The sequence below is a fragment of the Vibrio sp. JZG120 genome, assembly GCF_053890955.1.
On sequence record NZ_JBSRRK010000005.1, the window covers coordinates 115,344 to 173,014 of the forward strand.

Sequence of the window (57,671 nt, forward strand, 5' to 3'; positions counted from 1 at the left end):
GTTAATTGGGATTTCCAATGGTCGAGTCTACTAACTGGTAAAGCTGAGTTTGCCGTACGCTTTGGTCGTGGTAGTGAAATGGACGTTCGTGGTCGCGGTTTTGTTGGTTATAGCTTGAGTGGTGGTCCTTATGCCAAAAACTTAGTTGCCTCGATTCCGGCAGTAAAAGTTGTAGAGCAAGCTCGTCTCCCTGTGCCTGTCGGCGTTGATGGGCAACTTGAGTTAAATATTCGTCATGCGACTTATGCCGCGCCTTGGTGTAAGAATGGTGAAGGCACTTTAGTATGGAATGCCAGTGGTATTCAAAGCCCTGTTGGTAGCCTTGAACTCGGTCCTGTGATTGCCGATCTAAACTGTCAGGACAGTGTGTTGACAGCGACTGGTGAGCAAAGCAGTAAACAAGTCTCAGCGGCGTTCTCGGCAGAGCTGATGCCTAATCAGCGATACTCAACCAAAGCCTGGTTTAAGCCAGGAGCTGAGTTCCCATCCAGCATGAGTGAGCAATTGAAATGGTTGGGCAAGCCGAACCCTCAAGGTCAATACGAGTTTAATTACCAAGGTCGCTTCTAACCTATCGTGACAAAAAACAAAATTCTAAAAGAGCTGCGATTGTGCAGCTCTTTTTGCTTTTGGATCATAGTAGGCGAAACCCTCTATTCGCTGTACAAAGATCGTGGTGATAATAGAATGCAATTCTAAGATTCTGATTTTTAATGGATCTGTTTTCTTGTGTTCAGCACTTTAAGCGGTTGGAACATAGTAGGCCAAATGCTCCTAACGCTGTACAAACAGGTCAAAAAGAAAGGCCACGAACATATTCGTGGCCTTTCAATTACTAGCATTTAGGCGCTAAAATTTACGGATGGAGCGCTTAATCTTTGCGTTGTAAAATCTCATTCCAAGGTAAATCCGCATCACCAAGCACAATAAAGTTTGGGTTTTCTAGCGTTTCACGCTCGTTATATGACAGCGGCTCCAATTGCGTGCTGAGAATGCGTCCGCCCGCTTCTTCAACAATGCACTGTGTTGCGGCGGTGTCCCACTCACCTGTTGGGCCTAGTCTGAGATAGCAATCCACAGCGCCTTCTGCAACAAGACACGCTTTTAATGCCGCAGAGCCGAGCGGAATTAAATCGTAATTCCAAGCACTGCTCATGCGGCTAGTGATGCGATTGATATCTTGACGGCGGCTAATGGCAATCGCGATGCTTTGCCCTGGCTGCTCATGTTTGTGCGTATGGATTTTTACGCTGTCCGACATATCGGGAATTTTCCAGGCACCTTTGCCACTATAAGCGTAATAAGTCACGCCAGAGACAGGGCCATAAACGACCCCCATGGTTGGTTTGTTGTTGTCGACCAGTGCAATAATAGTCGCAAAGTCGCCGCTGCGAGCGATGAATTCTTGAGTACCATCGAGAGGGTCGACTAACCAATACCGTTCCCACTGAGCTCGTTGCTCGAGGCTGATGTCTGCGTCTTCTTCTGACAATACGGGAATGTCGGGTGTGAGTTCACTCAAGCGTTCTGTGATGAGCTTGTGAGCCGCGATATCTGCGCTCGTTACCGGAGTCTCGTCACTTTTGGTATAGGCCTCGTACTGTTTTTTTTCATATATTTCGAGGATCATTTGTCCGGCACTACGGGCAATTTCGATGACTTGAGGAAGCAGGTGAGATAGATCTTTTGTCATTGGCATAAGTGATAGTCCTTACTCACAGTATTATTCGGTTCTCATGACCGTTATTGGTTATGTTTGTGAGTGGTGTTTGGTAAGTGTTTCAGTGCCAACATTAGCGCGGTGATGCTTCGTGCTTCACAGAAATCCATGTGAGTTAATAACTCTTCGGCTTGCGCAAGTGGCCAACGCACAATTTCCAGTGGCTCAGGCTCATCGCCTTCTTGCTTCTCTGGATAAAGCGCCTGTCCTAAAAATAGAGTCATTTTGCTCGAAAAGTAAGACGGCGCGAGGATAACTTGTTTCAACGGAGTCAGCTGATTGCAGCCAAAGCCGATTTCTTCTTTTAACTCTCGATCCGCAGCTTGGTGTGGGGTTTCACCTGGGTCAATCAACCCCTTCGGGAAGCCCAACTCGTAGCGTTCAGTCCCAGCGGCGTATTCACGTACCAGTAATAAATCGCCTTGCTCAGTCACAGGAACCACCATCACCGCATCGCGCCCACTTGGCTTCATGCGTTCATAAGTACGGTGTTCACCATTGGAAAAACGAAGGTCGAGCGCTTCCACGGCAAACAGTTTGGATTTTGCGACCGTTTGGCATGAGAGTATCTCTGGTGGGGTCCGTTTCGACATGGCGCTGGCTCCTTGGTGTCGTTGGCGTTTACGAGATGCGTAAGATTCTTAATATATGAGAACTCCGCCTGAGTTTCTAGCGGATTTTACGGGCAGAACTAAGCATCTCAAGGTTACCTCAGTATCGATACAAAAATGGGAGACCGAAGCCTCCCATTTTCTGACCGTATTTACTCTTAGTAGTAAGAGTGATCACCACGGTCATGTTCTGTTGCATCACGAACAGCGGTGAGTTCACCAACGAATTGGTTTAGCAGTTCTTTCTCGATGCCTTCTTTTAGTGTTACGTCAACCATAGAACAGCCATTACAGCCGCCACCAAATGCAACAATAGCAATGCCGTCTTCAGTGATCTCAACCAAGTTTACGTGACCACCGTGGCCAGCAAGCTGTGGGTTGACTTGAGTTTGGATAACGTATTCAACGCGCTCAACCAGTGGCGCGTCGTCCGCAACTTTACGCATTTTAGCGTTCGGAGCTTTTAGCGTTAGCTGAGAGCCCATTTTATCGGTAACAAAATCGATTTCAGCGTCTTCAAGGAATGGCAGGCTTAGCTCATCCACGTAAGCTGAAAAACCGCTGTAAGGGATTTCAGTGTCGGTCGCTTCTACTGCTTCTGGTGGGCAGTAAGACACGCCACACTCAGCGTTTTGTGTACCTGGGTTCACAACGAAAATACGAATGTTAGTCCCTTCAGGCTGTTGACCTAAAAGGTTAGCGAAATGCGTTTGCGCAGTTTCTGTAATAGTAATATTTGACACGACGAATACCCGAGTAAATTTGTAGGTTACTGCTGCTATTCTACTCTTGTTGACGTATGGGTCTAGTCTTTTTGATGCTAAGGCATGGCGAAGCGATCTAGAGAGAACGAGGAGCAGGTGTTCTGCAGATGCAGTAAATATCGATGCTTTCTACGCCAACTTCAAGTAGTAAATGACATAATTGTCGGACGGTACTGCCTGTGGTGACCACATCATCGACGATGGCAACGTGGGAAGATGGCGGTCGCTTATTGAGAACAAACGCGTCTTTTAGATTTTGTTCACGGCTCGCTTTGGTATTGCCGCGCTGGGATTGGGCGACTCTGACCCGGCGAAAGACCTTCGCGTCGAAATTGGTCTGCAATTGCTTGGCGAGGTGTCGGGCTAAAACATCACTTTGATTAAAGCCCCGGCGCAGGTAACGCTGCCAGTGCAATGGCACACTGGTAATGATTGGAGCTGGCGTGGTGATGCGCTGTGCCAGTTGCTCGGTTAATGTTTTTACATGCCAAGACTCTCCGTGATCTTTAAAGCGTTGTACTTCCCGTGAAAGGGGAAAGTCGTAATCGCCTAACGTGTATAGCCTTTGCCATGGCGGTGGCTCTGAAAGACATTCACCACAAATACTATCCGTACTCATTTCTTCTTTCTGTAATGATAAACCGCAGCGTTGACATCGTTTTACCGGAGTTAGGTATTTTAAACAGTGCTCGCACCAGCGCAGAGTATTTGTGTGGCTTGGTGTGTGAATAGGGAACCGACACAGACCGCATTGACTGCTCAACACGCGATGCATGATGTTTTGCCAGTGATGAGATAACATAGCGCTTATTCATGGTGATATTTTACTCAGCCTAACGCTTGGCTGATGGCGTAGGGAATAAAATAAGTGGGAGAGATTGAGAGCATGAGCACGAAATTACATTGGCAGTCGTTTGGTGAAGGACCTGATCTGGTGTTGTTACATGGTTGGGGTATGAATGGCGCGGTTTGGCAGCAAACCGTCGAATCACTTCAAACCGATTTCCGTGTTCATGTTGTTGACCTTCCGGGCTATGGACACAGTGCCGAGCATCATGGTGAAGATTTAGACCATATTGCTAACTTGGTCGCGCAAAGTGCGCCAAAGAAAGCGATTTGGCTTGGCTGGTCCCTCGGAGGCTTAGTGGCGACGCATGTCGCATTAAACATGCCCGAGCGTGTGACTAAGTTGATCACCGTAGCCAGTTCACCAAAATTTGCCGCAGAGAAGCCTTGGCGCGGTATTCAACCGAATGTACTGAGCGCGTTCACCTCTCAGTTGTTAGAAGATTTTTCACTGACCATTGAGCGCTTTATGGCGTTGCAAGCGATGGGCAGTCCATCTGCACGCAAAGATGTGAAACAACTCAAGCAAGCGGTACTGTCGCGCCCTCAGCCAAACCCTGAGTCGCTGTTGGTTGGGCTAAACATCCTTGCTGATGTGGATCTGCGCGATGCATTGACGTCTCTTTCTGTACCAATGCTGCGTCTTTATGGTCGTTTGGATGGATTGGTGCCGATTAAAGTGGCGAATGATTTAAGTGAACAGTTACCTCATACTCAGCAGTTTGTTTTCAATCAGTCCTCTCATGCGCCCTTTATGACCGAACATGACGAGTTTTGTGCCCAAATTCGAGAGTTTGCTCACGATTAATCAAATACAAGCGGAAAAAGCTCAAGCTGTTTAAAAAATGGTCGATATAAAGGTTGGTGAGGTTTTATTAGCCAATAAAGCTAAGCCATATTGACGAGTTGGGCGACTCTGAGGAGGGTTCGCAATGATTGTGTCACCGACCAACGTAAGTGTGCCACTGATCGCCCCATCCGTGAATGTGCAGACGGAACAAGCAGCTCGCGACAATAAAGTCCGAGAGCCTGTGACGCCAACGGTCGCATTGGCCAAAACCAATGCAGAGCGAAAAGTAAAAGGCGATGACAAGCGCCGACGTCAGTCTTCTTGGGATCCTTCAGAGCATCCTGATTATGACATGGAAACAGAAGTCGACACGCGTTATCAAGAAGAGCCGGAAGATACACTAGAACGGCTTTTTAGTTTGCTTGCGCTCAAGTCGTACAGTGAAGACCAAGGTAAGGGCTACGCAATTCGTTTTCGCTTACCAAAGCGCATTTTGGATGCTGCGATCAATGAAGGATTAATGGAAAAGCGCAGGAAGGTGATCAAGTTTCATTATGGTCATGCAGTCGCTCCCCATACCCCGTCAGAAGTGATAGCAGTATTATGACGACTCAATATCCTACTCAAACAAAAACGCTCCAAGCAGATTGAACTGATTGGAGCGTTTTCTTTTTAGCTATGAAAGCTCGTTAGCGGTGAGCCTAGGCGAGATTACTTTTTCGCTTTAGCAAACGCCGCCGCAAAAGCACCGCCCATTGCACTGTTCGATGAAGACTCATCGCGGCGAGGCTGACGACGTTGTGCTTGGTCATTACGACGTGGCGCTGCTGATGAGCGTTGGCTACGGTTATCTTGACCCGGCTCGTCGTTCAAACGCATCGATAGACCAATACGCTTACGCTGTACGTCCACTTCCATCACTTTTACCTTGACGATGTCACCTGCTTTCACGACTTCACGTGGATCAGAAACATAGCGGTCAGTCAGCGCAGAAATGTGGACCAGACCATCTTGGTGAACACCGATATCGACGAAGGCACCAAAGTTGGCTACGTTCGAGACCACGCCTTCTAGTATCATACCCGGTTCTAGATCAGAAACTGAATTTACGCCTTCTGCAAACGTAGCGGTCTTGAATTCAGGACGTGGGTCACGACCCGGTTTATCCAGTTCTTTGATGATATCGGTAACCGTTGGGACACCAAAGTGTTCATCGGTATAATCCACAGCGTGTAAGCCTTTAAGGAATGCTGAGTCACCAATCAGTGCCTTGATGTCTTTACTGTTTTTCTCAGCAATTGCTTTGACTACTGGGTACGCTTCCGGGTGGACCGCTGAAGCATCAAGTGGGTTCTTGCCGTCCATAATACGTAGGAAGCCAGCACACTGTTCGAACGCTTTAGGACCCAAGCGAGGTACTTTCTTCAACGTCGTACGTGCTTCGAAGCGGCCATTTTCGTCGCGGAAGTCGACAATGTTCTGCGCGATGGTGCTTGATAAGCCTGCTACGCGCGTTAATAGTGCGGCAGAAGCCGTGTTCACATCAACCCCAACCGCGTTTACACAGTCTTCCACAATCGCATCTAGGCGTTTTGCCAACATAGATTGGCTTACATCGTGCTGGTATTGACCCACACCGATCGATTTCGGATCGATTTTCACGAGCTCAGCCAATGGATCTTGCAAACGACGCGCAATCGACACTGCACCACGCAGTGATACGTCCATATTCGGGAACTCTTTCGCTGCGAGCTCAGAGGCCGAGTACACCGATGCGCCTGCTTCGCTGACGATGATTTTCTGAACTTTTAGGTTGCCGCGTTTGATTACGTCTGCGACAAAGCTATCGGTTTCACGAGAAGCCGTGCCGTTACCAATCGCAATTAAATCCACGTTGTACTTACGCACTAACTGGTCAACGATTTGCGCTGATTTGTCGTATTGTTTTTGCGGAGGGTGAGGGTAGATGGTTTCCGTAGCGAGAACTTTACCCGTTGAATCGACAACCGCGATTTTTGAACCGGTACGCAGACCAGGATCGAGACCAAGTGTTGCACGAGGGCCTGCCGGCGCCGCCATCAACAAATCTTTTAGGTTGGTCGCAAATACTTCAATCGCTTCAATTTCAGCACGCTCTTTCATTGCGCCCATTAGCTCGGTTTCCATGTGCATCGATACTTTGATGCGCCATGTCCAGCTGATCACTTGTTTGCGCCATGCATCTGCTGGTGCGCTACTTAACGTCACACCATAATGGCCGGCAATGATGGTTTCACAGTAAGATTGGCGAGCGCCTTCTTCCTGCTCTGGGTCAGCGTTCATGGCTAAAGTCAGGAAGCCTTCATTGCGGCCGCGCAACATCGCAAGTGCACGGTGAGAAGGGACTTTGCTCAGCGGTTCGTTGTGATTGAAGTAATCTTTGAACTTCTCACCCTCTTGCTCTTTTCCTTCAACGACGCGTGAGACAAGTTCCGCATTACGATTTAAGTGGTTACGGATTTTTTCCAGTAAGTTTGCGTCTTCAGCAATGCGTTCCATGATGATCGCACGGGCACCGTCTAGGGCGGCTTTGGTATCTGTGATGCCTTTGTCGGCATCAAGATATTTGCTTGCTTCGCTTTCTGGCTCGGTTTGCGGATGATTCCACAGCATGTCAGCTAGCGGTTCTAGGCCGGCTTCAATGGCGATTTGGCCTTTAGTGCGGCGTTTAGGTTTGTAAGGTAAGTAAAGGTCTTCAAGACGAGTCTTGCTATCGGCTTGAATAATTTCTTGCTCAAGCTCAGGCGTCAGTTTGCCTTGCTCTTGGATCGATTTGAGAATGGTTTGACGGCGGTCATCCATTTCACGAAGGTAAGACAGACGGCTGTCCAGAGTACGCAGTTGGGTATCATCAAGGCCACCCGTCACCTCTTTGCGGTAACGTGCAATAAAAGGGACGGTGTTACCGTCATCAATTAGGGTGACAGCGGCGTTGACTTGCTCAGGGCGAACATTCAGTTCTTGAGCAATCATACGACAGATAGCTTGGCTCATCCGTGTTTTCTCTTTCAATTCGGTTTGGGTTGTATAGAACATTGGGGTCGTTCGAAGAATTTGCAATGTTTTAAATTAACGAGACAAAAATTTACCGGGCGCTGGTGGACATCAGTCAGATTTGTGTCAAAACTGTAATTAAATTGAGAACTTATATCCGCAACTATCGACTAACCTATATCCACGGTTATTGATATAACTAAATGTACCTCGGCTTATACGGATAATCATGATGAAAAAAATGTCTTTGGCGTTAGCGCTTACGAGTGCCTTACTTGTCGCCCCGCTTAGTTGGGCACAATCCATATCAGCAACCACACAAGACCCTGTATATCAGCTTGATGACAAGTTGGTTCTTGGACGAGTGGAGAGCGTTTACTACAGTGATATTCCAGAGCTAAAAGCGGTACCATTTATTGGCAAGATTGATACTGGTGCTGACACCACGTCTATGCATGCAGAGAACATCCATGTCAGTAGCTCTCATCCCGACTACCAGAACTTGAAAGACAACGAGTTGTTGTGGGCGATTGTCGATGATTTAGGTGGGACGAAGGCGAAGTGGGATGCCGATACTTTTAAACCATATCAAGTGAAGGTGAGCTTTACGGTTCCTCATCCTTACACAGGAAAAGAAATACAGATTACCGATGATCTGGAGCGAGTGAGCGCCATTCGTAGTCGAACAAGCAAAAAGCCTATTTTACGCCCGACGATAAAAATGCCGATGACGATTGCAGGCCATACCGTTGATACAGAAGTGAATCTGACCAAGCGCACGCAATTCTCTTCTCCTATCTTGATTGGTAAAACCTATCTCGATAACAATGCGTGGGTATTCGCTGGCTACGACTATCTTCAAGAGCAACCAAGCGCAAAAATGATCGGCAAAAAAGAGACGGTTGAAGTCGAGGGCGTGCCATACAAGATCAGTATCTCAACCACCAGCCGCTACACCAACGTTCACGCACTGGATATCAAGGTTGATAAAAAGAACAATGAAGTTTCTTTCACGCTAGAAGGTGAAAACGGCAAGCGCCATCCAATGACGTTACCTTTGGTACGCATGCTGAAAACCACCAAAAGCGAGCGTCCGTTGGTCTACTTACCAGTGAAAATCGACGAAAACGAAACTCAACGTTGGTTAGTCTATTTGCGTGACCGCAGTAAGTTCAGTTCACAAATTCGCTTGGGTCAGGATGTCGCAAGCCAACACTTTGTGATTGATACCGACAGAGAAAACCTATTGGGCGGTGTTGAAAAAACGTTCAAGAGCGCACTCAAGTCAAAGCCCCTCGTGATTTCACCGGAAGAACAAGTCACCATTGATGGTTATACCGTTCCTGCTTACCCCACGTTTACGGTGAAAACGCCATTACTGCGTGTAAATGGCTTTGAAGTAACAGAAAAAGGTAAGGATGAATCTGTCACGTTTTATTTAATGAACGATGAGGGTAAAGAAGAAAAAATTACCAAGCCTGTGGTGAAAAAACTCAAAGTGGGTAGCACTGTGCGTCCCGTTGTTGATGGCGATTTCCTTTTCGGTAGCAAAGAGACATCAATGGAATTTGCACTCGATGTGCTAGATGAAGACGAGACGCAACCATTTTTCGTTTTTGGTCATGACATCGCCAAAGGCGGTGTGCTGCTGAATACTCGCGCCGACCATTTACTAGATGCAAGACCGCTTTTCAAAGCCGGTCATATCGAAGTGGCTGAAGTGGAAGGGATGTCTTTCCCTGTTAAATTGGACACTGGTGCTGACGTGAGCTCGATTAATGCCAAGGACATCAAGCGCTTTCAAAAAGACGGTAAAGATATGGTGAGCTTTACTTATGAAAACGATCTAGGCATGACCAAGGCGTTTACCCGTGAGGTGGTGGATGTCATGCGTATAACAGCCAAAAAAGGAGAAAAGGCCAACGAACGGCCGGTAGTAGAAATGCACGTTAAACTTGGCGAGTTAGAGAAGAAGATCCGAGTCAATTTGCAAGACCGAGGTCGCTTCCATTACAGCATGATTTTAGGTAAAAACTTCCTAAAACATGGCGCGGTTGTTTCGAGTGATACGAATTACATCGTGACGCAAAAACCAGATTACGAAAAGTAGCACTCTGGCCGCCTTATTATCTTGATACCCAAAGCCCGAACGAAGCCAGTGCTTTGGGTATATCATCTCCTTAATGCTGCTCAAGAGCGGCATTTTTTAGTTGAGATAGGAGTTAACTTGAAAACTAAGCTGATTACCCGTGAAGGTTATAACAAACTCAAACAAGAGCATGATTACCTTTGGAATGAAAAGCGTCCTGAAATCACCAAAATCGTCACTTGGGCGGCGAGCCTGGGCGATCGCTCAGAAAATGCGGATTACACCTTCAACAAACGTCTGCTTCGTCAGATCGATCGTCGTGTTCGATTTCTTCGCAAGTTTCTGCCTGAAGTCATGATCGTTGACTATTCTCCACAGCAAGAAGGCAAAGTCTTTTTTGGTGCTTGGGTTGAAATAGAAAATGAGGCAGGAGAGGTGAAGAAGTTCCGCATAGTTGGGCCTGAAGAGATTTATGGAGATGCGAAAGACTACATCTCTATCGATTCACCTATGGCGCGAGCGATGTTGAAAAAGCAAGTGGATGAAGAATTCACGGTGCGAACCCCAGAAGGTGAAAAAGAGTGGTTCATTAACTCGATTGAATACAACAAACCAGCCTTGGAAGACTGAGGCTTTATCACCGATTCAAGTCTCTTGAAGTTCACTGGAAGTGACTTGAGTCTCAACGTCAGCTTATTGAATACAAAGGCATGGTGCCTTTCTCGGAGAAGTAAAATGAACAAAGCAGTCATGTGTAGCGCTGCACTAACAATAGGATTCTCACTCTCAGTTTTTGCTCAAGATGAAGTGAAAGGCTGTGACGCCAAAGAGTTAGCGGTAGAACAGCAGCTTGAGTATGCGAAAGCACAAGGTAATGAACATCGAATTAAAGGCTTAGAACAGGCACTTACCGCTATCCAGAATGAATGTTCGGAAGGTGAACTGCGTCAAGAACTGCAAGCGGAAGTGGACGAAAAGGCGCGAGACGTTGAGGAGCGTGAGCAAGAATTAGCGGAAGCGCAGCGTTCAGGGAAAGCAGACAAAATCGAGAAAAAACGTCACAAATTGGCAGAAGCACAACAAGAGTTACTTGAGGCCAAACGTGAACTGGAATGGAATTATGGCCAATAGTAGGTGCTGAAAATACCTGCTAGAGAGAAAATAAAGCGCTTAAGATAAAAAGAGTAACAATTTGCTTGAGCACGTTAGGAAAAACAGTGATACATTTTCGACAATAGATGCTTCTGAAAGGATGTTTCAATGCAAGAAAATCATAAAATTTTAGTGGTTGATGACGATGCTCGTTTACGTGCTCTATTGGAGCGTTACCTTTCTGAGCAAGGTTTTCAGGTCCGAAGTGTCGCCAATGGCGAACAGATGGATCGCCTACTAACGCGCGAAAACTTTCACTTAATGGTGCTAGACCTAATGTTGCCAGGTGAAGACGGTTTGTCGATTTGTCGTCGTTTACGCCACGCGAACAACATGCTGCCAATCTTAATGCTCACCGCGAAAGGTGATGAAGTGGACCGCATTGTGGGTCTGGAAGTGGGGGCGGATGATTATTTGCCAAAACCATTTAACCCACGTGAATTACTCGCTCGCATTAAAGCCGTACTACGCCGTCAAACCGTAGAGTTGCCGGGTGCGCCAAGCACCGAAGAAAAAGTAGTGGAGTTTGGCGAGTTCCGACTCAATCTAGGCACTCGCGAGATGTTCCGCGGTGACGAGGCAATGCCACTGACCTCAGGAGAGTTTGCTGTCCTGAAAGCGCTCGTGACGAATGCGCGAGAGCCGATGTCACGAGACAAATTGATGAACATGGCACGTGGCCGTGAATATTCTGCGATGGAACGTTCTATTGACGTGCAAATCTCACGTTTGCGTCGCATGTTAGAAGACGATCCAAGCAAGCCACGCTACATTCAAACCGTGTGGGGGTTAGGTTACGTTTTCGTCCCAGACGGCAAAGAGGTGTAATCTCCTCACTCCATAGCCAGCACTTGGCTATAGCAACTTCAGCCTTCAAGTCCTTCCCTTCGAAGGCTGAAATTTCGCGATTAGGACCACCAGGAACGTTCCATGCGCATCCGAAGTTCACTGACACAATCTATTCTGCTGTTCATCTCTTTGCTTCTCGCTAGCCAAGTTTTCTCTTACTACGCCGTTTTTAACTACGCGTTGATGCCGAGTTTGCAGCAGTTCAATAAAATTCTCGCCCATGAGCTCAATTTGGTGCTTGATGATGAAGGGCCATTAAAATCTGATGCACCGCTGAGACGTCAATTATTAGAAAGGCTGGGGGTGACGGTTCACAGCCTTGACAGCGATAAAGCGGTTGAATTTCATCACGCGATGTCGATTGATTTGATGTCTGAAGAAATGAGCCAAGAGCTAGGTTCGCCGACCGAAGTGCGCTTATTGCTTGGTGATGAAAGTTACATCTTGTGGATGCACATCGAAAAGTTGCCGAACTCCATCATTCGTATTCCTTTATCTGAGCTGCAAGAAGAAGATTTTGCACCGCTGTTTCGTAACAGCTTGATTATGGCGCTGCTGATCATTGCTGGTGGTTGGTTGTTTATTCGTTTACAAAACCGCCCACTTTTGGCTTTAGAGAGAGCCGCGAAAGACGTCGGTCGAGGTGAAATCCCGCCACCGTTGGCAGAAAAAGGCGCATCGGAAATTCGCTCTGTAACCCGAGCGTTTAATCAAATGTCCAAAGGCATTCAGGAGCTCGAAGAAGATCGCGCCCTATTAATGGCGGGGATTAGCCATGACTTGCGAACACCGCTGACGCGCATTCGCTTAGCGACAGAAATGATGTCTCCCGAGGACAGCTACCTTGCTGAAGGGATCATTAGCGATACGGAAGAGTGCAATGAGATCATTAGTCAGTTTATGGACTACCTCAAACCGGTGAACAAAGAATCGTTTGAACCTGTGGATATCAGTACGATTGCCAGTGATGTCGCCAGTTCGGAAGGTGGTTATGAGGCTGAAATTGAAACGGATCTTAATCCTAACCTGCCGCCAGCTAAAGGAAGCGCCATTGCGATTAAACGGGCGATCAGTAATTTAGTTGTCAATGCACTGCGTTACGGCAATGGCTGGGTCAAAATCAGTACTGGTGTGACGGCAGATAAGCAGCTAGTGTGGATATCGGTAGAAGACAACGGACCGGGTATCGAGCATTCTCAAATCGCAAAATTATTTGAACCCTTTACGCGTGGTGATACAGCTCGCGGCAGTGAAGGTACAGGGCTTGGGCTGGCGATAGTGAAGCGTATAATCAGCCAGCACTCAGGCTCTGTGGTGATGCGTAATCGCAGTGAAGGCGGTTTAATCGCTCAAATCAGCTTTCCTACCAAGTAAGTCGGTGACTGTACCATTTAAAACAAAAAGCCCAACCTAAACAGGTTGGGCTTTGCTTTTCTCTACAATCTTATTAAGACTCTTTTACTTCTTGAGGAAGTTCATCTTCGTCTTCCAGTTTCTCTGGCAGAAGTAGGTTTAAAATGATCGCTGTGATACCACCTGCAGCAACGCCAGTGGAGAAAATACTCTTAATAAATTCTGGCATGAATTGCAGAATCTCTGGTTTTTGCGCGATACCAAGCCCCATTGAGAAGGATAAGGCCATGATCAGAATTGCGCGGCGATCGAGCTCAACACGAGAGATAATACGCACACCAGCGGCTGCAATCGTACCAAACATGACAATCGTTGCGCCGCCAAGTACTGGCTCAGGAATCAGCTGAACAAAGCTAGCGACACCAGGAAACAAGCCAAGAATCACTAACATGCCAGAAATAAAGTAACCCACGTAACGGCTCGCAACCCCTGTTAGCATAATGATGCCGTTATTCTGGCTAAAGGTGGAGTTCGGGAAACTGTTAAACACGGCTGCGATTGCAGAGTTTAAGCCGTCTGCTAGTACACCCCCCTTAATGCGTTTCATGTACACAGGGCCTTTTACTGGCTCGCCAGACACTTCGGATGTGGCGGTAATATCGCCGATGGCTTCTAGTGCGGTAATAAAGAAAATCAGTACCAGCGGAATGAACAGAGACCAGTCAAACGATAAGCCATATTGCATTGGTACCGGTAGTGCTACGATCTCGGTTGTGCCTAGCTGAGAAGTATCTACCATCCCCATAAAATACGCCATGATATAGCCTACCAGCATCGCAATCACAATCGAAGCCACACGGATGTATGGGTTTTTAGAGCGGTTTAAAATCACAATTAATCCAAGTACCGTCCCAGCCAGAGCAAGTTTGTCTAAGCTGCCGAAGGTTCCCTCATTTAATGCCGCGTAGCCACCGCCCATTGATACTAAGCCGACTTGAATCAGTGTGAGACCGATAAGAGTGACGACAATGCCTGAAACGAGCGGAGTGATAATGCGACGAGCATGCTCTAATACGCGAGATAGGAAAATCTCTGCAAATGATGCGACTAAAATCGTACCAAAAATGGCTGCCATCATGGTGCTGATGTCTGCACCACCAGCTTTTAGCGATAGGCCTGCACCAATAATAGGGCCTAAAAAGTTAAAGCTGGTGCCTTGAACAGAGAGTAAACCAGAGCCAATTGGGCCAAAGGTGCGAATTTGAATAAACGAAGACACGCCTGACGCAAATAAAGACATGCTGATGATGGTATTCGTTTGGTCTGCTGGTACACCCAAAGACTGACAGATGATCAGTGACGGAGTGATAACCGCGACGAACATCGCCAATAAGTGCTGAAGTGCGGCAAAAATGGTTTGAGGCAAAGGTGGTCGATCATTGAGTTGATAGACCAGTTCCGAAGATCGGTTTGAAGTTGTCATTGTTTGTCTCGCTAGTCGCAATATATTCCCAGATCTCGCTGAATGGGAGAGCTGGGTGGAGTTGACGTCGTTACCTGTGATTGCTGTTAATCAGAGTCAACTCAGGTTGGTGGAGTGTGATGCAACACACTTAAAAATTTGTGCGCGATTATAGAGAGATTTACCTAAAAAGCAAACGTTTGCTTTGTTTTGGGCGTATTAAAAAACGAGCCATTTGGCTCGCTTTTAATCACTATGCTTTGGAGTAAATATCCCGCTCACCCAACCAGCGATCAATAATTGCTGTTGCGTTAGTCGGGTAATTGTCATGAATATGACGCGCAATGCGCTGAACTTCGGGAATCAGGCGTTGATCTCGAACTAAGTCTGCGATTTTGAAATCAGCAAGACCAGTCTGTTTTGTACCCAAGAGTTCGCCTGGGCCACGAATTTCTAGGTCTTTCTGTGCGATGACGAAGCCATCGTTACTTTCACGTAGTACTCCCAGACGTTTTTGCGCGGTTTTCGACAGTGGGGAGTGGTACAGCAGCACACAATGGCTAGCAACGGAGCCTCGGCCCACGCGACCTCTTAACTGGTGTAATTGTGCTAAACCAAGACGTTCGGGGTTTTCGATGATCATCAAGCTAGAGTTTGGCACATCCACGCCAACTTCAATCACCGTCGTTGCGACCAGCAAATGTAGTTTATTGTCTTTGAAATCTTGCATCACCGCTTGTTTCTCTGCCGGCTTCATTCGGCCGTGTACTAGACCAATTTTTACGTCCGGTAGCTTACGTTGAAGCTCTTCAGCGGTATCTGCCGCGGCTTGCGCTTCTAATACTTCCGACTCATCAATCAGAGTACACACCCAATATGCCTGCTTACCTTCGTTTAAACAGGCATTTCGGACACGCTCGACGATGTCGTCACGTTTTGTGTCAGGAATGGCGACGGTTTGAATCGGCGTTCGACCTGGTGGCAGTTCGTCAATCACGGAAGTTTCCAGATCTGCGTAAGCGGTCATCGCTAACGTGCGAGGAATGGGCGTTGCCGTCATGATCAACTGATGTGGGTAGGCGCCTTGTTTAGCGCCTTTTTCACGTAACTCTAATCGCTGATGGACACCAAAGCGGTGCTGTTCATCAATGATGACCAAAGCAAGGTGATGAAATTCAACGTGCTCTTGGAATAGCGCGTGAGTACCCACTACCATTTGCGCTTCACCACTGGCAATGCGAGCCAGCTCGGCTTCCTTTGCTTTACCTTTGAGTTTGCCCGCTAACCAACCGACTTGAATGCCCATTGTTTCAAACCAGTTGGCGAAGTTGATCGCGTGTTGCTCAGCCAATAGTTCGGTTGGTGCCATGAGTGCCACCTGATAGCCGTGCTCAATGGCACGAACGGCGGCCAGAGCGGCAACCAACGTCTTCCCCGATCCCACATCACCTTGCACTAGGCGCATCATTGGGTGGGGTTTTTCTAAATCGGTTTCAATCTCTTGTACTACTCGGGTTTGAGCGTTTGTAGGAGAGAAAGGCAGTTGGGCTAAAAGCTGCGTTTTTAGTTTATTACAAGGACCGAGAGGTAGCGCTGAATCCTTCTGACCTTTGCTACGCACCGCCAACATCGAGAGATTCTGTGCTAGCAACTCTTCCATGATTAAGCGGATTTGGGCAGGATGTTTGCCTTCGTCAAACTCATCTAAATTAATGGTTGGTGGTGGGCGATGAATGGTGTGCAGCGCTTGCGACATCGTGATTTGATGGTTATACAGCCCGGCTGGAAGTAATTCCTGCACTGCGGTTTTATCAAGCAGGGCTAAAGCTTGTTCGGTAAGGTTGCGCAATGTGATTTGGCGTAAACCATCTGTAGTGGGATAAACAGGGGTTAAGCTCTGTTCTACATCGGGCTTTTGCTCGCTGACGTAAAACTTGTAGTCAGGATGAACAATTTCCAAGCCCATGCCACCGCGCTTAATTTCACCGTAAGCATGTACTAACTTACCTTGTGTGAAATTGTTCTTCATGGCCGCGGTAAAGTTGAAAAAGCGCAGCGTGATAGTGCCATTACCGTCGCTGATTTTTACCGTTAACATTTTGCGCTTACCGAAGATGGTATCGACTGCCATGACCTTGCCTTGCACGGCCGCCCAAAGGCCGGCATGCAGTTTAGCAATAGGATAAATACGGGTACGATCTTCGTAGCGCAGTGGAAGATGAAACAGCAAATCTTGAACGCTATGTAAGCCAACTTTGGCGAGTTTTTCTGCGACTTTCGCGCCAACCCCAGAAAGGGAGGTTAATGGGACGGCAGATAACATTTGGGCGGACATAGAGGGCTCAAGAAAATGGTTAACATAGCAGTATGTTAACCATGGAGCTGTGTTTTTGTACAGGAAAAAATAGTCATGCTTTAGTTAGTGTCATGATCTGACTTATAACCTGTCATTCCGAGGAGCCTAGCGACATCAGGATTCTATTTCCAACAAGTATGTCGCTGAAGTTAACACTACCAGCATCTGTATACTCCAGAATTAGATCTTGAATCACGCCCCTTCGCCGCTGTTCAGGATGACGAAAGTCTGTTACTTGCTTTGCATCTCTTGCCACCACGCGTCATCGGCGATGATTTGACCTTCTTCATCGAGTGGTGGGTAAACGAGCCCTTTTCGTTTCGCGACCTTTGCCAGCACTGGGTGACCACGTTCAAAGAGAATACGGTTGATTGTCTCTTTAGGCAGAGCGCTTTCTTCTCGGTCGTACATGCCTGCGGCTTCACGTTGACGTTGCGCTTCATACAAAATTACAGCACTGGCAACCGATACGTTTAGTGACTGCACCATGCCTATCATCGGGATAATTATGTCTTGATCGGCAAGTTGTTTGGCTTGATCTGAAGCGCCAACTTTTTCACTGCCTAAAATGATGGCAGTTGGTTTGGTGTAGTCGATTTCGCGAAAATCGACGGCGGTGTCTGAAAGATTGGTCACCAAAACCTGCATACCTTGCGCTTTGAGCTCGGTAATCGCAGTTTCAATTGAATCGTGAGTATCAACTTCAACCCAGTTACGCGCGCCAGCTGAGGTATGGCTCAGCGTACGCATTTTGTCAGGCCAAATGGCATGAACTTTGTGTAAACCTGTCGCGTCAGCGGTACGGATCACGGCAGAGACGTTGTTTGGCTTATGTACTTCTTCGAGACAAAGTGTCAGATCAGTTTGGCGAGTTTTTAGGACTTGGTGAATGCGGTTGTAACGTTCTAGGTTCATATTTATTGAGGTATAAAAAATCGCCACCTAACAGGGTAGGTGGCGATAGAGGTTAGTTCTTTCTGCGTCTGACTCGGGTTGCTTGAGGCATTGCCTTAATCTTACGCATGATACCAGCAAGGTGGACGCGATCTTTCGTCGTCAACAGCACAGTCACAGTGTACAAACGACCATCACGTTCTTCCGTTGAAAGACCATGAATGTTTGACCCTGTTTTCGAGATCACGTTGGTCAGTTCTGCAAGAGCACCTTGGTTGTTCAGCATGTCGACTTTAAGTTCAGCAATAAACTCTTTGTCGTAGTCGTCAGACCAAGCGACAGCCATATAACGGTCTGGCTCTTTCTGATAACCACGAACGTTCGGACATGTTTCTCGGTGAACAACCAAACCACGACCAGGCGATACGTGAGCAATAATGTGATCATCTGGGATAGGATGACAGCAATTTGCAAACGTCAGCAATAAGCCTTCTGCGCCACGAATCGGAAGCTTCTTCTTCGAGTCCGTTGGGATTGAGCTTGTTGTCGTGAGCTCTTCGGTATCACCAAGGAGACGACGTGCAATCACAATACTCATCAACTCACCCAATCCAATAGCTGCCAATAAATCATCGATGCTTTCTAGGCGAAGATCATTCAAGACTTCTTGGATATTTTCTGGATAAATTGAATCAATCGAGTGGCGGCCAAGTGCGTGATTAAGTAGGCGACGACCTAAAGTAATCGACTCTTCACGACGCATCGTTTTCAGTACTTGTCGAATCTTAGTGCGGGCACGAGAAGTCACGACATAGTTTAGCCATGCCGCATTCGGACGCGCACCAGGGGCACTGATAATTTCCACCGTCTGACCGTTTTTCAATGCCTTACTCAATGGGTAAGGGTTACGATCAACACGAGCACCAACACAAGAGTTGCCTACATCGGTATGTACGGCATAGGCAAAGTCGACAGCCGTTGCGCCTAAAGGCAATTCAACGATACGACCTTTTGGTGTGAAGACGTAAATCTCATCTGGGAAAAGATCGGATTTTACGTTTTCAATGAATTCGAATGAGTTACCCGCGCTTTGTTGTAGCTCTAACAGGCTTTGCATCCAACGCTGAGCTTTCACTTGCGCAGTGGTGCCAGACTTGTCGCCTTTGTCTTTGTAAGACCAGTGTGCCGCGACACCTTTGTCCGCCATTTGATCCATATCTTCAGTACGGATCTGAACTTCAACAGGTACGCCATGTGGGCCAACCATGGAAGTGTGTAGCGATTGGTAGCCGTTCGCCTTTGGTACCGCGATGTAATCTTTCATGCGACCAGGACGTGGCTTATACAAGCTGTGTACTTGGCCTAAAACGCGATAACAAGTATCAGCGGTATCAACAACGACTCGGAACGCATAGATATCCATGATGGTGTGAAAGCGCTGTTCTTTGGTTTTCATCTTGTTATAGATAGAGAACAGGTTTTTCTCACGACCAACCACACGAGCATTCAAGCCAAAATCTTGCAGACGGCCTTCTATTTCGCTGTGAATACGTTGGATCATCTCTTTACGATTGCCGCGTGCCGCTTTTACCACTTCTTTTAGTACGCGGTAGCGGTTGGGATATAGCGCTTCAAAGCCCAGCTCTTCGAGTTCGGTTTTGATATTGTGAATACCAAGACGATGAGCGAGTGGCGCGTAAATCTCTAACGTTTCACGAGCAATACGACGTTTTTTATCTGGTCGAAGCGCGCCAAGCGTACGCATGTTGTGCGTGCGGTCAGCCAGTTTGATCAGAATGACGCGGATATCTTGCACCATGGCCAGAACCATCTTACGAAAGTTCTCAGCCTGAGCCTCTTTCCTATCGCGGAATTTGAGTTTGTCCAGTTTAGATACACCATCAACCAATTCTGCGACAGTGTTGCCGAATTTCTCTTCGAGATCTTCTTTAGTTACATCACAGTCTTCAATGACGTCATGCAGCAAAGCAGCTTGGAGGGTTTCGATATCAAGGCGCATTTCGGCCAAGATACGAGCCACAGCGACAGGGTGGATGATGTATGGTTCACCGCTAGAGCGGGTTTGCCCTTCATGGGCATCTCTCGCTACCACATAAGATTGACGCAGAGCCTCAATCTGAGGCTCTGTTAGGTATTCTTGGGCAACGTCTTTGAGGCTATCGAATAGATACAAATTATAGGCCCGGGAGGTTGTTGAATTCTAAAGTCAGAATTAACGGTTGTGAGCGATGCTGCTTACTGCCGCTAGCTCTGCCGCTTCTTGCTCTTGCTGTTCTTGACGTTCACGAGCGTCTAGAACTTCTTTAGTAATTAAACCTTCTTCGATTTCGCGTAGAGCGATAACCGTTGGCTTATCGTTCTCTTCTGGCACTAGTGCATCTTTACCGCCAGTTTGCATTTGACGAGCGCGGCGAGCCGCAATCAGTACTAGGTCGAAACGGTTGCCAACTTTTTCAACAGCGTCTTGAACAGTTACGCGTGCCATGAGGACTCCAAATAGTTAACTAAAATTTTAGAATGACGAGAAAGTATACAACCTAACTACTTTATTTACTAGCAATTAGACAAGCCACCGTTTGTGGACTTTCTCAGGTAGTTTATTGTGTTTTTCGCACTGAGCAAAAAACGAGAAATTCTTTATGTTTTACAGCGTGACTTTTTTGAAGTTACTCTGCTAACAACGCGTCAAGCATACCTTTATATTTAGCAGCTTGCTTTTCTTCCTTCAATCTCTCTGCACGCAAGATGGCTTTAAAGTCCATCAAAGCGGTATCAAAATCGTCGTTTACGATCACGTAGTCGTATTCGCTGTAATGAGAGATTTCTGACTTGGCTTCAGCCATACGTTTTGCGATCACTTCATCGCTATCTTGACCACGAGTGTTCAAGCGACGCTCTAGCTCACCGTTTGATGGTGGCAGGATGAAGATGCTTTTGGCTTCAGGCATTTGCTCACGGATTTGACGTGCGCCTTGCCAGTCGATATCTAGAAAAACGTCGATACCTTTATTTAGCGTTTCTTCAATCCACACACGAGAGGTGCCGTAATAATTACCAAACACTTCAGCGTATTCTAGGAAATCACCTTTAGCGATCAGGGCTTCAAACTCATCTTTCGCTACAAAATGGTAGTGGACACCATTTTCTTCACCAGGTCGCATGTTACGCGTGGTATGAGACACAGACACTTTCATTGCGTAGGTTGGATTGCGTTCCAACATCGCTGAGATCAAGCTAGATTTACCTGCGCCGCTAGGTGCAGATACGATATAGAGAGTACCTTTGCCCATTGTACTGTTCCACTTTTGATTGGATTGATTGAGTGCCGAAGGAAAGTCCGACATTCTTATAACGATAGCACTGGCAATGATAAATCAACCACCAAAGGGATGGATATTGGTGATAATCCCGCCAGAAAAATGGAGGCGAAGAGTATCATGATCTCTATTTTGTTACCAGTTGATCTTTTCGTCTTACTTAAATGTTGAAAAGAGCTCGCGTGCGCACAAACAAACGAAAAAAGGGGAAGCTTTCACTTCCCCAGGCGTGCGACTGACTCACACTTAATCTTCAAATTATCCTTGGGATTCTAGGAAATTTATCCAAGGGCTAACGGTAGACCTAAATTTTGGCGATTGAGCCGCGCCTTTCATTGCCTGTAAGGCCTTTTGTGGCTGTTTAAGCTCGAAATAGGCCATTCCGCGAATGTATTCAAGTTCTGCCTTTTGCTCTTTAGAGGCATTCGATGCCGCGTTTTCTACAAAGCGAGTCGCTTCAGAATACTGCTTGTCTTGTACCATTAAGCGAGCAATCTGAATTTGCGTTTTAGCAGAAGGAGCGATGTTATATGACTTTTTATAAGCGAGAATCGATTTATCTAGCTCTTTAGCTTGCTGCCAGAAGCTGGCCAAGCGATCATAGTTTTCCTTCGTCTTTTCAATGTTTCCAGATGCCATCTCCTTCTCAAGAGTTTTGGCCGCTTTATATGGAATACCTTGGTAAGCTAAGAAGTTTACAAAACGTAAGTACTCTTTCTCTCCCTCCAGTTTCCCCATTTTGTAAACCATTTCTAAGGTTGCTAAAGAGTTTTGCTCTTGACCCAACTCCATATAAACGCCAGAAAGTTGCATCCAGTAACGCTTTTTCTGAGGGTACTTTGAAGTAAGGGTTTTAAGCACACTGGCAACGCTTTTCAGCTGGCCTAACTCGTAGTGAGAGGCAACGAGAATTAAGTACCAAGACTCACTTGGGCTCTTGCTCATCGCAATTGCTTTTTTGGTTGGTGGGATTGCATTTCTGTAATCTTCCAACTGGACATAAGCGCTTGCTAACGTGATATAAGCATGAGCTTGAGGTTTTTCTTTGGTTGTTTCTGCAACTTTGAACCATTCCTTCATCGTTTTCACAGACAACGTGTACTTCTCTTCAGCTAGGTAAAGCTGAGCCAAGCTGTAGCGAACTTGTTGAGCGACTGGAACGGGAAGCGCATCGAGCTTTAATGCTTCGGCAAAGTATTTCGCGGCTTGCACATAATTGTCTTGTAGCGAATACAAAAAGCCCGTTTGCTGAAGTAAAACTGCTCGGTCGTATTTTTTCGAACTTGTGCTTTCTAAAGCGCTTGCTAGTTTTTCTTTCGCTGCTGAATATTTTTCAGTTGCGATCAACTCTTGCACTTTGTTGACGGTTCGAAATGTCCGATCTGATAACTGAGGAGCTTCTTTTGCCATCGTAGGAGCGGCAAATGCCACTCCTGCGAAGAGAATTAAAGAAGCCACTTTGCTTTTCCATAAACTTTTCATCGTGACTCCTTAATTGGTTGAGAACTCTATTTCTTGCGATAGGCGCGAGCTAACAGGTTTTCCGTCAACCAATTTTGGTTTAAATGTCCATTTAGAGACTGTTTTTCTTGCCGCTCGACCGAGGCCTAAGCGTCGTGGTTGCTCTTTAAGAACTTTGATGTCCTCTACGGCACCACGTGCGTTTACAGTAAACTCTAATAAGACGACCCCTTTTTCTATTCCGGCTTTCGCAGCCTTCCTAGGCATTTGAGGTTGGAATGTTGCAAGAGGGGTCGGACCTCCGCTACCCGCTAATTGTGCACCTCCACCCTGGCTATAATGTCCAAGCACCGAACCACCTGTAACATTTACGGGTAGGTCAAGTTTTGGCATGTCCATTGGGGTCTGCTCCATCACCGGTTTTACTGTCGCTGTCACTTTCATTTCTGGTGGCGGCGGCGGACGCTTAGGTGGTGGTGGTTTTGGAAGTTCGCGTTTTTTCTCCTGTATTTTTTCTTCTGGTTTAATGCGAATAAACTCGACCATACGCAGGTCATCATTCGACACTAACTCGTGGCGCTCTTTGTTTACTAGCTTGTCCATCCCCCAGAACAACCCGAGGGAGACAATGAGCGCCAGTGCAATTGAGGCCAGATACCGCATAAGCTTAATCCTTATTGGTTGCGGCAATGGAGATGCTTTCTACACCTGCCATTTTGATCTGGTCCATAACCTTCACGACTACGCCAGCATTTGCTTCAGTGTCGGCTTGGATAACAACTGCGCCATCAGGACTTTCTGCACGAAGACGTTCAATGTTCGCGCGAACCGCGTCCACTTCGATGCGGCGCTTATCAACCCAAACATCACCCGCCGCACCAACTGCGACCATGATGTTACCTTTCTTAACGGTTTGCGCTGAGCTTGCCGTCGGACGGTTTACTTCTAGACCTGCTTCTTTTACGAACGATGTTGTTACGATAAAGAAGATCAACATGATAAATACGATGTCGAGCATCGGTGTCATATCGATAGCGGTTTCATCACTGCTATCACTGCTATAGCGTCTTTTCATGACCTATACCTCTAATTCCATTTACTCAGGCAATATGCTTTAGCTTATCTTCCAGCTTTTGCGTTGTGACTTTGGCTAAATGATCAAGACGTGAACTAAAGAACAGTCCTGATAGAGAAGCCACCATCCCGGCTAAAGTTGGGATTGTTGCCTTTGAGATCCCCGAGGCCATTGCTCGAGGGCTTCCTGTTCCTGTTACCGCTAAGATGTCGAATACTTGGATCATGCCGACAACGGTGCCGAGTAGACCCAGTAGGGGACAGAGTGCAATCAATACTTTCACGATTGGTAGTCCCTTTTTATTCTCAATATCCTGACGAGAAACGATTTCTTGTCGGATCATCTTAGCGTTCCAACTTTGATGCTCTGAGCGCCCTTGCCATGAGCCAACGGCTTTTTTCATGGCTTTTGGAGCGACGGCAGCAAAATAGAACCAACGTTCTAACAATACTGCCCACAGCATAAAGCTGAGGATGAAGATGGCGACGAGTACATCGCCACCCATTCCCAAGAAGCGCCTAATTGATTCAAGTTCTCCAACTAACCACCACATAACGCCTCCTTAGCTTTCGGCTTTATGCAGTTTTTCCTGATAGCGAGCGATGAAGCCTGCACTCTGTTCTTCAAGAGTTTGAACCAAACGACGACCTTTGCTGTGTACGATGGTGTAAAGGAACAGCAATGGAATTGCGACAACCAGACCTAGCATAGTGGTAACAAGAGCTTCAGAAATACCGCCAGCCATCAGTTTAGGATCGCCGGTACCGAACAGAGTAATGGCTTGGAATGTGCCGATCATACCCATTACCGTACCCAGTAGGCCAAGTAGAGGAGCTACAGAAGCAAAAAGCTTGATGGAGCTGATGAAGCGCTCAATGCTTGGAGCATTACGTAGAATGATTTCGTCCAGCTTCGCTTCCAGATCTTCAAGGTTGTCACCTTTGTGCTCTTGGTAAGCTTGGATAACTTCACCCAATGGGTTGCCAGGAATCACGGTTTCTGATTTCGCTTGCTTACGCATTTTACCGCCAATCACTTGAAGGCGTAGGAAGCAAACAAGAGCAATGATAGCGCCAACTGCACCCATACCAAGGATGACGTAACCTACAATGCCACCTTGATCAATACGTTCTTGAACGGTAGGACTTTGCACAAGTAGAGACAAAATGACACCACGGGATGGGTCAATAAACAGTGGTTCATAGCTGTTTGACGCTGATTCAAAGCCTGCAACATGACGTGTAATATTGGTGCGAGGCTGTCGAGAGAGTTCTTCGAACTTACCTGTTTGAGGTACATAAGTGACGTACTTACCATCGGCAATCGCGTTAAATTCACCGACAAGAGTGACATCGCGAACCGCTTCTTTACCTTCGCCATAAACAACCGTTGCTTGGGTTGTTGCAGTTTCGCCAGAAGCAACCACTTGTTGAAGAATGGTATGCCAGAAAGCTTCTAGCTCTTGTGTTGACGGCAGTTCTTTACTTTCAGCCAGTTTCGTTAGTAGAGCGTCACGCTCTGGGAACTGAACAGCGTTTTGAGAGGCTGCAAATAAGCCCTTAAACTCTCCCGCATACTGGCGGACCACACCAAACATTTCGCCCAAAGTACCAGAGCGAACACGTAGGGTTTCTGTTAGTTCAGTTAGCTGCTTATCGTTTTCATCAAATGTTGCTTTAAGTTGATCGCCCAGTGCTTGCTGCGCAGCTAACTCTTCGCGAGCTTGTTGCAATAATGCCGCTTGCTTATCGCGATTGTTCTTGAACTCAGCTTCACGGGCTTTGTTCTCTTTCGACTCAACGATGCTTTCTGATTTTACGTTTTTAAGTAGTTCAGATAAGTTTTTAGGCGCTTCTGCTTGTACGCCAGAAACCATAAATAAGCTCGCTAGTAGGCCAGCGGCTAGCGTTTTGAATCCTTTCATCTCTTATTCCTCCCCAGCAAATACAGGCAGTTTGATTAGCGCTGGTGGCGCTTGCTTCTTCGCGATACGAAGGCCTTGCTGTACCGCGATGCGGTAGCTTTCTGGTAATGTTTCCCATTGACGTGTTTGTTGGTTCCACATACCTGTCTCACCACCGTCTGGAGATTGGAATAGAAGTGCTGTGCGACCAATACGTAGGAAATCGTAAGTCACGGTTTCACCATTTCGGTCTAGGCTAGCTTTGTAAGATTCGATTGAGCGAGAGAAGCCTTCTTCAATTTGGTACGCTTCCATCACTTTACGGAATTTCTCTGAAGTTGTTACGTCGGCGCGATCCATGAGACGACGCAGTTCTTGAACTCGCTTATTACGCTCTTTTTTCTGGAAAGGCAGATCGAGAGTCACAAATTCGTCGAGTGCATCGATCATTTTTAATGTAAGTGGCACCACTTCTGTTGCCGTTTGATCGATTTGAGCAATTTGGTTATTTAATGAGTCCAACTCGCCTTGCTGCGATTGAACCATACGGTTAATTTGCTCGTTGTAGACTTTCATACTGTCGATTTGACGAAGTAAGCCTTTGTATTCTGCCAACATGCCTTCAGTGCTTTCGGCATAGTTGTCGATTTTTTGTTGCGAAGCTTCTGAAGATTGATTTGCTTTTGCTTGTGTGGAAACGACAGCACCAGAGTTGGCCGCTACAGAGCTACTACTGATAGTAAGCAATGCTGCAGCTATGGCACTGAGACCAAATTCCTTAAATTTCATGGTTGCATCCTTGTCAGTGTTTTAGTCAGTCGAAAAGGGCGCGGAAAACCCGCGCCAAATATTTTTTAGAAGTCGTATGATGCCTCGATGTAAAGCTGACGGCCGATTGGATCGTCATATCCAGTTGCATAGAATGGAGAGGTATCATTTAGAGGATCGGCAGGCGGTACCTTGTCAAACATGTTGATAGCACCAAGAGTTACACGACCACTCTCGTTGAATTGGTAAGAAGCCGTTAGGTTCCATGTTGTCATGCTCGCGATTTCTGCTTTGTAACCAGCTTTCTTAGCAGAGTCACAGTCATCAAAGTAGTAACGGTTCGCATAGCTTGAACACATACGGTCACGGTATTTACCAAATAGGTTGATAGCGACATCTTCATATGCCCAGCCAAGGTTTAACGTTGCGGTGTATTCAGGCATGAAATCTCTTTCATCCGTTACTGGCTCACTGTCGTTTTCTTGATATTCAGCAATCAAGATCTTAGTTACAGCTACGCGCGTATTGAATGAACCGAACTCATTAGTGTCGTAAGCATATTTCACAGCAAGGTCAACACCAGAACGCTCTTCATATGACTGGTTGACTGGGCCGTAAGATACGGACTTGATTGTACCATCTGTATTACGAACTACTTCTGTGCCTGGGTATTTACCTGGATCGTTAATTACGTCTTGGTAAGTTGGTGCTGTTACGACGTCTTCCATCTTGATGTGGTACCAGTCAACGGTTACGCCAAGGTCATCCACAGGTTCCCAAGCTAGACCCAAGTTAATGTTTGTACTTGTTTCTTCTTTCAGCTCAGAGTTAGGGCCGTTAAGCGTATCGAAGTATTGAGTATCACACTCTGGGTACTTATCTTTATCTTGTGGGCCGCTACCACCAGCGTTGGCACAAAGCACAGGGTCAAAACCAGAACCAAAGCCTCGAGTTTGATCGCCAAATAGTCGTTTCAAGTCAGGAGCTCGGAAACCTAGACCGTAGCTACCACGAAGCAATAGAGTGTCAGTAGGACGGTATGCTAGTGCTACTTTAGGAGTGAAGGCTCCGCCTGTTGCCGAGTCGTCGAAGTAGTGGTCATAACGACCAGCGACAGTCATTTCCAAATCTTCAATGATAGGAATTAGGGCTTCGACACCAAGACCAATCTGATCACGGTCACCGCCACCTGATGTTCCGCCTAGACCAGAGAAACCACCAGCTGCTGTTGTCGCATCAATCGTTTCATTGTAGTCAGTACGGTTCCATTCACCATAAACAGCAAAGCCAGACATACCAGCAGGCAGTTCAACCAAATCACCAGCCAGTGAGCCGTTAACAGAGTAAAGCTTTGAGTAGGCTTCTTTGCTTGATGTGCCGCTGTATTTGTTTACGACGTCTTGAGAGATAGGCCCTAGAAGATCGACATCGCCATTTTGTACGGCTTGATCAAGAGTTAGGAAGATTGCTGGGTTGCTTGTTTCAACGCTTTGCTCAGAGTAACCAGCTGATAGGTCCCAATCATACGTATCAGCAAGCAGGCCGTTCAAGCCTAAGGTTAAGCCAAAAGAATCGGCTTCAGTGTTACTTTCGCGTGGGCCAAATTCGACCATACGGCGAGTGTATTCACCTTCGCCACGGAAGTGAGTGGCATCAACTTCTACGCTGTAAGGGTTAGGTTCGAATTCAGATTCTGTAGACTTGTAGCCAAAACGGGCTTCTGCCATGGCAGTGACATTGTCGTTAATGTCCATCTCACCGCGTAAAAGCAGGTCTACTTGTTTGTTCTCTGGTTTCAACGTTCGGTATGCAGAGCGGTTAACACCACACTTGCCATCCGCTCGTTCAATAGCGGCATCACCAACGACTTCTTTACATGAAGAACCAGCATCAGCTGGTGTTAGAAGTGTTCCGTTTGCGCCTTCAAAGTTTGCACCGTAGCTAGAATAACCACTTAGCTGAGAACGGCTAGAACCGTCATCGCCAGCCCAATCATCTCGGTCAGATTGCTTAAGCATTTCGTTGCCCGCAAATTGGCCAACGAAGAGAATACGTTTATCGTCAAAATCTTTACCGGCAACAACGTCTAAACGGCCATTTTGGTAGCCACCATCTGTTGCGTCACCCGCACGTACTTTTACAGAAACGCCATCAAAGTCTTTCTTTAAAATGAAGTTTACGACACCGCCGATCGCGTCGGAGCCGTAGATAGCGGAACCTGAATCAGTCATTACTTCAACACGCTCGATAGCGGCAACAGGGATTTGACCAATGTCTTGGAAGTTAGAGGTGCCATCTTGAGCCAGTGGGTATTGAGGAAGGCGACGACCATCGATAAGAATCAATGTGCGTGAAGCGCCAAGACCACGTAAGTTGACTGACTGTGCTGCAGGTGTGAATGAGAAAGAGTTCGTTTGAGCCATTACACCACCGGTGTTTTGAGTCAAACTGTTCAACACGTCTTGCGCGCTGTTAAAACCTTTAGATTCAATATCTTTACTATTAATAACAGTAACTGGTGAAGGACCTTCCATATCCGTCGTGGAGATACGCGAACCAGTAACTTTCATCTTTTGAAGTTTTTCAACTTGTTGCTCTTCTGCCAGTGCTGTTGCTGGGGCTACGACTGCTGCTGTCCCTAACGCAAGGCTTATCGCAACAGATAAAGCGGTTGTGTTTTTATACATCCTTGTTGCTCCGATTATTATTATTTCCTATGTCTGGCCGCATAGCGGCCAATTGTGACGTTAATATTTCGTTAACGTTCGGCCAATGTATAACCGAGATGAAAAAAGGAAGTCAAACCAGTGGTAAACGGGGATGCTTAAATGTAAAAAAGATGTAAATAACCAGAGTTGGTTTAAAACGCGGAATAAAAAACTAAATAGCCTTACCAAGGCGACATCAAATTTCAATAAAACACCGTATTTTGTGTTTCTTATAAACTTTAATGACTTATCTTGCCTATGGTTTTTTAGTGGGTAATTGAATCTGAAAAAAGATATTTTTCCAGTGAATTGTTCTGAGATGAGTTTTATATCGAATCCATACTTTGGTGACTCGAACTTATAGGGTGGTATCAAAATATGATACCCATTGCTGTAAAAGGGCTCACTCGTATTTTTAGGTCAAATATACATGTGGTGGATATGTCTATTTATTCCATGTATTTGCATTTTTATGTAGGGTTTTGGCTCTAAACAGCCTAGATTGATATTCTGTGTGAATTATTTTTGTGGTTTTTTATAATTTTTTACAAAAACATTTCTGTTTTTCGACTTCGGAGGAAGTTTGTCATGTTTTGGTTTCAAACACTTGAAGCTGATGTGGATTCAAGATAAATATGACGCTGAAATTATTGCAGTAGTAGAAAAGTCTGGTTCTTGAAACGCAGGGAGTGTGTTTCAACAGTTTTAGTTACTACGAGATAAATATGCACCACTTTGGGCGGGGAACTTCCTCTTTCACTCTGCCTGAACTGGACAGTAGACAAGGAGCAAGTTGTATATGCTGTCGTACTTTTTACGCCGTTTGGCGTTGGTGATACCAACGTTTCTCGGGATAACTATTCTTATCTTTGCTATCACTCGTTTCGTGCCGGGCGGACCTGTTGAACGCATGTTGTCACAAATGCAGTCTCAAGGGGATGGTGCCGCATCAATGACGTCTGCTGGTGGCAATACCGCCCTTTCTGATGATCAAATCGCTGAGCTAAATGCGTTTTACGGTCTGGATAAGCCAGTGACAGAAGCGTATGTGGAGTGGCTAAGTCGCTTGGTCGTGCTAGACCTTGGTGAGTCAACACGTTACTACGAGCCTGTCTCTGACATGATTGCAGAGCGTTTACCTGTGTCGTTATTTTATGGCGGCATGACCTTTTTTATCAGTTATTTTATCTCGATCCCTCTTGGTTATTACAAGGCGCTCAAGCACGGCTCTGTGTTTGATTCCGCTTCTTCAATACTCATCTTTGTGGGCTATGCCTTGCCTGGCTATGTGGTGGGTGTATTGCTAATCACGCTATTTAGTTATCACTTGGAATGGTTTCCGATGGGAGGCTTTGTCGGCGATGACTTCGACGATTACGAAACTTTCTTTGAACGCGCCAAGGACATCATGTGGCACGCGGTGTTGCCTTTAATCTGTTACCTCATTGGCGACTTTGCAACACTGACAATGACGATGAAAAACAACCTGATGGAAAACCTTTCTTCAGACTATATCCGTACAGCTATCGCGAAGGGCTTACCTTTCAAAAAGGCGGTTCGTAAGCACGCGTTGCGTAACAGCTTAATCCCAATCGCGAGTCACTTTGGTAACTCTTTGTTGTTCTTCATGACTGGTGCCTTCCTGATTGAAGTTATCTTCAATATTGATGGCATTGGTTTATTGGGTTACGAATCAATCATGGAGCGTGATTACCCTGTTGTTATGGGTATTGTCGCCATTAATGCGCTGTTGCTGCTCATTGGTAACATTATTTCAGATATTTGTGTTGCTTTAGTCGACCCACGTGTGAAGTTTGGAGCGTAACATGATTAAAGTTAGTCCATTAACTCAAAAGAAAATTCGCCACTTTAAAGAGATCAAACGAGGTTATTGGTCGTTTGTCATTCTCTCAATCATGTTGATCCTGTCGCTCTTTGCTGAACTTCTGATTAATAGTAAAGCGCTAGTCGTCAAGTACGATGGTAGCTACTATTTTCCTGTTGTCAGTGATGTCCGTTTAGGCAGTGAATTCGGCCAAGAGTCATCCAGCGAAGCGGATTATCGCGTGCTGCAAAAAGCGTTTGAGGCCGAAGGGGGCGACAACTTTGTTATTTTGCCGCTTGTGCCATGGAACCCATATGAACAAGATTTTAGTGGTGATTTCCCGCCAACAGCACCTAGTGCCGAAAACAAGCATTATTTAGGTACAGATGTGATAGGTCGCGATATTTTGGCGCGACTTGTCTACGGATTCAGAACGGCAATGGGATTTGCTTTGCTCACCATGGCAATTTCCTACGCGATCGGCACCGCAGTTGGTTGTGCTATGGGCTTTTGGGGCGGTAAATTTGACTTGTTTGTGCAGAGACTTATCGAAATCTGGTCAATGGTGCCGTTTTTGTACGTCATTATGATTCTTGTCTCAATCGTTCAGCCGACGTTCGCTCTCTTTGTCGCTATTAACGTGCTTTTCACTTGGATGGGGATGACATGGTACATGCGAACCATGACCTATAAAGAAGCGGCACGAGAATACGTAATGGCGGCACGTGCTTTAGGGGCATCGACGGGACGTATTTTGTTTAATCACATCCTACCGAATACGATGGTAATGATTGTGACATTGGCGCCGTTCACTATTGCAGCAAACATCACTGCGCTGACCGCTTTGGATTATCTAGGTTTAGGTCTGATGCCACCAACGCCAAGTTGGGGGGAACTGCTACAACAAGGTAAATCTAACCTAGACTCGCCATGGATTGTTGCCTCAGTGGTGACGTCAATTGTACTCGTGTTGGTAATGGTGACCTTTATTGGTGAAGCCATTCGAGCGGCCTTCGACCCGAAAAAATTCACACGCTATGTTTAAGCGAGCATTGTGAGCAAAACATAAAAAAGGGAAGTTTTATGAAGAAATTATTTTTAGCGTCCACGCTGAGCGCCCTGAGTTTTGGTGCAATGTCAGCAACGCTTCCGACGGACTTAAACTGGCAAACAAACTGGGATGAGCCTCAATATGGTTCGCCTGAAGCGAAACGTGGAGGGACCTATCGCACCTTCATGTCAAGTTTTCCACAGACGTTACGTAGTGTTGGCCCAGACGCTAATGCGGGGTTGCGTTCCTTTATCTTGGATGAAACCCCTGGATTGGTGGTTCGCCACCCAGACACTTTAGAGTTCATCCCTGAACTTGCTAATGAGTGGGCGTTAGCTGGCGACAATAAAACCGTCTATTTCAAACTCAACCCAGAAGCTAAATGGTCGGACGGCAAGCCTGTGACTGCCGACGATTTTGTATTCATGCTTAAGTTTTATCGTTCTAAGGATATCCTAGAGCCTTGGTACAACGATTATTACAACAAAACCATTGCGGACGTTATTAAGTACGACGCTCATACGTTTGCTGTTAAGGCCGCGAAAGAGTTCAATCCGGAAGAATTGTTGCTAAGAATGGGGGCCCTACGCCCACGTCCCGCACACTTTTATGCCAATCCTTCAAAGGACGAAAATGGTGATGGTATTCACGACAACTTTGTCCGTTACTACAACTTTAAAAGTGAACCAACGACCAGTGCGTACTACCTAGATGATATCAAAAAAGGTAGAAGTGTGACTTTCAAACATGTTGGTGAAGATTGGTGGGGTTACAGCAATAAGTACTACCAAAATCGCTACAATGTCGACAAGATTCGCATCACGGTGATCCGCGATAGCGATATTGCGATGAAGCATTTTGAAAAGGGTAAGTTGGATGCATTTGGTCTGGTTCTGCCAAGTCTATGGCACGATAAATCGAACACAGAACCGTACCAAAAAGGCTACATTCAAAAGTTCTGGGGTTACAACCAATTTCCAGTCGGTGCGGGCGGCGTATGGATGAACACCGCGATGCCTTTACTGGATGATTTAAACGTTCGCAAGGGCATTACTTACGCAATTGATTTTGATGGCATGATTGAGAATATCATGCGTGGTGACTACTCCCGTAAGCCAAACCCGACCGGTTATGGCCATGGTAAATACACCCTACCAGACGCGAAAGCACCGAAATTTGACCCCGCAAAAGCGGCCGAGGCATTCGAAGCCGCAGGCTTTAACAAAATTGGTTCCGATGGTATTCGTGTCAATGACAAAGGTGAGCGTTTAAGCTTCGAGCTGACCTACGGAACACCTGTTCATACTCCTCGTATTGCTTTTTTGCGTGAGCAAGCCAAGCTAGCAGGGTTGGATATTGAGCTCAAGTTGGTTGATGGCTCATCCATGTTCAAATACGTCCGTGAGAAAAAGCACGATTTGGCTTTCTTAGATATGGGTACGTCCGAGATCCCAACGTATTGGGAGTACTTCCATTCAGTCAATGCGAACAAGCCGCAAACTAACTCTTTCACAAACTACAGCACGCCAGAGCTGGATGAAAAGATCATCGAGTATCGTTTTAGCATGGATATGGATAAAAAGATCCAGCTAGGTCATGAGATTCAGCGTGACATCATTGATGCGCACGTTATCGTAACAGGCTACATGATTCCTTATGTCCGCTACGGTCACTGGCGCTGGCTAAAGTTTCCTGATAAGCCAATGAATCGCATGACAGAGGCGTTGTTCAGTGGTGGCATCATAGGGGATGGCACTTACTGGATTGATAGCGATATCAAGAAAGAAACCAAACAAGCGATGAAATCAGGCAAAGCTTTTGAACCTGTCGTCGTCGTAGATGACACTTATAAGCTGTAAGGATTGGTTATGGAAAACGATGTAATCCTAAGTGTTAAAGATCTCGAAGTTGAATTCACCACCGATGATGGACCAGTGAAGGTGCTGCATGGTGTGAACTTTGATGTGAGAGCTGGACGTACACTCGGTCTGGTGGGAGAGTCAGGCAGTGGTAAGAGCGTAACCTCAATGTCGATCATGGGTCTTTTACCTAAGCCATATGGCAACATCATCAAAGGTGAAGTGAATTATCGCGGCACCAACCTAGTTGATTTGCCTGCGGAAGAGATGTACGCCATGCGTGGCGATCGCATTTCGATCATCTTCCAAGATCCGATGACGGCGCTAAATCCAGTACACACCATTGGTCGCCAAATATGTGAAGTGCTTGAACTTCATCGACCTGAGCTCGACAAAAAGGAGCGGGAGGCTTTCTCGATCGAGATGCTGGCAAAAGTCAAAATCCCAATGCCAGAGAAACGATTGAATGAGTATCCCCATAACCTATCTGGCGGTATGCGCCAGCGTGTAATGATCGCGATGGCGTTGGCCTGTAAGCCGGATATTCTGATTTGTGATGAACCGACTACGGCGTTGGATGTTACGGTTCAGGCGTCTATCCTTGAACTGATGAATGAGCTTCAGGAAGAAACAGGCATGGCAATGATCTTCATTACTCACGACCTCGGGGTTGTGGCTGAAGTGTGTGATGATGTTGCCGTGATGTATGGTGGGCGTATTGTCGAAAAAGCAGAAATTTTTGAGTTGTTTGATAACCCACAGCACCCATACACGGAGCGTTTGATGGGGTTGATGCCGAGCTTAGATAATGAGCCGAAGCAGATGATCGATATCAAGCCTATTGATGCCAGTATGTTTGTCAGTTAACTGGGCAAAGTGAACGAGTCATAAAAGAGGATGTTATGGCAAAAGAAGTATTAAGAATTGAAAATCTTAAGCAGCACTTTGTTTCTGGTAAAGGGCTGTTCAAGAAAGGCTACACCATCAAAGCGGTAGACGGGGTTTCACTGTCTGTTTCTGAAGGTGAAACACTGGGGCTAGTTGGTGAGTCAGGTTGTGGTAAAAGCACCCTTGGGCGCACGATCTTAAAGTTATACGAGCCAACGGAAGGTAAGATTTTCTTTGAAGGTAAAGACATCACTAAACTGTCTGTCAAAGAGATGCGATCGCTGCGTAAAGACATGCAAATCGTCTTTCAAGACCCAATGGAATCACTCAATCAGCGTCATACCATCGGTATGATTCTAGAAGAACCGTTTGTTATTCATAAAATCGGTACACCAGCCGAGCGCAAACAGTGGGTAAAAGAGCTTTTAATCAAGGTGGGTTTGCCAGAAACGGCAGTCAACCGCTATCCACATGAGTTTTCAGGCGGCCAACGTCAGCGTATCGGTATTGCTCGCGCGATTGCATTGAAGCCTAAATTACTGATTTGTGATGAATCGGTATCTGCGTTAGATGTGTCGGTACAGGCACAAATTCTGAACCTATTACTACAACTGCAACAAGAGATGAACTTGGCGATCATCTTTATCTCTCACGATCTCTCTGTGGTGAAACACGTTTCAGACAAAGTTGCCGTGATGTATTTTGGTAAAGTGGTAGAAGCAGGCAGCGCGAAAGAAATTTATGCAAACCCGCAAAACGAGTACACCAAGAAACTCCTATCTGCGATTCCGATCACCCACCCTAAATATCGGAAGAAAAAGCGCCTGGCTGAAAAAAAGCAGCAAGTGGCGTAAGTGATGCCACAGGTCCTATAACACAAAAACGCTCCGCCAAATAAGCGGAGCATTTTTATAGGTCTATGTTAGGTCTTGGTGTTGATTGACGCCTGAGTATTATGATTGATTGAAGATCGTTGCATGCTAAACTCAAGGCCTATCTTCTTTGTCTGGATAATGGACCATGCCGTCGAATTTACCGAAATCCTTTAGTCGACCATTCCTGAAAATCTTCCATATTTTGGAGGCGGTATTACTAGTCTCTATTACCTTGGCGACGTTGTACGCCATGATGCAAGAGTTTGTACACGTATTTGTCGAGAAGCGTGTCTTACTCACGGATATTCTTTTGATGTTTATCTATCTGGAAGTGCTCGCCATGGTGCAGCAGTTCGTGATGAACGGAAAAATTCCGGTACGCTATCCTATCTATATCGCGATGATGGCGATCGCCCGCTATATCACACTTGGAATGAAAGAACTGGATGCGGTTTTGGTTGTGTGGTTATCTCTGGCAGCGTTTATCTTAGCTGCGGCAACCTTGCTCATCAGAGTCGGGCATCATTATTGGCCCTACGTTGATAACAGAACCTTGGAAAAAGATGAATAAAAGAAAGTCCCGCACTAGCGGGGCTTTTTTGTTTCAATACTCGATGACTTTTAGATCATTCAATGTTTTGGAACTGTCTTTCTGAGCGTGTGTTTTTATTAAAAAAACAAAACATTAAGCTTTTTATTCATATTTGAAGACTTTTTGAATCAGTTTGGACACTAGAAAACTGCTTGTTAATGCTGGTGGCCTGTTCATGGATAGATACACAGGGGCAATGCCCATGAGGGGTCTAAGACTAAAAATAGAAGTCGACGATGAGTTTAGCGTCAAAACCCCAGAAGGTTACAAAGAGTGGTTTGTGAACGCCATTCGCTACTCATAAATGACGTTGTTCAGCCTGTAGTTAGGCCTAGTGCATACGTTTAGCGCGACTTTCGGCGTACGTCACTAGGCGAATGCTGAAAGCTGCGTTTGTAGGCACGAGAAAAACTCGACAGCTGCGCAAACCCGACTTCGGCGGCAAGTTCTGTCATAGGCATATGGCTGTTACGCAGCAAAAATTGTGCTTTTTGCATGCGTCTCTGCATCACGTATTTTTGTGGTGTCACTCCAAACTGCCTTTGGCATAAGCAGTAAAAATGGCTTTCGCTGAGGTGCATCGCCTGAGCTAGCTGAGCATTGGTTAACGCAGTCGAAATGTTTTGATCGATATACGTATTCAAATGGCTGGCTTCTAAGCGACGATGCGGGGCTGGTGGTGTGACATTGGATGACATTTGCCCAAGCTGCGTTAAAAATAATGACACGAGCTGGCAGTTTATCTGTGGTGACATTTGCCCCTGACTGACTTTCTGCGCAGCAAAATCCAGCAATATCCGACTTTCTGTACCCAAGTCTAGGAAGTAAGGCTGCTGAAATACCGATTCCTTTAATGACAAGTTACACGCTTGTTCCAGCGCTTGGATGTAAGGGTCAGCCGGCGCTAAGTCGATGACTAATAACTCACTATCTTCACTTAAGCCATTATAAAAATGGGGGGCATTATCGGGCACTATCGCCACTGTGCCATGGCCTATATTTCCACTTTCGCGTTCAAACTCGCACGCCATTGTGCCTCGCCAGCCTAACAATACCTGAGCGTAGCTGTGCAGGTGTTGGCCCTGGCGTCTGGCAATAACATTTCTTCTTATCTGAGTTTGATTCACAGTGAGTTTCCTACTTGTATCCGCGCGCTTAGTTTGCCCAATGTAGCTTTTCCTTTCCCAAAGTTTTTCAGTTCCGGAGTCTGGGTTAAATACCGCAGAGTCTCGGGCAAATGAATGGCGCTATTAATAGATAAAATAACAATATATTAACAAGGAAGGAAGAATGACATGCAACTTAACCAGCAACAGGTTCGCGATGCACTAGCTTGGCTACCATTGGTCGACGCTTTAAAAGATATTTTTACCCGTGATGTAACGGCGCCTATTCGTCACCATCACACGATGAATGTGCCGCAAGACCCTAGCGCGACCTTGTTATTAATGCCGGCATGGATTGAAGGCGAGTACTTGGGCGTAAAACAGGTGAATGTCTTTCCGGGGAATTCTGCGCGTAATCAACCTGGACTCAGCAGTCACTATTTACTGAGTTGTGGTCAGACAGGGCAAATGCTGGCTCAGATCGATGGCAATGAGCTCACCGCGCGCAGAACTGCGGCGGCCTCGGCACTGGCTTCTCGTTACCTCTCGCGTGAAACGGCCAGCAAAATGTTGATGGTTGGTGCAGGACGCGTTGCACGACGCCTAGTACCAGCCCATATGAGTGTACGTCCAATTGAAACTGTTCATGTGTGGGATATTAATCCGGCTGCGGCAGAGCAATTGGCTATAGAATTGCGTGATGAGGGCGTTGATGCCATTGCATGCTCCGATGAGCAACTAGAAACGGTCGCGCGCGAAGCCGATCTCATTAGCTGTGCCACGCTTTCAACCGAGCCCCTAATTAAAGGTGAGTGGCTGAAGCCGGGCGCGCACTTAGATTTGGTGGGGAGTTTTACACCGACAATGCGCGAGACTGACAACGAAGCGTTACAGAGAGCGAATGTATTCGTGGATGTGAAGGCGGCGGCACTGGTTGAAACGGGCGAGTTGATCATGCCTATCCGTGACGGAGCGATTACCGAAGAGAAGATTTTAGCGGACTTTTCGGTGTTGTGTAGTGGCCAACATGCAGGACGTGCAGAGCTCGACGAACCAGAAACAGCGATCACGTTGTTTAAATCGGTTGGCGACTCTCGTGAAGATCTGGCGGGCGCGATTCTAGCTTATCAGTCAGTGCAGGGTGCGTAAATCGTAATCAGGCCGACGCATATCTTGGCTTTTCTTTTGCCCTGCTTGCGGCTTTGTTATCCGCTATCAGGTTTTCCATGCGCGCCGCACCTTTTCAGGTGCGGTCCCTCGCGACGTGATTTGGAAAAAGACCTATGACTAAAAAGAACTCAGATTATACGGTGCCGCCACCACTAGGCTTGGCGGTCGTACCGATTATCCTCACCATTGGCTTGTTAGCGACACAGATTTTTTATTATGACGACTTTACTCCACATATCGCGTTAGCGATTGGTTTTGCTATTACCGCGTTAGTTGGCTGGTACCAAGGGCTGCGTTGGCAGGACATCGAATCCGGCGCATTTCGTGTCTTACATGTGGCGATGCCCTCCATTGCAACCCTTATTGTGGTAGGGATGCTGGTAAGTACATGGATAGCCAGTGGCACAGTACCGACTCTTATCTATTACGGTTTAGTCTTGATTGAACCAGAGTGGTTTTTGGCAGCCACCATGCTGTTGTGCTCTTTGGTATCTCTTTCGATTGGTTCGAGTTGGACAACCGTGGGCACGGTCGGGCTGGCGTTGGTTGGAATCGGTTTTGCGTTTGGTATTCCAGCATATTGGACGGCGGGTGCCGTTGTCTCAGGCGCTTTTTTCGGCGACAAGATCTCACCGTTATCGGATACCACTAACCTTGCTGCCGCCGTAACCGAAACCAATGTATTCGCTCATATTCGTAATATGATGCCGACAACCATTCCAGCTATGCTGATCGCTTTGACGCTGTACTCGATTCTTGGTGGTGTGGTGATGGGGGATGCGACCTCTGACGCTCAACAACAGCTACAACAAATCACCGCGATTCAATCGGGCATGGAGAGTCATTTCTTACTCGGTTTGTTGCCTTTACTGCCGCTCTTGGTGGTGATGCTATTGGCGTTTTACAAAATAGCACCGATCCCAGCCCTGTTTATTGGCTTTGTTCTCGGCGCTGGTGTCGCGGTTCATAATTACGATTACAATCTGAATGACATTCTCACGTTTGCCCACAGTGGGTACAAGATAGAGACCGGATCGGCCGCGTTGGATAACTTACTAAATCGCGGTGGCGTTACCTCAATGACTTGGGTGATCACTTTGATGATGTTTGCGTTGGCATTTGGTGGTGCACTGGAGCGGACTGGGTGTTTAGAGTCGGTCGTGAATGCCGTGATGAAGTCGACACGAGGCTTCAAAGGGTTACAAACGAATGCCATTCTTACTTCCGTTGCGACCAACGCCGTATCGGGTGATGTGTACCTCTCGATTGCTTTACCTGGGCGTATGTTTGGGCCGCAATATGACAAGTTGGGCTATAGCCGACTCAATCTTTCCAGGGCGATTGAAGAAGGGGGCACCTTAGTCTCGCCATTGATCCCTTGGAATGCAGGTGGTGCATTTGTGATGGGAACTTTGGGGCTGATTGTCGCACCAGGCGATTACAGTGCTTTGTTGTATGCACCGTTGGCGTTTGCTTGTTGGTTATCACCTGCGATTGGCATTTTATACGCCCAGACAGGGTGGTTCTCAAAGCGTGTGGAGCAAGAGGCGCCGGCAAGCACAGAGCCTGTCTCACCAGCGAGTAGCAGTACCCATTAAACCGTAGCCAATACATTCTTTAGCTAAGCCAGTAGGTAGAACATGACACAATCCGCGAAACATACCCCTTTTAACGACGAGCCCACCGTTGCGGTAGTGGGGGCTGGAGTGTTGGGGCTTTGTACCGCCCTAGAAGCACAGCGTCATGGCTTTCAAGTCACTTTGTTTGACAAGGGTTTGCCGGGTGAAGGCGCTTCGTTTGGTAATGCTGGCTATTTAGCTACAGAACTGATTGATCCTCTGGCAACGAAAAAGACACTGGCTGCCGCGCCAAGGATGTGGATGGATCCCAAGGGGCCGTTGGCCCTTCCTTGGAAGTATTTACCTCAAGCCCTGCCTTGGTTGGCGCGTTTTGTTCGCTCGGCTTCTTCTGCACGAGTGGAGGCAAGCCGACAAGCGCTCTACCAGCTCAATCAAGCGGCCGTTCCTGCTTGGCAACGCTGCTTGGCTGATATAGGGGCCGAAGAATATCTTGTTCCGTCAGGTTACCTGTTGGTATGGGAGTCAGAAAATAAGTTAGACGAGGCCAAAACGCATGCTGCTTACCTTGCTCAATGGGACATAGAAAGTGTCCTACTGCAGGGCGCACAACTGAGGGAAAAAGAGCCAGAGCTGGCTGAGACTGTCAGTCACGCTCTGTTTTTCCCTAATGCGTGTCGAGTGAAAGATCCTTATTTACTATCGAAGCAACTGTTTGCGGTTTTTCAAGCGCGCGGTGGGTGTTTTGAACAAACAGAAGTGAGTGAAATTCTTCTGCAAGAGAACGCCGTTGGGGTGGTCACAGCGACGAGTCAAAATAAGTTCGAGCACGTGGTGCTTTGCACCGGCGCTTGGGGTAAGCCTCTGTTAGAACAAACAGGGATATCTGTCCCACTTGAAGCGGAGCGTGGATACCACCTGACGATAGAGACTGCCGACATGGAGACGCCGCCACTCCAACATCCGATTGGCTCTGCGGAGCGTAAATTTGTGATGAGCCCTTTGGCGTCTGGTTTAAGGGTGGTTGGGATCACGGAAATAGGTGGTTTGCGTTTACCGGAATTTACTCGCAGGTTTAATGTGCTGCGCCATCACAGTAGGCAACTATTGCCACGATTAAACAACCCTGCTCTTAAAGTGAGTGAATGGATGGGACATAGGCCGACTCTGGCGGATTCGTTGCCAGTGATAGACCAGCACCCGCGTCATCCACGGTTATTGTTTGCCTTTGGGAATCAGCACCTAGGGCTGACTCAAGCCGCCATTAGTGCAGAGTTGGTTATTAGCCTATTGCGCCAAGTGGAGCCTGAGTTTGACGTGCAGCCGTATCGGGTAGACCGATTCTAAGGCCCGAAGACAGCAGATAGTAGAGTGATAAAAAAGCACGTCGAACGGAGATCTCACATGTCGATTCACACTGGCACATCATTGATATATTGCCACTTGCCTGCGCCTGATTACCCCCCGCAGATTCGTGGTTGATGATGAATTCCATGGATGTGTATAGAAGAGCGAAATAAGAAAGCCCTTTTAATTAAGGGCTTTATACATGGGCATGGAACTGGTTGGAATCTATTCTATATTCTGGATCTGCTCACGCATCTGTTCAATCAGTACTTTCAGTTCAACGCCCGATGCGGTGATGTCGGTGCTGATGGATTTCGACGCTAGCGTGTTCGATTCACGGTTGAACTCTTGCATCATGAAGTCCAGACGACGACCCACTGCTCCACCTTTTTTCAGAATGTTTGTGGTTTCTTTTACGTGAGAGTCCAAGCGATCGAGCTCTTCAGCAACATCCGATTTTTGCGCTAGCAAAATCAACTCTTGCTCGATACGAGACGGATCCAGTTCCACTTTAGCGTCTTCGAACTTCGAGAATAGTCGCTCACGTTGCCATTCTAGTATTTCTGGCATGCGGGCACGCACTTTTATGACTTCTGCAGAGATGGCGTCTAAACGCTGTTCAATCAGCGCTTTCATGTTCTCGCCTTCACGAGCACGAGCTTCAATAAACTCATCCATTGCGCCATCAAACGCTTCTAGTAGCACTTTATTTACCGCATCCATGTCTTGCTCTGGAGTTTCCATTACCCCCGGCCATTGCATGACTTGAAATGGGTTGATTCGGCTCAGTTCACCAGTCATGTGCATGACTTGTTCAGCGGCCTTAATTACCTGGCTAGCAAGCGCTTCGTTGATGCTAAGCTCACCTTTTGCGGCAGGGTTTGCTTCAAAGCGCAGATTACATTCCACTTTGCCTCGCGCTAAGCGCTTACGAAAACGCTCGCGTAAAACGGGCTCTAATCCGCGAAATTGTTCTGGCATGCGGAAGTATGTTTCTAAATAACGCTGGTTCACGCTGCGGATTTCCCATACCGCAGAACCCCAGTCGCCTTTTACTTCTTTGCGTGCATACGCTGTCATACTGTAAATCATCGAATTTTCCTGTCTTCATTTTTTGAAAATTACTTCAAGAGTGTATCACGCTGCGTCGATAGGTGCGCGGGATGTATGGATTGTTTATGTTGTGCCAGCGGCGTAACCTATGAATCCGGAATCGATTCCGTTATAATCTTCGCCCAACCAAATCGTCTTCTCCTCATATTTAAGGTAGATGCCCATGCGTCCAAACGATCGCAAGGCGGATCAAGTTCGCCCTATCAAAATTACTCGTAACTACACAGCTTACGCTGAAGGGTCAGTGCTAGTTGAGTTCGGTAACACCAAAGTGTTGTGTAATGCGACCGTAGAAGAATCTGTGCCACGTTGGCTAAAAGGCCAAGGTAAAGGCTGGGTTACAGCTGAATACGGCATGCTACCTCGAGCAACACATTCTCGTACTCGTCGTGAAGCGGCAAGTGGCAAACAAGGCGGCCGTACGATGGAAATTCAGCGTCTTATCGCGCGAAGCCTACGTGCCGTTGTCGATCTAAAAGCCATGGGTGAGTTCATGATCACCGTTGACTGTGACGTTATCCAAGCTGACGGTGGTACGCGTACTGCATCTATCAGCGGCGCAAGTGTTGCAATGGCCGATGCGTTCCAACACCTAGTGGATAGCGGTAAGCTAAAAGCGAATCCAATGAAAGGCCACGTAGCGGCAGTTTCAGTTGGTTTGCTAGGCGATGAAGTATTGTGTGATCTTGAATACGTTGAAGATTCAGCGGCAGACACAGACATGAACGTGGTAATGACCGAAGAAGGTAAGATGATTGAAATTCAGGGCACCGCAGAAGGTGAACCGTTCAGTCACGAACAGCTGATGGCATTGCTCGAGTCGGCTAAAATCGGCATTACGGAAATTGTCGCAGCGCAGAAGGCGGCGTTAGCCAATTGATTTAGATAGCTCCCATTATGGGGGCTATTTTTTTATCTCGACAATAGAGAAATGAATGATTGTCGAGAAGAGACACAAGAAACCAAGGATATAGAGAGAAAATAATGAAAGCATACCAGCGTGAATTTATTGAGTTTGCACTTGAGAAAGAAGTTCTTAAGTTTGGTGAGTTTACTTTGAAATCTGGCCGTAAAAGCCCGTACTTCTTTAACGCTGGTCTTTTCAATACTGGTCGTGACCTAGCGCGTCTTGGTCGTTTTTACGCAGCCGCGCTTGCAGATTCGGGCATTGAGTTTGATGTGCTGTTTGGCCCGGCGTACAAAGGTATCCCAATCGCGACGACAACAGCAGTCGCGCTGGCGGATCACCACGATATCGACACGCCTTACTGTTTCAACCGTAAAGAAGCGAAAGATCACGGCGAAGGCGGTAACCTTGTAGGCTCTGCGCTTGAAGGTCGAATCATGCTAGTGGATGACGTAATCACAGCAGGTACTGCAATCCGTGAGTCGATGGAAATTATTAAAGCAAATGGCGCAGACCTTGCTGGTGTACTGGTTGCTATCGACCGCCAAGAGAAGGGCAAGGGCGAGCTTTCTGCGATTCAAGAAGTTGAGCGTGATTTTGGTTGTGCCGTGATTTCAATTGTAAGTTTGGGTGATCTTGTGACTTACTTAGAAGAGAAAGGTGACGCTGCTGAGCACTTGGAAGCAGTTAAAGCCTATCGCTCGGAATACGGCATTTAATTTGTTATTTTTCTGAAAAAGTAAAAAGGGCAGATGGATATCCATCTGCCCTTTTTTTGTTTTTGGATTTATCGCCTTGACGACTTACTTATAGCGAATGCCTTTCTCGACATGCTCATCTTGCATGGTTTTGTAGCGTTTATGGAGCCACATCCATTGCTCTGGAGCGCGTAGAATGACCTCTTCCACATACTTGTTCATATAAGCGGCAGCGGCGACTTCGTCTTTTTGTGGATAGTCGGCTTCAATGCACTTATCGGCGATGATGTCGTATTTTCCTTCGTCATTGCGAAACCCTGAGCCTGGGATGATCGCACATTTTGAGGTATACGCCAGAATGCTCGTGCCTGTTGTCGTACACGCATCGTCTACGGCAAAGAAGGGCACAAATACTGATTTTTTGCGACCGTAATCGTGATCCGGCAGATAGAACAGACGCTCACCACTGCGTAATACACGAATCATCTTTTTCACATCTTTACGATCAATCAATTTATTGCCGTTATGTGTCCGTCCCCAATACTGGATAAAGTTATAAGCAGGATTATTATGTGGACGAAACGCGCCGTACCCGGCCACGCCTAACACGGCGAAAGCACGCGCAGTGATCTCTAGATTAAGAGCATGGACACAACAAAGTAGGACGCCTTTACCTTCTTTGGCTTTTTCACGCAGTGCGCCGAGATCTTTCTCGACGATCAGGTTTTTAAAGCGCCAAGTCGGCCAGAACCAAGTGATCCCGGTTTCTATGAGTGCCATACCGGTATTTTTGAAGTTCTCTTCAACAATATGTTGAATCTCTTCAGGTGTTTTGTCTGGAAAGGCCAATTCTAAGTTACGTTGAGCAACGTGGACACGCTTTTTACCGTAGCGCATGCCAAGTTTACCGAGTGAACGACCTAATGAAAGCAGCAGCCGATAAGGAAGAATATTGACGAGGATGGCCAACAGACCAAAACCAAGCCATACGCCCCAGTTACGAGGGTGAAGAAGTGAAAGAGAAAACTCGGGCTGCGTGTATTTGTCTTTACTCATAATCTTTTACTTTATTTGTGCACTCAAAAGCGCCCAGTACTCGTCAAAGTTTGCAGTCGGCTGGTATTTAAAGTCGCTACGCACAAAGCGGTTTAGGCTACCCTCAACTTGTCCCAGAATTTGCGCGGCTAGGATGCGCTCTTCGACAGGGAAAGACTTCCCTTCACGAATCTTACGTTCACGCAGGATCTGGCGCAATTGTGTTTCTATGCGCTCAAAGAGTTGATTGATGCGTTCACGTAGGCGTTCATTTTCAAACATTAGAGCATGGCCCGACAAAATGCGTGTCAGACCAGGGTTACGTTCAGAGAACGCCAAAATCAGGTGCATCACCATACGAATACGCTCTAGAGTATCTTTTTCGTCGTCTAGAATACGGTTGATACGTGTCATCAATGCTTCTTCAATGAACTCAATCAACCCTTCGAACATGCGCGCTTTACTTGGGAAATGACGATACAGCGCGGCTTCTGAAACGCCGACTTGCTTGGCCAGTTTTGCCGTAGTAATGCGTGAAGCACCATCTGTTGATTCAAGCATTTCTGCCAATGCTTGTAAGATCTCTTCACGACGGTTGGATTTTTTACTGCCGGCCATTAGTTACTTCCTTTCAAAATACAAAGTTGAGCGGAGGGGATTATAAGACGCTATTTCGCCTCAAACTAGACCACTAAGGGTGGAATGGGAGATTTAACACCCTTAGTTGTCATGTTTGTACCAAATTTATGCCAGCTTTTGTGAAAAGTTGGCAGGGTTTTCAAACGTTAGTTACATCAATTGATGCATTTTTTCGAGAATTTTAAAGCTCAATGCTTCTTTTGATTCTAAATCGAGCGCAAGTTCACCCTCAGGCCAGTACAGGGTAATCGCGTTGTCGTTGCTGTTAAATCCTTGCCCTGCAACCGAAACGTCGTTTGCACAGATCATATCGAGGTTTTTCTTTGTTAACTTGCCTCGAGCGTAGGTCTCTACGTCATTGGTTTCAGCCGCAAAGCCGACGGTAAACGGACGCTTCTCCGTCATTGCTGCTACAGATGCAACAATATCAGGATTTTTAACCATATTAATGACCATTTCGTCGTTGTCTTCTGTCTTTTTCAACTTTTGAGACGCGATCGTTTGTGGGCGGTAGTCCGCAACGGCAGCGCAGCTAATAAACGCATCATGCTTGTTTGCGTGTGCAATAACGGCTTCGTGCATCTCTTGTGCACTGGAAACATTAATGCGCTCAGCACCTACGGGCGTATTTAAACTGACAGGACCGCTCACGAGGGTGACTTTGGCTCCCATCTGCGCTGCGGCGCTCGCCAATGCATAGCCCATTTTCCCGGAGCTATGATTCGTAATGTAACGCACTGGGTCAATCGCTTCGCGTGTTGGGCCTGCGGTGATGAGTATCGACTTACCTTCTAGCAATTTTGGCTGAAAGAACTGTTCACATAGATGCACTAGCTGCATTGGTTCCAGCATTCGACCTGGGCCCACATCGCCACAGGCTTGCTCTCCTGCAGCGGGGCCCCAGATGTGCATACCGCGACGCGCTAACGTTGCGATGTTCTCTTGGGTTGCGATATTGCGATACATCTGTTGATTCATCGCAGGAGAAACAGCAACAGGGGAATCCGTCGCGAGCACGAGCGTAGTAAGTAAATCGTTCCCCATGCCTGCGGACATGCGCGCGATTAAGTCCGCGGTCGCGGGCGCTAATAGCACTAAATCTGCCCATTTGGCCAATTCAATATGGCCCATAGAGGCTTCCGCTGCTGGGTCTAGTAAACTGTCCGAGACTGGACGGCCCGAAACGGCTTGCATGGTTAAAGGGGTAATGAACTCTTTTGCTGCTTTCGTCATTACCACTTGAACTTGCGCTCCTCTCTCTATGAGGCGACGGGTTAGCTCCGCACATTTATACGCGGCAATACCGCCACTGATGCCGAGTAGAATTTTCTTTCCTGCTAGTGTTTGCATGTGAGATCTCCAATTTGATGACCGGATTTTAACACAATTCAAAGTCTGACCGCCCGAGCATATATAACGAGAAGATAATTCACATCAAACTCCAGAGTATTAATCTGACCGAGGAAGGGAAAATTCTCGCCTACCTCACAGACAAGTTGCGCGGAGTTTGCAAGTCTGAAAAGAAAAAGAGGTGCTGGAAACCATGGTGTTGAAAAGTCGAAACAAATTGCTGCTGATAACCCTAATTCCGTTGTTGTTGATCACTACGTTGATCTCAGTGGTGTATTACATCAACAGCAGTAAAAGTTTGGAAGCGGAGCTGGCAAGAGACAGGCAAGAGCTCATCGAAACGAAAAAGAAAGAGTTACAAGCCTACATGATGATGGGTGTGACGGCGATAAAACCGTTATACGACACGGATGTAAATGGAAGTAATAAAGAGGCAGCAAAAGAAATTCTGAAAGCCATGCGCTTTGAAAGCGATGGTTACTTTTTTGCCTACGACTCTCAAGGTGTGAATACGTTACATGCCATCAAACCTTCTTTAGAGGGTAAAAACCTTTACGATTTAAAAGATGAAAATGGGGTCGCAGTTATCGCGGGCTTGATTGATGCTTCTCAAAAAGGGGATGGGTTCCTCTATTTCTCGTGGCACAAACCGACCATTGACGCACAAGCGCCTAAGCTAGGCTATGCAGAATATTTATCGAAATGGGACTGGGTTTTAGGCACTGGTGTTTATATTGATGACATCGACCAGCAAGTTGCGATGCACAGAGAGTTAAAGACTCAAGAGCTAAAAGAGCATACGTTATCTGCCGTGTTGATTTCCGTTGTTGGGTTGATCATTACCAGTGTTCTCACCAGTATCGTGGTGTCGAAAGGCATTCAGCCATTACAACATGTCGCGGCGTCATTGAAAGATGTAGCCGCAGGCGGCGGTGACTTAACGGCTCGTTTAAAAGTCGAAAGTCAGGATGAAGTCGGTGAAGTGGCGGCCGCGTTTAATGAGTTTATGGATAAGCTGCACCCACTGATGCAGGATATCCACCGCTCTGCGACGACAGTACAGACCGTTTCTCAAGATTTGAACACTCAGACCAGCCAAGCGAGCGGTCAAATGCAGGATCACTGTTTAGAGACGGACAAAGTCGTGACAGCAGTGACGCAAATGAGCATGACAGCCAAAGAAGTAGCCAGCAATACCAATGCGACCGCGCAGGCAATTGACGATGCCAACAGTCAAGTCACCGCCGCTCAGCATGAGGTCGAGCAAGCAATTGAAGGCATTACCGAGCTAGTGAGGGAGATAGACAGTACGTCAGATGCAATTTCTGAGTTGAGTTTACAAACCGAAAAAATAACCAAAGTGCTGGATGTGATTGGCGAGATAGCCGAGCAAACGAATTTGTTGGCCCTAAATGCGGCGATTGAAGCGGCTAGAGCGGGTGAGCAAGGCCGAGGGTTTGCCGTCGTTGCGGATGAAGTGCGCTCGTTAGCCAGTCGTACGCAAAATAGTACTCATGAAATTGGTGACATGCTTAAGCAGCTGCAAAATGGTGTATCAAGAGCGGTCAGTACAATGTCGGTGAGCCAAAAACGAGGTGTAAAAACGGCGGAAGAGTCGGCGCTCATTCAGCAATCTCTTTCTGGTGTTCATCATTCTATCGGTACGATTCGAGATATGGGTATTCAAACCGCGTCTGCCGCTGAAGAGCAAAGTGCGGTTGCAGAAGACATCAACCAAAACTTAGTGGCTATTCAACAGATCGTGAACAACATTAATGAGACGTTGCAGCATGCCGAGTCAATCAGCACGCAGCTATCACAATCTGGAACAGAAATTCACGGCTTGGTTGGCAACTTTAAACTCTGATGAACTGTTAAGTTGCATGGAAAGCACTGATGGTACGAAGAAAGCGAAAGTCATACTCGACTTTCGCTTTTTGTTTTGTGGAATAGGGGCACTTTCCATATAAAGAGACATCAGATGATACTGAAAGCTATGCCAACTGAGTCCATGCCCAGAGAGAAGTTGTTGCAACGAGGACCGCAAGCATTGACCGATGCTGAGCTACTGGCCATTTTCTTGCGCACAGGCACCCGCGGAATGAACGTGATTGAGCTTGCAGACTTCCTTATTCAAGACTTTGGTTCGCTCAGACAACTATTTTCATCATCAGAAGAAGAGTTTTGTCGTCATAAAGGGTTGGGACAAGCCAAGTATGTTCAGTTGCAAGCGGTACTAGAAATGACGCAGCGCTATTTAGCGGAAACGCTAAAGCGTGGTGACGCCTTAACCAGCCCCGACCAAACTAAGTTATATCTTTCTTCTATTTTAAGGGATCGGCAAAGAGAGGCTTTTTATATTCTTTTTCTCGATAACCAGCACCGAGTGATAAAAGATGAAATTTTATTTGAAGGAACGTTGGATGCCGCGTCGGTGTATCCGAGAGAAGTCGTCAAGCGTGCTCTGCATCATAATGCGGCGGCTTTGATTTTAGCGCACAATCATCCTTCAGGCGTTGCTGAGCCGAGCCAAGCTGACAGAAGGATTACAAGGCGTCTCACCGACGCATTAGCATTGGTGGATATTCGTATTTTGGACCATTTCGTCATCGGAGATGGGGAAAGTGTCTCTTTTGCTGAAAGAGGCTGGATATAACTGTGCGTTTTTTAGGTTGTTAGTTGCTAAAAATCTGCTATCATCCACGCCACTAAATTTTTAACTGAATTCAGCTTGGACTGCTAAAAAAATCTGCTGTCTAAAAAAAGATCACGAAAACCTGTAAAAAGGATCTGTTCGGGTCTTGAGCAATGCATATCAAGTTAGTATAATGCGCGACCTTTGATAGCCTTGTATGGATTTTCCATAGCGGTTCTTAACCTCTAACTTCTTTTCGAGAGATAGAGAGGTTCGGCCACCAAGGTTGATATCGAGCTGAAACGATTTTGGAGAAGACATTCATGTCACGAGTATGCCAAGTAACTGGTAAGCGTCCAGTAACGGGTAACAACCGTTCACACGCACGAAATGCTACTAAGCGTCGTTTTCTGCCGAACCTACAAACTCATCGTTTCTGGGTAGAGAGCGAAAAACGTTTTGTTAAACTACGTCTATCTGCTAAAGGTATGCGCATCATCGACAAGAAAGGTATTGATACTGTTCTTGCAGACATGCGTGCACGTGGCGAAAACGTTTAAGAGGAAATAAGCAATGGCAAAGAAAGGCGTTCGTGAGAAAATCCGTCTAGTATCTTCTGCAGGTACAGGCCACTTCTACACAACTGATAAGAACAAGCGTAACATGCCAGGCAAATTTGAGATCAAAAAGTTTGATCCAGTAGTTCGCCAGCACGTTATGTACAAAGAAGCAAAAATCAAATAATTGGTTTCAGTCTCTTTGATGAATTGAAAAACCCAACTTTCGAGTTGGGTTTTTTATTACTTGAAGAAAAATGTTCAGTACGTCATCGGATTATAAAGCACTGCTGAAGTCATTTTATCGGTCCGACGCTACACTAGAATTTTTGGTTTATCGCTCTCTACCGCTTTGCCACCAATTCTCTACACACTTGCACACCGTTGTTCTAGTCAAGCTCAATACTCTTTGGTAGTTTACTCATAACTATAAGAGAGTAGAGATGGTTATGCGTGTGAGTCCGGCTCGTCGTCGCCGATGGAACAATATTCTTATTCTGGGCATTATCGCGTTTATAGTGATCTTAAATGCGCCGATGTGGATCAAAACTTACCTATTAACAGACCAAGCAGACCCCTACCCAAATGTACTTCGCTCCGATTATACGGTGGAGTCTTTGTACTATAGTGGCTGGGAGTTCGAACTGCATGATGGACGGTGGCAATCTAACGTCAAAGTCGATGCACCGATCAGTGAACTTGTATCACGTTGGCAATCATTGGAAGGGACCGAGCTTACCTCGGAACAGTACGATCATTTAAAACCTAACCTGACGGTACCTGAAACGGTAGAAGTCTGGTATCAGGATCTCGAAGAGCCGCAGCGGGTGACTTTCTTTCGTTTACCTGATTTCTGGCTATTTAAAACCTGGCAAGACAAATGGGTCGCTATCTCCGTCGATGAAAACTACCTTATGCCAGAGTAGAGCCTTTTTGCGCCTATACCCCTAACAAGCTTCCCTATTTATCGTTTTTCTTTTCGATTATGCTAGCAGCGAGAACTATTAGCCGGTGAATTGGAGAATCTAATGCCTGAGTTGCCAGAAGTTGAAGTCAGTCGTATGGGGATTAGCCCCCACATGGTTGGACAAACGATCCAGTCGTTTACTTTTCGAACGCCTAAATTGCGCTGGGATATTCCTATAGAGCTTAAAAAATTGGAAGGGCAGGTGATCCGTGCGATTAGCCGTCGTGCGAAATACTTACTGATCGAGACAAACACGGGTACAGCCATTGTTCACTTGGGAATGTCGGGATCTTTACGTGTTCTAGATGCCGACTTTCCGCCAGCAAAGCACGATCATGTGGATCTCAAACTAAGCAGTGGAAAAATACTGCGTTATAACGATCCGCGTCGTTTTGGGGCATGGTTATGGTGTGCTCCTGGCGAGTCACATGCTGTACTAGCAAACATGGGGCCTGAACCATTAACTGAAGAGTTCAATGCGGAATATGTAGCGGAGAAAGCTAAAAATAAGCGTGTTGCCGTCAAGCAGTTCATCATGGACAACAAAGTCGTAGTTGGTGTCGGGAACATCTACGCGAATGAGTCGTTGTTTAAATCTCGAATTCACCCTTCAAGGCCCGTAGGTAAGCTGACTTCTCAAGAGTGGGGGTTACTTGTTGAAAATATCAAAATGACACTTGAGATTGCCATTACGCAAGGTGGGACTACGCTGAAAGACTTTGCGCAAGCCGATGGAAAGCCGGGTTACTTTGCACAAGAGTTATTAGTTTACGGAAAAGCCGGAGAGCCATGCCCAGAATGTGGCGAACGACTTCAAGAGCTAAAAATAGGGCAGCGTAATACCTTCTTTTGTGGTGAGTGTCAGAAGTAATAGGCTTGGAGAGTTATTGATAGTTCACGCTCAACAATGAGTATCCTTGCTAATAATTATAGGGGTAGATACTATATTGAGCTGCACTAAATCAGCTGAGGGTTTAACGGTGGAACTAAGCAGTAATACACCATTGAAAGTGTTTGTTATTACAACTGGAAATGAAGAGCGAGTAAATCGCATTCAAAATTACCTAAAGGGTATCGATTTTGAATTTGTTTACTCAGATTCTTATGATGATCTTCTTAAGCTAGAGAAAGAGTATGAAAGTTACTCTCATAAGTTTCGCCAAAAAGCGATCATGGCTGGAGAGATTGGTTGTTTTAAGACACACTCTCAAGCATGGGAATTGATTGTTGCGTCTGGAACGCCTGCGATTGTTCTTGAAGACAATATTGAGTTCATCGGTGAAGCATCAAGATTACTTGCTGATGACGTACTATCTTATATCCAAAGTTGTGGCTTAGTGAATTTTACTAACTTCTGCTACATTTTAGACCCAGAAAAACCTTTTAAAATATCAGATGTAAAAGAAAAGAAGCCGTTTCCAACCGTGTGTTATGGCATTACACCATTAAGAGCTAGAGATCTATTAAGCAGCATGAGAAAAACGGCTTATGCTGTGCCAATTGACAAGTGGTTAGCGATTCCCAAATTAAGTGGTTGTTATGGTTACATCAGCCCAATAGTGGTAGCGAAAAGAGAAGATAACCTGACTAGTATTGCTAATAAACGTAAGGGGAAAAAGACTTTTAATCCCCTTAACATGATTCAGCGTGTTATCAATAAAATTAAGTACAACTACTAGTTATTTCAGGGTTACCTAATAGATTTAGGTAACCCTTTTCTTCGTTTCTGCAAGATTAAAATACTTCTCTGCGACCAATAGAGAAATCAACCTTTCTCGTTTGGTGTCTTTAAATTGCTCAACCCACTGATGAGCATTCTGTATAATTTCTTCTGCCTTGTCAGGGTGTTCTAAGTAGTAGTCCATTTTTTCATCTAGGTCAGAAAAATCATCTTTGACTTGAACAAAGTGCACACCCGCTTTTAGTTTTCCTTCCATAAACCATGTTTCATAGCGCAGCTTAGGGGTGAAGCACAAAGAGTTGGAGGACATGATCCACTTAAGATTGGTTGCGACGTCCATTCCCTCCAAGCTCAAAATGAATTTGTACTCAAGTTGTTCTGAGATACTCATTGAAGGGGTCACGTAGCTCAGTTGTTCTGGATCTTTATCCTGCGTATCCACTCGACCGATATTACAGCGAGGATTATGGAAATGACGAGAAAGTAGTTTTCTTCGATTTGGTCGAAATCCCGTCCCACGCCATACAATCATGTCTTTTTTAGTTTGGTACGGCTTGTCTTTGTCCACAAAAAAGTAGTGTCTAACGGCGTTTAGCTTTAGTAGGACCGAGTTGGTGTTCTCTCCTTTAATAGGTCGACTTTTTAAAAAACTCGGCTCGTTTGGTACATCAATGACATCGCCATTGACATATTTGAAGACAGCCTTTTTGGGGAAGCATTTAATAACCTTCAATAGATCATAGTAATAAGCGCTGCCGCCCGTTTTTTTAAAGTCTTTTACTTTCGTAAGATCTGGAGGAGTCAGTTCGAAGCTCGTGGTATGTTTATTGTAATAATTAACGCGTTCACGCAAGTACTCTTCATCATAACTTGGGGCTTGTGCTAATAGTTTTTTTGCGGAATAACGAAACAAAAAAGAAGGTAAATAAGCGAGTATTCCGTTAGATAAGTAATACTTTAACTTTTTCATGCTGAACGTAGTTTTTCTAAGATGGCTGTGTTTACAGGGCTCGGAACGAATTGGGCGACATTTCCACCATGAATCGCTACTTCTCTTACTATTGTTGAGGACAAGAACGCGAACTCTTCTGAAGGGGTAAGAAAAATACTTTCTAGTCCGGGTAGTAACTTACGGTACATACTCGTCAAACCAAACTCGTACTCAAAGTCCATTGTTGTGCGAAGTCCTCTGATTAGGATCGAAGCTTGTTGTTCTTTGGCGAAATCCACAAGTAAACCACTAAAGCCGACAACGCTGACATTGCTTAAGTGTTGACAGCATTGGTGGACCAGTTCTACACGCTGATCCAATGAGAACATGGTGTTTTTCGAAGGGCTAGCTGCAACTCCAATTGTTACTGAGTCGAACATTTTTGATGTGCGTTCGATTAAATCTAAATGGCCATTGGTAATTGGATCGAAAGTTCCAGGATAGATAACCTTTTTATTCATCGCTGCAATCCTCTGAAATAAACTGATCAACACCATTCTCACAACGCTTAAGCTTGTTTTTAATGGTATTATCTAAGATTTCATCGTTTTGGCTCAATGACGCACGAGAGTTTTCTACGTGGTATAAGTGGTAGCCTACACCTGCAAATTTTAAGTAAAGGCGTGACTTGCCCGCATTCAACATGCGGTGAACAAATTCGCTATCTTCGCGTCCCCATCCAACAAAATCTTGGTTGAAGCCGTTGACCTCTAAGACATCTTGTTTCCAAAACGCCATATTGCAACCGCGAGTGGCTTTATCGTTATTGCGCTCGTAAGAGAACCATTTTGATAGCAAGGCGTTGGTGATGCAGTTTTTACGATTACGAATGCCGTTGCTAAAGATAGAAGGCACTAAGCCGTTTTCCATGATGGCCTTGCTGCAGTTTTCATCCGTTAACACACGTCCACCCTGCACAAACCAATTTGGCTTTGCGACTTGTTTATGTGATTCAATAAACGTTTGAGACAGCACCATGTCGCCATCAATCATGATGAGGTAGTCACCTGATGCTTTGGCGATTGCACGGTTGCGGCTCATTGAAAGTTGAAAGCCATTATCTTCGTGCCAGCTATGAATAAGTGGTACTGGAAAGCCTTCACGCAGTTGGTCGATCATTGCTTTGGTCTCGTCTCGAGAACCGTCATCTGCAACGATGACTTCATCAGGCAAAACGGTTTGACGTTTCACGCTTTCTAACACCGCTTTTAATGCTTCTTTCCAGTTGTAAGTGGTGATAATTAAAGTCGTTTTCATGATTTTTTTGCCTGTTCACGTAAGTAGAGATCGATATATTTTACAAAAGTAGAGTGCATGCTTAGCCAAGCTAGAATGAAGCCATGTTTGCCATCAAGGAAACCTCGTTTGAGAACATACATCTTCAAAAAGCTCGCAAGAGCGTGAACGATAGCGGTCGTTAACCCCGCTTTCTTTTTACCTTCCCGTTCATCTGTCCAGGCCTTAAGGTAACCAGTGGTCTTATTGATGTAATGATGAAGGTGCTCGTAAGTGTAGTGATGCAGTCGACCATCCAGTTTTTCAGTTTGATAGTTTTTCTCATCAACTTTTTCATGAACGAGCGAATCATTATATTGTGTATATTCGGTGCGATATAAGCGCACAATCCAGTCTGGAGACCAACCAGAATGGTAGATGAACTTACCAAACGCTGAGCTTAGTCGGTTAAGCTTGTATAAAACGTTCGGCTTATTGGCTGATACCGCGTGTAAGATACTTTCTTTTAGCTCTGGAGTGACTTGTTCGTCTGCATCAAGCCATAAAACGTAGTCTGCCGTAACGTATTGCTGCGCAAGTTGGCGTTGTTTACCGAAACCTGGCCAATCTAGGTTGGTGTAAAACTTATCCGTGTATTGTCGGGCGATTTCTTCGGTGCGATCGGTGCTGCCCGAGTCTAGAAGGACAATCTCATCGACCCAATCTTTTACTGTGTCTAGACAAGCTTGTAAGTGCTTCTCTTCATTTTTTACAATTAAGGCAACGGCTAAGGTTGGTTTGGACAAGGTCATTTCCTTCTTAACAAATCAAGACAGTAAGTTTACTGGTATTGAGGATACAAATCTTCTAAGACTTGATCGAACATGCTCATTACTTGAGTGCTGGTAATGCGGTTCATTGCCGTTTCATCTTTAGCGCGAGTTCGCCAGCTTAACTCGTGACTGTTTTTGCCTGTTTCCGCAAAGATCGTTTCTTCATAAACCGAGACAACGTATTTTAGGTAGCGGTAAGGCCCCACTCGAAGCGGATTATGGTGTGCATAGAGCCCGATGATTGGCGTTTTCATGGCATTTGCCATGTGTGCTGGTCCGGTATCGGGGGCGATGACCATTTCAACCTTATCTATTAACGCAAGCATTTGCAGAATTGAACTTTGTCCAACTAAATTTAGACACGGTTCTTCCAAGCGAGATTGAATGGCCTCTGCCAGGTCCAATTCTACCTGAGCAGGGCTGCCTGCCAGAATCACGTTCCAGCCTTTTGCTCTGGCGTGATGAATCACATCCACATAACCTTCCGCGTTCCAGTTTTTATAAGCTTTGCTCGCACCAGGCACAATCAGCAGGTTAGGTTTACTACGAGAAATATGAGACTCTGCCCAAGCTTGGTCGTGGTCTGAATAAGAAAGTACCCAGTCCAGTTCTGCCTTTGGTACCCCAATTTGATGGGCAAAGGCCATTAAGCCATCTGCGACATGCAGAGATTGCGGGGAAGGCACTTTGACATTGGTAAATAGCGTCTGAAAATCTTGGCTTCTATCAGAAGAGAAACCAAGTTTGTATTTTGCTTTAATGCCCAACGTCGCGACACTCGCTCGAATCGCGTACTGCATATGCAATAGCGCATCAAACTCTCTGCCTTTCAGCTGTCGCCAAAGCGATTTGTAGCCATCAAGTCCCGCTTTTTTATCAAAAACAATCACTTCTACACCATCGATGGCGGCTAATAACTGGGCTTCAAGTTTACCCGTTATCCAAGTAATCTGGGTCGAAGGCCAGTGTTTCTGAATAGCTTGAATGGTGGCGATAGTATTGCAAACGTCTCCAATAGCGGACAAACGCAAGACGCATAGTGACGATGGGGCAGAAGTGAACATAATTATTGTCTGATTCGATGAATAGAGGCAGGTAAATTATGCAGACATCCCCAATAAATGTAAAATACACGGCTCGAATATAGCTAAGTACTGATAAGTGTTCTGCAATGTCAAAGACAACACCGCATCAATCGCAAGAATCTGGCAAACCGGGTAATACCGGGCTAAAGCGCATCGTTAAAGCGACGGGTTATTCGATCCAAGGATTAAAAGCGGCTTTTAAGCATGAAGCTGCCATTCGACAAGAGTTGGCTCTGTTGAGTATCGCTGTGATTTTGGCTTGGCTAGTGGATGTCGGCATGATTGAGCGTATCTTAATGATCGGGGTCGTGGTGTTAGTCTTGATTGTAGAGCTTGTGAATTCAGCTATTGAGGCTGTGGTTGATCGTATCGGTATTGAGCGGCATGAACTCAGTGGTCGAGCTAAAGACATAGGCTCTGCTGCCGTTATGGTTGCATTGGCGTTCGCCGGATTTACTTGGTTGTATATATTAACCAGCCGATATTTAGGCTAGGGGGTAAGC

Annotated in this window: 55 protein-coding genes and 1 pseudogene (1 of these 56 only partly in view); 28 read left to right on the forward strand and 28 right to left on the reverse strand. The window is 46.2% G+C overall.

The features are described 5' to 3' along the window. On the forward strand, positions 1–570 hold the 3' portion of the coding sequence (locus tag ACWPOD_RS12015) for a type II secretion system protein N (protein WP_054867791.1). 192 nt of this gene lie to the left of the window's left edge; the window shows 570 of its 762 coding nt (coding positions 193–762); the start codon falls outside the window, past its left edge; it ends in the stop codon at positions 568–570. A gap of 301 nt (positions 571–871) precedes the next feature. Here ACWPOD_RS12015 and cysQ read toward each other — a convergent pair whose 3' ends face one another. From cysQ to ACWPOD_RS12035, 4 genes are all read right to left on the reverse strand, one after another. Beyond that, positions 872–1,699: a 3'(2'),5'-bisphosphate nucleotidase CysQ gene (gene cysQ / locus ACWPOD_RS12020; RefSeq protein WP_005394972.1), complete on the reverse strand. Its 828-nt coding sequence runs from the start codon at positions 1,697–1,699 to the stop codon at positions 872–874. A 44-nt stretch (positions 1,700–1,743) separates the two neighbouring features. After that, on the reverse strand, positions 1,744–2,313 hold the full coding sequence (gene nudE / locus ACWPOD_RS12025; protein ID WP_005394971.1) for an ADP compounds hydrolase NudE: 570 nt from the start codon (positions 2,311–2,313) through the stop codon (positions 1,744–1,746). Between the two features lie 176 nt (positions 2,314–2,489). Beyond that, positions 2,490–3,074, reverse strand: coding sequence for a Fe-S biogenesis protein NfuA (gene nfuA / locus ACWPOD_RS12030; RefSeq protein WP_005394968.1), 585 nt, complete (start codon positions 3,072–3,074; stop codon positions 2,490–2,492). Positions 3,075–3,171: 97 nt separating this feature from the next. Continuing rightward, entirely contained in the window at positions 3,172–3,897 is a 726-nt protein-coding gene (locus ACWPOD_RS12035) for a ComF family protein (protein ID WP_456231917.1), read from the reverse strand. An 84-nt stretch (positions 3,898–3,981) separates the two neighbouring features. Between ACWPOD_RS12035 and bioH the strand changes: the two genes are divergently transcribed. Continuing rightward, the gene (bioH, locus tag ACWPOD_RS12040; RefSeq protein ID WP_006741796.1) at positions 3,982–4,749 is read left to right on the forward strand and encodes a pimeloyl-ACP methyl ester esterase BioH; all 768 of its coding nucleotides are present in this window, start codon (positions 3,982–3,984) and stop codon (positions 4,747–4,749) included. A 124-nt stretch (positions 4,750–4,873) separates the two neighbouring features. Then, complete coding sequence (locus tag ACWPOD_RS12045) at positions 4,874–5,338, forward strand: hypothetical protein (RefSeq protein ID WP_005379316.1); 465 nt, start codon at positions 4,874–4,876, stop codon at positions 5,336–5,338. Positions 5,339–5,442: 104 nt separating this feature from the next. On the opposite strand, the gene ACWPOD_RS12050 is transcribed toward ACWPOD_RS12045, so the two are convergent. Beyond that, a complete protein-coding gene (locus ACWPOD_RS12050) occupies positions 5,443–7,764 on the reverse strand; it encodes a Tex family protein (protein WP_456231918.1) in 2,322 nt (773 codons plus the stop codon). 229 nt (positions 7,765–7,993) lie between these two features. Here ACWPOD_RS12050 and ACWPOD_RS12055 point away from each other — a divergent pair, with 229 nt between their 5' ends. The 5 genes from ACWPOD_RS12055 to envZ all read left to right on the forward strand — a co-directional run bounded on the left by ACWPOD_RS12055 (position 7,994) and on the right by envZ (position 13,228). After that, complete coding sequence (locus ACWPOD_RS12055; protein WP_124007334.1) at positions 7,994–9,874, forward strand: ATP-dependent zinc protease family protein; 1,881 nt, start codon at positions 7,994–7,996, stop codon at positions 9,872–9,874. 117 nt (positions 9,875–9,991) lie between these two features. Beyond that, complete coding sequence (greB, locus tag ACWPOD_RS12060) at positions 9,992–10,483, forward strand: transcription elongation factor GreB (protein WP_456231919.1); 492 nt, start codon at positions 9,992–9,994, stop codon at positions 10,481–10,483. Between the two features lie 105 nt (positions 10,484–10,588). Further along, positions 10,589–10,984 (forward strand): DUF1090 domain-containing protein, encoded by a 396-nt coding sequence (locus ACWPOD_RS12065; protein ID WP_005394961.1) that lies wholly within the window; start codon positions 10,589–10,591, stop codon positions 10,982–10,984. A 129-nt stretch (positions 10,985–11,113) separates the two neighbouring features. After that, on the forward strand, positions 11,114–11,833 hold the full coding sequence (gene ompR / locus ACWPOD_RS12070; RefSeq protein WP_005394960.1) for an osmolarity response regulator transcription factor OmpR: 720 nt from the start codon (positions 11,114–11,116) through the stop codon (positions 11,831–11,833). Between the two features lie 102 nt (positions 11,834–11,935). Continuing rightward, complete coding sequence (gene envZ / locus ACWPOD_RS12075) at positions 11,936–13,228, forward strand: two-component system sensor histidine kinase EnvZ (RefSeq protein ID WP_047009400.1); 1,293 nt, start codon at positions 11,936–11,938, stop codon at positions 13,226–13,228. Between the two features lie 73 nt (positions 13,229–13,301). On the opposite strand, the gene ACWPOD_RS12080 is transcribed toward envZ, so the two are convergent. The 13 genes from ACWPOD_RS12080 to ACWPOD_RS12140 all read right to left on the reverse strand — a co-directional run bounded on the left by ACWPOD_RS12080 (position 13,302) and on the right by ACWPOD_RS12140 (position 29,151). Continuing rightward, a complete protein-coding gene (locus tag ACWPOD_RS12080) occupies positions 13,302–14,690 on the reverse strand; it encodes a uracil-xanthine permease family protein (RefSeq protein WP_046874138.1) in 1,389 nt (462 codons plus the stop codon). A gap of 232 nt (positions 14,691–14,922) precedes the next feature. After that, complete coding sequence (recG, locus tag ACWPOD_RS12085) at positions 14,923–17,004, reverse strand: ATP-dependent DNA helicase RecG (RefSeq protein WP_065646534.1); 2,082 nt, start codon at positions 17,002–17,004, stop codon at positions 14,923–14,925. Positions 17,005–17,256: 252 nt separating this feature from the next. Next, on the reverse strand, positions 17,257–17,940 hold the full coding sequence (trmH, locus tag ACWPOD_RS12090) for a tRNA (guanosine(18)-2'-O)-methyltransferase TrmH (RefSeq protein WP_012841211.1): 684 nt from the start codon (positions 17,938–17,940) through the stop codon (positions 17,257–17,259). A 52-nt stretch (positions 17,941–17,992) separates the two neighbouring features. Continuing rightward, a complete protein-coding gene (gene spoT, locus ACWPOD_RS12095) occupies positions 17,993–20,113 on the reverse strand; it encodes a bifunctional GTP diphosphokinase/guanosine-3',5'-bis pyrophosphate 3'-pyrophosphohydrolase (protein WP_005394948.1) in 2,121 nt (706 codons plus the stop codon). Between the two features lie 39 nt (positions 20,114–20,152). Beyond that, entirely contained in the window at positions 20,153–20,425 is a 273-nt protein-coding gene (gene rpoZ, locus ACWPOD_RS12100) for a DNA-directed RNA polymerase subunit omega (protein WP_005379346.1), read from the reverse strand. A gap of 181 nt (positions 20,426–20,606) precedes the next feature. Continuing rightward, the gene (gene gmk, locus ACWPOD_RS12105) at positions 20,607–21,230 is read right to left on the reverse strand and encodes a guanylate kinase (protein ID WP_005394946.1); all 624 of its coding nucleotides are present in this window, start codon (positions 21,228–21,230) and stop codon (positions 20,607–20,609) included. 285 nt (positions 21,231–21,515) lie between these two features. Continuing rightward, positions 21,516–22,739, reverse strand: coding sequence for a tetratricopeptide repeat protein (locus ACWPOD_RS12110; protein WP_047009404.1), 1,224 nt, complete (start codon positions 22,737–22,739; stop codon positions 21,516–21,518). A gap of 9 nt (positions 22,740–22,748) precedes the next feature. Beyond that, a complete protein-coding gene (locus ACWPOD_RS12115) occupies positions 22,749–23,381 on the reverse strand; it encodes an energy transducer TonB (protein ID WP_006741809.1) in 633 nt (210 codons plus the stop codon). Between the two features lie 4 nt (positions 23,382–23,385). Beyond that, positions 23,386–23,793, reverse strand: coding sequence for an ExbD/TolR family protein (locus tag ACWPOD_RS12120; protein WP_005379359.1), 408 nt, complete (start codon positions 23,791–23,793; stop codon positions 23,386–23,388). A gap of 25 nt (positions 23,794–23,818) precedes the next feature. After that, a complete protein-coding gene (locus ACWPOD_RS12125) occupies positions 23,819–24,346 on the reverse strand; it encodes a MotA/TolQ/ExbB proton channel family protein (protein WP_005379363.1) in 528 nt (175 codons plus the stop codon). A gap of 9 nt (positions 24,347–24,355) precedes the next feature. Beyond that, positions 24,356–25,717, reverse strand: coding sequence for a MotA/TolQ/ExbB proton channel family protein (locus ACWPOD_RS12130; RefSeq protein ID WP_065275018.1), 1,362 nt, complete (start codon positions 25,715–25,717; stop codon positions 24,356–24,358). Positions 25,718–25,720: 3 nt separating this feature from the next. Next, a complete protein-coding gene (locus tag ACWPOD_RS12135) occupies positions 25,721–26,485 on the reverse strand; it encodes a DUF3450 domain-containing protein (RefSeq protein WP_104971145.1) in 765 nt (254 codons plus the stop codon). A gap of 65 nt (positions 26,486–26,550) precedes the next feature. Next, complete coding sequence (locus tag ACWPOD_RS12140; RefSeq protein ID WP_047009405.1) at positions 26,551–29,151, reverse strand: TonB-dependent receptor plug domain-containing protein; 2,601 nt, start codon at positions 29,149–29,151, stop codon at positions 26,551–26,553. 820 nt (positions 29,152–29,971) lie between these two features. On the opposite strand from ACWPOD_RS12140, the gene ACWPOD_RS12145 reads away from it, so the two are divergent. From ACWPOD_RS12145 to ACWPOD_RS12175, 7 genes and pseudogenes are all read left to right on the forward strand, one after another. After that, positions 29,972–30,997 (forward strand): ABC transporter permease subunit, encoded by a 1,026-nt coding sequence (locus tag ACWPOD_RS12145; protein ID WP_005394935.1) that lies wholly within the window; start codon positions 29,972–29,974, stop codon positions 30,995–30,997. 1 nt (position 30,998) lies between these two features. Then, positions 30,999–32,042, forward strand: coding sequence for an ABC transporter permease (locus ACWPOD_RS12150; protein WP_006741815.1), 1,044 nt, complete (start codon positions 30,999–31,001; stop codon positions 32,040–32,042). A 38-nt stretch (positions 32,043–32,080) separates the two neighbouring features. Continuing rightward, entirely contained in the window at positions 32,081–33,907 is a 1,827-nt protein-coding gene (locus tag ACWPOD_RS12155; RefSeq protein WP_005394933.1) for an extracellular solute-binding protein, read from the forward strand. 9 nt (positions 33,908–33,916) lie between these two features. Then, entirely contained in the window at positions 33,917–34,774 is an 858-nt protein-coding gene (locus tag ACWPOD_RS12160; RefSeq protein ID WP_167427023.1) for an ABC transporter ATP-binding protein, read from the forward strand. Positions 34,775–34,809: 35 nt separating this feature from the next. Further along, a complete protein-coding gene (locus tag ACWPOD_RS12165; RefSeq protein WP_005394930.1) occupies positions 34,810–35,649 on the forward strand; it encodes an ABC transporter ATP-binding protein in 840 nt (279 codons plus the stop codon). A gap of 166 nt (positions 35,650–35,815) precedes the next feature. Continuing rightward, on the forward strand, positions 35,816–36,241 hold the full coding sequence (locus ACWPOD_RS12170; RefSeq protein ID WP_012841209.1) for a phosphate-starvation-inducible protein PsiE: 426 nt from the start codon (positions 35,816–35,818) through the stop codon (positions 36,239–36,241). Between the two features lie 238 nt (positions 36,242–36,479). Continuing rightward, positions 36,480–36,566 (forward strand): annotated as a pseudogene (locus tag ACWPOD_RS12175) (transcription elongation factor GreB); the annotation flags it as partial. Between the two features lie 40 nt (positions 36,567–36,606). Here ACWPOD_RS12175 and ACWPOD_RS12180 read toward each other — a convergent pair. Next, the gene (locus ACWPOD_RS12180; protein WP_167427022.1) at positions 36,607–37,389 is read right to left on the reverse strand and encodes an AraC family transcriptional regulator; all 783 of its coding nucleotides are present in this window, start codon (positions 37,387–37,389) and stop codon (positions 36,607–36,609) included. Between the two features lie 168 nt (positions 37,390–37,557). Here ACWPOD_RS12180 and lhpI point away from each other — a divergent pair, with 168 nt between their 5' ends. From lhpI to ACWPOD_RS12195, 3 genes are all read left to right on the forward strand, one after another. Next, complete coding sequence (lhpI, locus tag ACWPOD_RS12185; RefSeq protein WP_167427021.1) at positions 37,558–38,517, forward strand: bifunctional Delta(1)-pyrroline-2-carboxylate/Delta(1)-piperideine-2-carboxylate reductase; 960 nt, start codon at positions 37,558–37,560, stop codon at positions 38,515–38,517. 134 nt (positions 38,518–38,651) lie between these two features. After that, on the forward strand, positions 38,652–40,136 hold the full coding sequence (gene nhaC, locus ACWPOD_RS12190) for a Na+/H+ antiporter NhaC (protein WP_167427020.1): 1,485 nt from the start codon (positions 38,652–38,654) through the stop codon (positions 40,134–40,136). Between the two features lie 42 nt (positions 40,137–40,178). Then, on the forward strand, positions 40,179–41,462 hold the full coding sequence (locus ACWPOD_RS12195; RefSeq protein ID WP_167427019.1) for an NAD(P)/FAD-dependent oxidoreductase: 1,284 nt from the start codon (positions 40,179–40,181) through the stop codon (positions 41,460–41,462). Positions 41,463–41,687: 225 nt separating this feature from the next. On the opposite strand, the gene ACWPOD_RS12200 is transcribed toward ACWPOD_RS12195, so the two are convergent. Beyond that, positions 41,688–42,554 carry a YicC/YloC family endoribonuclease gene (locus ACWPOD_RS12200; protein WP_167427018.1) on the reverse strand — a complete coding sequence of 289 codons (867 nt, stop codon included), beginning with the start codon at positions 42,552–42,554 and terminating at the stop codon, positions 41,688–41,690. Positions 42,555–42,738: 184 nt separating this feature from the next. Here ACWPOD_RS12200 and rph point away from each other — a divergent pair, with 184 nt between their 5' ends. Both rph and pyrE read left to right on the forward strand, forming a co-directional pair. Next, complete coding sequence (gene rph, locus ACWPOD_RS12205; RefSeq protein ID WP_104971148.1) at positions 42,739–43,455, forward strand: ribonuclease PH; 717 nt, start codon at positions 42,739–42,741, stop codon at positions 43,453–43,455. A gap of 104 nt (positions 43,456–43,559) precedes the next feature. Beyond that, positions 43,560–44,201: an orotate phosphoribosyltransferase gene (pyrE, locus tag ACWPOD_RS12210; RefSeq protein WP_006741831.1), complete on the forward strand. Its 642-nt coding sequence runs from the start codon at positions 43,560–43,562 to the stop codon at positions 44,199–44,201. A gap of 84 nt (positions 44,202–44,285) precedes the next feature. On the opposite strand, the gene ACWPOD_RS12215 is transcribed toward pyrE, so the two are convergent. The 3 genes from ACWPOD_RS12215 to coaBC form a co-directional block, all read right to left on the reverse strand. Further along, the gene (locus ACWPOD_RS12215) at positions 44,286–45,236 is read right to left on the reverse strand and encodes a Kdo(2)-lipid IV(A) acyltransferase (protein WP_033905948.1); all 951 of its coding nucleotides are present in this window, start codon (positions 45,234–45,236) and stop codon (positions 44,286–44,288) included. Positions 45,237–45,242: 6 nt separating this feature from the next. After that, on the reverse strand, positions 45,243–45,833 hold the full coding sequence (gene slmA, locus ACWPOD_RS12220) for a nucleoid occlusion factor SlmA (RefSeq protein ID WP_005379386.1): 591 nt from the start codon (positions 45,831–45,833) through the stop codon (positions 45,243–45,245). A gap of 171 nt (positions 45,834–46,004) precedes the next feature. Beyond that, complete coding sequence (gene coaBC / locus ACWPOD_RS12225; RefSeq protein WP_164666575.1) at positions 46,005–47,204, reverse strand: bifunctional phosphopantothenoylcysteine decarboxylase/phosphopantothenate--cysteine ligase CoaBC; 1,200 nt, start codon at positions 47,202–47,204, stop codon at positions 46,005–46,007. Between the two features lie 193 nt (positions 47,205–47,397). On the opposite strand from coaBC, the gene ACWPOD_RS12230 reads away from it, so the two are divergent. From ACWPOD_RS12230 to ACWPOD_RS12260, 7 genes are all read left to right on the forward strand, one after another. After that, positions 47,398–49,071 (forward strand): methyl-accepting chemotaxis protein, encoded by a 1,674-nt coding sequence (locus ACWPOD_RS12230; protein ID WP_167427017.1) that lies wholly within the window; start codon positions 47,398–47,400, stop codon positions 49,069–49,071. A 114-nt stretch (positions 49,072–49,185) separates the two neighbouring features. Beyond that, positions 49,186–49,860 (forward strand): RadC family protein, encoded by a 675-nt coding sequence (radC, locus tag ACWPOD_RS12235; RefSeq protein WP_139059354.1) that lies wholly within the window; start codon positions 49,186–49,188, stop codon positions 49,858–49,860. A 302-nt stretch (positions 49,861–50,162) separates the two neighbouring features. Further along, entirely contained in the window at positions 50,163–50,399 is a 237-nt protein-coding gene (rpmB, locus tag ACWPOD_RS12240) for a 50S ribosomal protein L28 (protein WP_005384783.1), read from the forward strand. Positions 50,400–50,412: 13 nt separating this feature from the next. Further along, on the forward strand, positions 50,413–50,583 hold the full coding sequence (gene rpmG / locus ACWPOD_RS12245; RefSeq protein WP_004410866.1) for a 50S ribosomal protein L33: 171 nt from the start codon (positions 50,413–50,415) through the stop codon (positions 50,581–50,583). A 262-nt stretch (positions 50,584–50,845) separates the two neighbouring features. Further along, entirely contained in the window at positions 50,846–51,322 is a 477-nt protein-coding gene (locus ACWPOD_RS12250; protein WP_167427016.1) for a hypothetical protein, read from the forward strand. Between the two features lie 102 nt (positions 51,323–51,424). Beyond that, on the forward strand, positions 51,425–52,234 hold the full coding sequence (gene mutM / locus ACWPOD_RS12255; RefSeq protein ID WP_167427015.1) for a bifunctional DNA-formamidopyrimidine glycosylase/DNA-(apurinic or apyrimidinic site) lyase: 810 nt from the start codon (positions 51,425–51,427) through the stop codon (positions 52,232–52,234). A 109-nt stretch (positions 52,235–52,343) separates the two neighbouring features. Further along, a complete protein-coding gene (locus tag ACWPOD_RS12260; protein ID WP_154647399.1) occupies positions 52,344–53,042 on the forward strand; it encodes a glycosyltransferase family 25 protein in 699 nt (232 codons plus the stop codon). Between the two features lie 24 nt (positions 53,043–53,066). Here ACWPOD_RS12260 and ACWPOD_RS12265 read toward each other — a convergent pair whose 3' ends face one another. The 5 genes from ACWPOD_RS12265 to ACWPOD_RS12285 are packed head-to-tail and all read right to left on the reverse strand — an operon-like array spanning position 53,067 to position 57,147. Further along, positions 53,067–54,014 (reverse strand): glycosyl transferase family 90, encoded by a 948-nt coding sequence (locus ACWPOD_RS12265; RefSeq protein ID WP_006742527.1) that lies wholly within the window; start codon positions 54,012–54,014, stop codon positions 53,067–53,069. Then, the gene (coaD, locus tag ACWPOD_RS12270; RefSeq protein WP_167427014.1) at positions 54,011–54,496 is read right to left on the reverse strand and encodes a pantetheine-phosphate adenylyltransferase; all 486 of its coding nucleotides are present in this window, start codon (positions 54,494–54,496) and stop codon (positions 54,011–54,013) included. Before coaD ends, ACWPOD_RS12265 begins: the two co-directional genes overlap by 4 nt. Then, positions 54,489–55,292 (reverse strand): glycosyltransferase family 2 protein, encoded by an 804-nt coding sequence (locus ACWPOD_RS12275; RefSeq protein WP_167427013.1) that lies wholly within the window; start codon positions 55,290–55,292, stop codon positions 54,489–54,491. The genes coaD and ACWPOD_RS12275 overlap by 8 nt, the downstream gene beginning before the upstream one ends. Continuing rightward, on the reverse strand, positions 55,289–56,056 hold the full coding sequence (locus ACWPOD_RS12280; RefSeq protein WP_005395793.1) for a glycosyltransferase family 2 protein: 768 nt from the start codon (positions 56,054–56,056) through the stop codon (positions 55,289–55,291). The genes ACWPOD_RS12275 and ACWPOD_RS12280 overlap by 4 nt, the downstream gene beginning before the upstream one ends. A 35-nt stretch (positions 56,057–56,091) precedes the next feature. Next, on the reverse strand, positions 56,092–57,147 hold the full coding sequence (locus ACWPOD_RS12285; protein WP_130544845.1) for a glycosyltransferase family 9 protein: 1,056 nt from the start codon (positions 57,145–57,147) through the stop codon (positions 56,092–56,094). A gap of 107 nt (positions 57,148–57,254) precedes the next feature. Here ACWPOD_RS12285 and ACWPOD_RS12290 point away from each other — a divergent pair, with 107 nt between their 5' ends. Further along, positions 57,255–57,662, forward strand: a complete 408-nt coding sequence (locus ACWPOD_RS12290) for a diacylglycerol kinase (protein ID WP_167427012.1) — start codon at positions 57,255–57,257, stop codon at positions 57,660–57,662. Positions 57,663–57,671: the final 9 nt, after the last annotated feature.

Excerpts from the sequence above, each read along its gene's own strand:
- cysQ (WP_005394972.1), bottom strand. The coding sequence starts at position 1,699 with ATGCCAATGACAAAAGATCTATCTCACCTGCTTCCTCAAGTCATCGAA.
- nudE (WP_005394971.1), bottom strand. The coding sequence starts at position 2,313 with ATGTCGAAACGGACCCCACCAGAGATACTCTCATGCCAAACGGTCGCA.
- ACWPOD_RS12035 (WP_456231917.1), bottom strand. The coding sequence starts at position 3,897 with ATGTTATCTCATCACTGGCAAAACATCATGCATCGCGTGTTGAGCAGT.
- bioH (WP_006741796.1), top strand. The coding sequence starts at position 3,982 with ATGAGCACGAAATTACATTGGCAGTCGTTTGGTGAAGGACCTGATCTG.
- ACWPOD_RS12045 (WP_005379316.1), top strand. The coding sequence starts at position 4,874 with ATGATTGTGTCACCGACCAACGTAAGTGTGCCACTGATCGCCCCATCC.
- ACWPOD_RS12050 (WP_456231918.1), bottom strand. The coding sequence starts at position 7,764 with ATGAGCCAAGCTATCTGTCGTATGATTGCTCAAGAACTGAATGTTCGC.
- ACWPOD_RS12055 (WP_124007334.1), top strand. The coding sequence starts at position 7,994 with ATGATGAAAAAAATGTCTTTGGCGTTAGCGCTTACGAGTGCCTTACTT.
- ACWPOD_RS12065 (WP_005394961.1), top strand. The coding sequence starts at position 10,589 with ATGAACAAAGCAGTCATGTGTAGCGCTGCACTAACAATAGGATTCTCA.
- ompR (WP_005394960.1), top strand. The coding sequence starts at position 11,114 with ATGCAAGAAAATCATAAAATTTTAGTGGTTGATGACGATGCTCGTTTA.
- envZ (WP_047009400.1), top strand. The coding sequence starts at position 11,936 with ATGCGCATCCGAAGTTCACTGACACAATCTATTCTGCTGTTCATCTCT.
- ACWPOD_RS12080 (WP_046874138.1), bottom strand. The coding sequence starts at position 14,690 with ATGACAACTTCAAACCGATCTTCGGAACTGGTCTATCAACTCAATGAT.
- recG (WP_065646534.1), bottom strand. The coding sequence starts at position 17,004 with ATGTCCGCCCAAATGTTATCTGCCGTCCCATTAACCTCCCTTTCTGGG.
- trmH (WP_012841211.1), bottom strand. The coding sequence starts at position 17,940 with ATGAACCTAGAACGTTACAACCGCATTCACCAAGTCCTAAAAACTCGC.
- rpoZ (WP_005379346.1), bottom strand. The coding sequence starts at position 20,425 with ATGGCACGCGTAACTGTTCAAGACGCTGTTGAAAAAGTTGGCAACCGT.
- gmk (WP_005394946.1), bottom strand. The coding sequence starts at position 21,230 with ATGGGCAAAGGTACTCTCTATATCGTATCTGCACCTAGCGGCGCAGGT.
- ACWPOD_RS12110 (WP_047009404.1), bottom strand. The coding sequence starts at position 22,739 with ATGAAAAGTTTATGGAAAAGCAAAGTGGCTTCTTTAATTCTCTTCGCA.
- ACWPOD_RS12115 (WP_006741809.1), bottom strand. The coding sequence starts at position 23,381 with ATGCGGTATCTGGCCTCAATTGCACTGGCGCTCATTGTCTCCCTCGGG.
- ACWPOD_RS12120 (WP_005379359.1), bottom strand. The coding sequence starts at position 23,793 with ATGAAAAGACGCTATAGCAGTGATAGCAGTGATGAAACCGCTATCGAT.
- ACWPOD_RS12125 (WP_005379363.1), bottom strand. The coding sequence starts at position 24,346 with ATGTGGTGGTTAGTTGGAGAACTTGAATCAATTAGGCGCTTCTTGGGA.
- ACWPOD_RS12130 (WP_065275018.1), bottom strand. The coding sequence starts at position 25,717 with ATGAAAGGATTCAAAACGCTAGCCGCTGGCCTACTAGCGAGCTTATTT.
- ACWPOD_RS12135 (WP_104971145.1), bottom strand. The coding sequence starts at position 26,485 with ATGAAATTTAAGGAATTTGGTCTCAGTGCCATAGCTGCAGCATTGCTT.
- ACWPOD_RS12140 (WP_047009405.1), bottom strand. The coding sequence starts at position 29,151 with ATGTATAAAAACACAACCGCTTTATCTGTTGCGATAAGCCTTGCGTTA.
- ACWPOD_RS12145 (WP_005394935.1), top strand. The coding sequence starts at position 29,972 with ATGCTGTCGTACTTTTTACGCCGTTTGGCGTTGGTGATACCAACGTTT.
- ACWPOD_RS12150 (WP_006741815.1), top strand. The coding sequence starts at position 30,999 with ATGATTAAAGTTAGTCCATTAACTCAAAAGAAAATTCGCCACTTTAAA.
- ACWPOD_RS12155 (WP_005394933.1), top strand. The coding sequence starts at position 32,081 with ATGAAGAAATTATTTTTAGCGTCCACGCTGAGCGCCCTGAGTTTTGGT.
- ACWPOD_RS12160 (WP_167427023.1), top strand. The coding sequence starts at position 33,917 with ATGGAAAACGATGTAATCCTAAGTGTTAAAGATCTCGAAGTTGAATTC.
- ACWPOD_RS12165 (WP_005394930.1), top strand. The coding sequence starts at position 34,810 with ATGGCAAAAGAAGTATTAAGAATTGAAAATCTTAAGCAGCACTTTGTT.
- ACWPOD_RS12170 (WP_012841209.1), top strand. The coding sequence starts at position 35,816 with ATGCCGTCGAATTTACCGAAATCCTTTAGTCGACCATTCCTGAAAATC.
- lhpI (WP_167427021.1), top strand. The coding sequence starts at position 37,558 with ATGCAACTTAACCAGCAACAGGTTCGCGATGCACTAGCTTGGCTACCA.
- nhaC (WP_167427020.1), top strand. The coding sequence starts at position 38,652 with ATGACTAAAAAGAACTCAGATTATACGGTGCCGCCACCACTAGGCTTG.
- ACWPOD_RS12195 (WP_167427019.1), top strand. The coding sequence starts at position 40,179 with ATGACACAATCCGCGAAACATACCCCTTTTAACGACGAGCCCACCGTT.
- ACWPOD_RS12200 (WP_167427018.1), bottom strand. The coding sequence starts at position 42,554 with ATGATTTACAGTATGACAGCGTATGCACGCAAAGAAGTAAAAGGCGAC.
- rph (WP_104971148.1), top strand. The coding sequence starts at position 42,739 with ATGCGTCCAAACGATCGCAAGGCGGATCAAGTTCGCCCTATCAAAATT.
- pyrE (WP_006741831.1), top strand. The coding sequence starts at position 43,560 with ATGAAAGCATACCAGCGTGAATTTATTGAGTTTGCACTTGAGAAAGAA.
- ACWPOD_RS12215 (WP_033905948.1), bottom strand. The coding sequence starts at position 45,236 with ATGAGTAAAGACAAATACACGCAGCCCGAGTTTTCTCTTTCACTTCTT.
- slmA (WP_005379386.1), bottom strand. The coding sequence starts at position 45,833 with ATGGCCGGCAGTAAAAAATCCAACCGTCGTGAAGAGATCTTACAAGCA.
- coaBC (WP_164666575.1), bottom strand. The coding sequence starts at position 47,204 with ATGCAAACACTAGCAGGAAAGAAAATTCTACTCGGCATCAGTGGCGGT.
- ACWPOD_RS12230 (WP_167427017.1), top strand. The coding sequence starts at position 47,398 with ATGGTGTTGAAAAGTCGAAACAAATTGCTGCTGATAACCCTAATTCCG.
- radC (WP_139059354.1), top strand. The coding sequence starts at position 49,186 with ATGATACTGAAAGCTATGCCAACTGAGTCCATGCCCAGAGAGAAGTTG.
- rpmB (WP_005384783.1), top strand. The coding sequence starts at position 50,163 with ATGTCACGAGTATGCCAAGTAACTGGTAAGCGTCCAGTAACGGGTAAC.
- rpmG (WP_004410866.1), top strand. The coding sequence starts at position 50,413 with ATGGCAAAGAAAGGCGTTCGTGAGAAAATCCGTCTAGTATCTTCTGCA.
- ACWPOD_RS12250 (WP_167427016.1), top strand. The coding sequence starts at position 50,846 with ATGCGTGTGAGTCCGGCTCGTCGTCGCCGATGGAACAATATTCTTATT.
- mutM (WP_167427015.1), top strand. The coding sequence starts at position 51,425 with ATGCCTGAGTTGCCAGAAGTTGAAGTCAGTCGTATGGGGATTAGCCCC.
- ACWPOD_RS12265 (WP_006742527.1), bottom strand. The coding sequence starts at position 54,014 with ATGAAAAAGTTAAAGTATTACTTATCTAACGGAATACTCGCTTATTTA.
- coaD (WP_167427014.1), bottom strand. The coding sequence starts at position 54,496 with ATGAATAAAAAGGTTATCTATCCTGGAACTTTCGATCCAATTACCAAT.
- ACWPOD_RS12275 (WP_167427013.1), bottom strand. The coding sequence starts at position 55,292 with ATGAAAACGACTTTAATTATCACCACTTACAACTGGAAAGAAGCATTA.
- ACWPOD_RS12285 (WP_130544845.1), bottom strand. The coding sequence starts at position 57,147 with ATGTTCACTTCTGCCCCATCGTCACTATGCGTCTTGCGTTTGTCCGCT.
- ACWPOD_RS12290 (WP_167427012.1), top strand. The coding sequence starts at position 57,255 with ATGTCAAAGACAACACCGCATCAATCGCAAGAATCTGGCAAACCGGGT.